Here is a 46,411-nt window from a genome sequence, read left to right on the forward strand (position 1 = left end):
CCAACCCACCGTCAGCCATGATCTCGATGCTGCGCCGGCACAACGCCTTCGCATCCTCGGCCGGCATCCCCGCCGACCCGCTCGACGGATCCATGACCCTCGCTCCGATCCCCGGCTCCCGTCGCGAAACCCCCTGCGGCCCCGAGCCCGCAGCGGAACCGACCGGAGACCCAGCCAACACTCGCGCCGCGAACGTCCTTCGCGCTTCTGCGGTAGTCGGCGACCAACCCTCCGGCGTTACCGCCCGGCTGCCTTTATTCCTTCGCAGAGGCAAGAATTGACCTCGTTCACGACCGGAAGTCCCGAGTCAATCCCGCACGGAAAGCCACCAAACCCCGAACGGAAGCGAAAGTAAATCACGGAACAAGCTTCACCCGCGTGTAACGGCAAACCGGGCTCCCGCGTCTTTCAATAGTATAGCGGGCTCCGCCCGCCGCTTCTGGAGCGGCCATGACCAAGATCAACAAGGGAAAATGGACAGCCGAGATCGAGGGCGATTTCGTCGTGTTCCTCATCGGTGCCCGGCCGAGCCCGCGCCATCCGCTCTCGTGGTTCCGCGACCTGGGCGGGCGCCGGGGAATGAAGCACATGCTCGACCGCCTCAGCGCTGATCCGGAGAGCGGATTGCTCGGCTACGTAATGGGATTCCCCGTGATCGTGCAGTACTGGCGCAGCTTCGAGCACCTCGAAGCGTTCGCCGCCAACGCGGCCGAAGCCCATCCGGCGGCGCAGAAGGGCTACTGGCGGCGCGCGAGCCGGCACGGCCACGCCGCCGGGATCTGGCACGAGACCTTCCTGGTCAATGCCGGTCGTTACGAAGCGGTTTACGGCAACATGCCCGTGTTCGGCCTCGGCACGGCGCGCGGGGCCACAGTGAAACGCGCTACCACGACCGCTCGGGAACGGCTCCGCGCCTGAGCGCAGCCCAGGGGCAATTCGGCACGGGGCATCCACGCGGCTCGCCGGAATGCTGGACGCAGGGTTTCGCCAAGCAGAGCAGAAAAACGCGGCGCAGGCCGGAAGCAGCCGAGGCGACTGCCAAGCCTCGCCGTTCAGAGTGCGGCGCATTCGCCGATCTAGTCTCCGGCGACCGAGCACGGCTTGCCTTGCTCCGCCGGGCTGTTGCGACGGCAGGTCGGCTCCCGTGGACGGCGATTTCGGCGGAGTCGCTGTCCGCCGAAGTCTTGCCGCCGTTGGTGACGTCACGGTCGATCAGCGCGCCGCCACCGCGTCGAGTTTCGTCCGGCAGGTGCTGCGATAGTGCTTGGACGTCGGCGCGCATGATCTGCGCAAAGAGGGACCGAACGCTCAACTCCGGTGAGGCTGGATCGTGCTGCGGACCGAATCAACCCGGCGTCCCGAACTCCTTGCGCCGCAACCGGTTCCGGGAAGTCGAATCGATCGCTTTGGGCCGTAACAACGGCCGCGGCGGGGCCGACTCGGTGGGGAGAGGCGACCTGTCCAGAGCGGTTTTTCCGGGGTTCCGGCCGGAATGGCCGGGGGCGACTGATTCCGCCGCGGGAGGGATCATGGCCGACAATCCGCTGTCGCTGCCGGAGGTTTTCGGTTCCCGGCACGGCGCCGAGCTGCGCGCGGCGCTGGTCGAGGGACGGCGCACCGGGGATTTCAGCCGGGCCCGCCAGATCGCCAACCACCTCGCCGCCGAGATTCGCGAGACCCCGGCGTTCCTGTTCGCGCTGCGGCTGCAAACTCTCGCACTGGAAGCTTCCGACGACGGTCGGGACGAAGAAGCCCAGGCATACCACGACATTCTGGTTCGGACGTGCTCGCGCGACACTATCCGGCGAGTCGGACACCTGCGCCTGCTCGGGGCCGGACTGCGGCAAGGATGGCTGACCGCGGCCGATCACGACCGGCTGCGCGAGGATTTTCGCAGCCATCCGACGATGCTCCGGATTCTCGCCGGCATCGAGCGCCGCGGCGATCCCGGACAGCCGTGACTTCCGGCTCGCCGCGGGGATCAGCCGCCGGACAGACGGCGCGCGAGAAGCAGTCGCCCGCTGTCACGGAATCCGCGCCGGTCGTAGTAATTCAGCAACGACGAGGCGTCTCGGCCGCGCGACACGACGACGAGTTCCAGCTGCGCGCAGCCGTACTCGCGGGCCCACCGGGCACTGTCCTCGATCAACCGGCCGGCCACGCCCCGCCGGCGAGAAGGCGGCGCGACGTAAAGGTCTTCCAGTTCGGCGATCAGGCCGTTTTCCAAGCCGAAACCGGTCGTGGTGATCGCGAATCCGTGCAGCCCGCCCGCGTCGGCGGCGACCGCGACACGCCCGGCAGCCGACCGCATCAGCGTGCGCAGGCGGCCGCGCAGCCGAGCCTCGGGCGTCGTGAATCCCCCTCCGGCATAGCAGGCGACGGCCAGAGCGAGCACCGCGTCGTACTCGGCCGACCGCGCGGCACGGATTTCCATCGAGATCAGTCGTATTGGACGAACATCGTCACGCCGCCGTCAGCGAAGTTCTCCAGATCCGCGGCCGCCGCCTGCCCCTCGGGCGAGGACAGTGCCTCGGTCAGGCTGTCCTCGGTCAAGAACGACAGCTCGGCGACCAGGTAGTACGGCGGTTCGGATCCGTCGAGCGCCGAGCAATGCCGCGCGCTGAACCCCACCAGTCCCGGGACTCTTTCCGCCAGCGGACGGTGCACGCGCGCGTAGTGGCGGTCGAACGCCTCGGCGTCCTCGGGCCGGCCATACGCGACCGTCAAGACATACATCCCTGTCGACCTCCTGTGCCAGGCGGCTCCGGTCGCTCAGTCCCGGAACCCGATCAGCTTCTTCACCGCCGTCTTCGCGCCCTCTTCCGCGCGCGTGACCGGCAACCGCTCGAACCGGAACTCGGGGTAGACGACCGGGCGGGCGCCGAACCGTTCCTTGAACTGGCCGAGCGTGCCCGTTCCCGATTCGCCGAGGTAGTAGTACTGGCAACCGGCCAGGCAGGCGTCGCGGATCGCGAGAGCCTGCACCAAGTCCGTCGCGCGGAACTGCTTCAGCTCCTCGTCCATGGCCGCGCGGAAGTCGTGCGCGTTGGCGCCTCGCGCGACGAGGCAGCCGGCCGCCGTCCGGCCGTCCGCGCGCGCCAGCCACACCTGGAACCGGTTGCCAAGCCGCCGGGCGATGGCCTCGAACTTCTCGCGCGGGTCGCGTCGATGCAGCCGGGCCCGGGCGAGCCATTCGGGTTCGTGCTGCTTGCGCGCCCACCGCAGCACCGCGTGTTCCATCAGCGCGTAGAACTCGGGGAGCAGGTCGCCGCCGAGTCCGCGTTCCACGGTGACGCCGCGACGCGCCGCGATCCGCAATCCGCGGCGAGTGTTCTTCGTGAACCCGTGCTCCAGGATGGCGTCCCACCCCGGGCGCAGGTCGAGGAGGTGGACGTGGTGCGGCCGCACGATCGCGCCCTGGTGCGCGGCCGCGCGCCAGGCGTCCGCCGCCAGCGGTCCCGGAAACACCGACTGGACCACGACGCCGCGGGCCGCGAGATCCGCGAGGACGATGCGGACGTCGTCGGCGCGCGCTCCGCCCGGGGCGAGCACTCCCCCGAGCCCGCACGCGGGCGGGTTCGAATACTCGGCCGGGAACATCCCGCCCGCCCGCGCGCCGCGCAGCATCGGCAGCACGAATTTCCGCCCGGTGTCCGTTTCGTACATTCGGCTGACGTCGCGGAAGCCGTGAGCGTCGCACATGGCGTCGGCCCATTCCGGTGATTGGCTTTCGAAAGCACAGGGATCGGCGCGCAGGATCGCTTTCCATTCCGCGCGCGGCGCGGGACTGATCATTTTTGCCCGGCCGGACGTCCCGGCCGTTGCCGTTTTCAGGCTTGTCGCGCGGGACCAATGCATGACGCCGTCCGTTCGATCCGCACTCCGCGGCACCGTCGCCGCCGGTCGCTCACCAGGTAGTTCGCCGAGCGCGGCCGGAGAGTTACACCGTGCCGGAAAACACCGAAGCGATCAGCACTGTAACAACGGCGCAGGCACCGGCGAGTTCTCTTAATACGAACGGGAACGGGCGGCAGAAACGGATCTTCGATGGGGTATTCGCACCGCGACAAACTGATTCCGGACGGTGGCCGTCTTGTCGTAGCCGATCTTCTCTGCGATTTGTCGGAAATCACCCACCTGCTCGCCGGGCGCACCGCCGCCGAGGATCCGCTCGACACGTTCCTGCTCGCCGCCGCCGCGGTCCAGGTCGTGGAAGACCGCCTGCAGCGGGATGTCTTCGCGTTGCGCCGCGCCGCTCGGTATCTCGGCGAGCACGCCGCGGTCCGCCCCGTTCCCGAAATCCTCGGCGCGGCCGGCACGGCCGTCGACACCGTGACCGCATGGCACCCGGCTGCGCGGCGAGCGTTCCGCTGGCGGACGGCCGCGGCCGCACTTCGCGACACCGCCGCGCTCGACGTCCTCCGCCCCGGCTCGAGCGACGCCCCGGCGGCACGGCTGGCAGCCGCCACCCGGCTCCGCGGTTCCCTGCTGTCGCTCGACCGGGACCTCATCGCGACGGTGCTTCGGATACCGTCCTGTTTCCGGAGTTTCGACCAGGAACCCGCCGACCTCGTCGCGCTCGCCGCCCGATACGCGCTGCGGTACCCCGAGCGCGAGCGGCCCGTCCTCGTACTCGGGGTCCGCACGTCCGGGAGCTACCTCGCGCCGCTGGCCGGTGCGGCGTTGCGGGCCGAGGGGTACCGCGACGTGCACGCCGACACTGTCCGGCCGGGTTACCGGATGCGGCCGTCGCTGCGCGCGCTCCTGCGAAGGGTCGCGGGCCGAGGCGGCCGTATCGCGGTGATCGACGATCCCCCCGAGACCGGGCAGTCGATCGCCGAAGTCGCGGAAGCGGTGCGGCAAGCCGGAGTCCCCGCCGAGGCCATCACCCTGCTGCTGCCCCTCTTCGCGGACACCCCGCCCGCCATATTGGCCGGATACGACACCATCGCCCTCCCGTACCGCGACTGGGCCGTGCACGCCCGGCTCGAGACCGAGGCCGCGATGCGGTCGTTGTCGGCGCTGGTCGGCCGTCCGGTCCGGGCCGCCGGCCGGCTATCCGGCGCCGGCCTTTTCCGCGGTCGCGAACACGCCCGCGCGGTGTTCGACGTCGAGTTCCCCGACGGGGAAACCAGGAGGGTCGCCGCTTCCGGCGCCGGCCTGGGGTTCTTCGGCCGCCACGCGCTGGCGGTCGCGGACGCCCTGCCCGGCCGATTGCCCCGCACCTACGGCGTCCGGGACGGCCTCGTGTTCCGCGATTGGCTGCCGGACGACCAGCGCATCACCGTCGCCGAGCCCGCCGACGCGCGAGACCTCGCCGGCTATGTCCGCGCCCGGGCGGCCTCGATGCCGGCCGCGTCCGACCGCGCCCGGAACCTCGCCGGACGGCAACCGGCCTGGGAAGCCGCGAGCCGCGTCCTGCAGCGCAATTACGGGCGGGCCGGAGTGGCGTTGCGTCCGGTTCTGCTCGACCGCGCCGTGCGCCGGCTGTGCACCGCCCCCGTCCCGTCCGTGGTCGACGGCGCCACCGGCTTGGCGCATTGGTTCCGCGGCCCGGCCGGACTGTCCAAAGCAGACGCCGACGTCCGCGATTTCGCCAACACCGATCTCGCCTGCTACGACCCGGTCTACGACCTGGCCGGCATCGATCCGGGAAGCCCCGACGCCGAGTTCGTCGCCGCGCTCCGCCGGGAGATGCCTTCGGACCCGGAACGGTTCCTGCTGTACGAACTCGTCCATCTCTGGGACCGCGCGAGAGACGGCCAGGCGGTGTCCCGGGCCGGCGCCCGGGCAGTGCAGCGCTACCTCGCGGAGGTGCTTCTCCCCGCGGCGGCGCCGGCCCCGGACGGCGACCTGGTGGCGCTCGACCTGGACGGCGTGCTGGAGTCCGACGCTCTCGGCTTCGCGATGGCCACGCCGACCGCGGTCGTCGCGCTGCGCGCGCTGCACGTCCACGGGTTCCGCCCGGTGCTGGTCACCGGCCGCAGCACGGACGAGGTCGCCGAACGGTGCCGGACCTACGGGCTGGCCGGCGGGGTCGCCGAGTACGGCTCGGTCGTCTTCCTGGACGGGACCGCGCACGATCTCGTGCCCGCCGCCGAAAAGCAGGCCCTCAACGCGGTCCGCGCCGCCTTGGCCGCGGACGAAGACGTCGTGCTGGACCCGGATTTCGAGCACGTCGTGCGAGCCCGGCGCGCTTCCGGCGGCGCGCTCCGCCGCGAGCAGGCCTCCCGGGCGCTGGACGGCCCGCCGGAGACCGCGCCGCACGTCCGCGTCGTCGCGGGCGACGAGCAGACGGATTTCGTCGCCGCGGGAGTGGACAAGGGCACCGCGTTGCGGCTGCTGGCGGAAAAACTCGGCGCACCAGTGGCGTTAGCGGTCGGCGACACCGCGACCGACCTGCCGATGCTGCGCCTCGCCGCGCTCGCGTGCGCACCCGGCAACGCCGACAAAGCGGTGCGGGCATCGGAGATACAAGTATTGCGCCGAGACTACGCACTGGCGGTTTCCCAAGCGGTCGAACGGCTGCTGGGACATCGCCCCGGCTCGTGCGACGCGTGCAGACCGCCCGCCCGGAGCCGGCGGACCCGCACTTTGCTGACCGTCCTCGACGCTTCCAACGGCGGTGCGCGCGGACTGCCCACGGCGATCGCGAGATTCCTCCTCACCGCGGGACTGCGCCGATGACCGCAGCGGTCGAAGGGCACCCCGAACACAGCGTCCGCCCCTCCCCGGCGCACCGGACGCTGTACGGCCACGGCTACGCGCTGGTGCTCAGCTCCGCCCTGACTTCCGCGATCGGCCTGCTCTTCTGGGTCGTCGCCGCCCGGGGATACGACCAGGCCGCCCTCGGCCGGAACTCCGCGCTCATCGCCGCGATCATGTTCCTGGCCGGACTCGCGCAGCTGAACCTGCTCAACGTGCTCATCCGGTTCGTGCCGGTCGCCGGTCCGCGAGCGGTCCGGCTGGTGGCGCTGGCCTACCTCGTCGGCGGGGGACTCGCCGGTCTCGCCGGTCTCGGCTTCGCGCTCGGGATCCGATGGTGGGCCCCGGAGCTGGGCGAGCTCGTGCACGGCCCGGCCCAGATCGCCGGGACCGCGGCGGCCTGCGCGGTCTGGGCGATTTTCGTCATGCAGGACGGGGTGCTGACCGCGGTCGGCCGCGCCCGTCTGGTTCCCGTCGAGAACCTCGTGTTCTCCGTGCTGAAGCTGGGATTGCTGGCGGGCCTCGCCGCGGCGTTGCCCGCGGGCGGGATCACGGTGTCCTGGATGGCCGCCACCGCGGCGGCGGTGCTCGCGACGACGGCCTACCTCTTCGTCCGCGCCCTCCCGGCGCACCAACGCGCCGGCGTGCCGAGCGAACGGATCTCGGTCCGCTCGCTGGCCGGGTACCTCGGCGGCGATTTCCTCGGCGCGACGTGCTGGCTCGCCTGCACGCAACTGCTTCCGGTCCTCGTGCTCGGCTCGCTGGGCGCGCGTCCGACGGCGGTCTTCTCCGTCGCGTGGACGATCGCGTATGCGCTCTACCTCGTGCCCGCCGCGATGGGCCAGTCGCTGGTCGCGCACGCGGCGGGCGACGCGGGGCGGGCCGCCGCGGCGCGCCGGGGAATCGAACGGAGGTCCCTGCTGTTGCTGGCCCCGGCCGTCGCCGCACTGATCGTCGCCGGGCCATGGGCGCTGCGCCTGCTGGGCTCCGGGTACGCCGACGCCGGTCGCTGGGTGCTCATTCCGACCGCCCTCTCCGCGCTGCCCAACGTCGTCGTCGCCGCGGCGGTCAGCGAGGCGCGAGTACAGCGGCGCGTCGGCGTCGTCGCGAGCCTGCTGGCCACGCTCTCGGTCCTCGTGCTGACGCTGGCGCTGACCTTCATGCCGATCATCGGGATCGCCGGCGTCGGCCTCGCCCTGCTCGCCGGGCAGTCGGTCGTCGCCGCCGGAGTGTGGATCATCCGCCGCGGCCGGGTCCCGCGGCCGATTTCCGGGCCGTTCGCCGCCCGCCGGAGCCGGGCGCTGCTCCGGCGGGTGGCGCCGGCCGCGCTCGGCCCCTTGTCGTGGCGGATCCAGGGCCGGTTGCACGGCCGGTCCGATTCCGCGGTCGCCCCGGTCGGCCCGCCCGACCGCTCGACCGGGCTGCTGAAGGCCGCCGCCACCGAGGAGGGGCAGGCCGCGCTCCTGCGCGAAGCGAAGATTCTGGCGCGGCTCAAGGAGGATCCGCGCCTGTCCGGCTGGAACGCCCTGGTACCCGCCGCGATCGATTCCGGGCGCTCCCGCGGCGCCGTGTTCTCCTTGCAGGAACTGATGCCCGGACGCGACAGCCGGTCCGTCGTCGCCGGCTCGCCGGCTCGGGCGGAGCAGTTCTCCCGCGCCGCGTTCGCCGCGCTCGCCGACCTCCACGACCGCACCGCGGAACTCGTGCGAGTGGAAGACCGCCTGCTGCGCCAGCACGTCGCGGTCCCGGCCGAGCTGGTGCGCGCCGCCGTCCCCGCCCGGCTCCGGACGACGGTCGACCGCGTCGCGGCCGGGCTGTCCGCCCGCCTCCGGGAACGGCGGCTCCCGGCCGGCTGGGTCCACGGCGACTACAGCCCGGACAACATCCTCCTCGGGCCCGACGACCGGGTCAGCGGGATCGTCGACTGGGCGCAAGGGACCGACCACGGCCTGGTCGCGATCGACGTCCTGAGCCTCGCGCTCTCGACCGAAGTCACGGCGACGGGCAGGGAACTCGGGCCGGTGGTCGTCGGCTGGCTCGCGACTGGCCCGCCGGCAGCGGCGCTGCTGCACGACCGAAGCGTCCGCGGCGGCGACGAGGTGCCGGTGCGCGCCTTGGTGCTGCTGGGGTGGCTTCACCTCGTCGGGGCCAACCTCTCGAAATCGGCGCGCTACGCCGCCAATCCGATCTGGTTGCGCCGCAACGTCTTCACTGTCTTGAGCACCCGGAACGGAGCGGTGCCGTGACGACCGGAAGCACGGCCGCCGCCCGGCGGGCGCGGCGCGACTCCGCCCAGACGATGATCCGCGACGGCGTCTCCCTCGTCGCCGGCGCGCTGCTGACCTCGGCGGTCGGGGTCGCCGCGTGGATCGTGGCCGCTCGCCTGCTGCCGCAGGAACAAGTCGGCCAGGCCTCCGCCTTCGTGTCCGGGTTCCTGCTCGTCGCCGGGCTCGGCGATCTGGGCCTGGGGGCGGCGCTGCTGCGGTGGGTGCCCCGGGCGGGCCGGCTGCGCACGGCGCTCATCGCCCGCTGCTATGCGCTGGTGCTCGCCGGTTCCCTTGCCGCCGCCTGCGTGGTGCTGGTGCTGCCGACCGGCGACGAGATCACCGAAAGCCTCCCCCGGTTCAGCACGGCGGCGTTCCTCTTCGCCTCGGTCGCCTGGGCGATGTTCCAGTTCCAGGACGCCGTGCTGATCTCGCTGGGCCGCGCGCGCTGGATGCCGTACGAGAACGCCGCCATCGGCGTCGCCCGGGTCGGAGTCCTGGCGTTGGCCGGGCCCGCGTTCGGCGCGGCCGGCATCCTCCTGTCCTGGATCGCGCCGGCGCTCGCCGGCGTCGCGGTGGTCTCCGTGCTGGTGTGCCGCGTGCTCACCCGCGAGCGTCCGCCGGACACCGCCGAGCCCGTGCTGCCCGACCGGCGGGAGGTGCTGCGCCTGCTGGTGCCGACCTACCCGGCGAAGGTGACCAGCAGTCTGCTGACCGACCTCGTTCCGCTGCTGGTGATCGGCCGGTTCGGTCCCGCGCCCGGCGCCGTGTTCTTCCTCGTGTGGATGGCCGGGAACACCGTCGATTACGCCGCGATCAGCTTCGCCCAGTCGGTGATCGTGCGCATCGCCCACGAACCGCACCGCACCCGCGAGCTGTTCGCCCTCGGCGGACGCCGGCTCGCCGCGGTGTTCGTCCCCGCGCTCGTGCTGGCGGTCCTGATCGCGCATCCGCTCCTGTCGGTCTTCGGCGGCGACTACGCAAGCCAAGGGACCTGGCTGCTCCGCCTCGTTCTCCTCGGCTGCCTGCCGAGACTGGTCGTCACGCTGGTGGCCGCCGCCGGGATCGCGCACGGACGGGGACGGCTCGTGGCCATGCTGGAAGGCAGCAGCGCGCTCGGGGTGCTGGCCGTGGTCGCCGTGGTTCCGGTGTCGCACCTCGCGCTGACCGGCCTGGGATTCGTGGTCGTCCAAAGTGTCGTGGCGGCGGCCGCGGTGGTCGCGCTGTGGCGGTGGGTCCGCTCGGCGAAGACGGAGGGAGGAACCGCATGAGGACAGCGCACCGGGGTGCGGCGGCGTTTCTCGCGCTCGCCCTGACGGCAGCCGCGTGCTCGTCGCCCGCGCCGCCAGCAGCTCCGCCCGCGCACAGCTCCTCCGCGCCCAGCACTCCGTCGCCCGCCTCCGGCGCGCTGCCTCGGCCCGACCACGTCGTGGTCGTCGTGCTGGAGAACCACGGGTCCGAAGACATCACCGGAAGCCCCGACGCCGGCTACCTGAACCAGCTGGCCGCCGCGGGCGCGCGATTCACCCACGCCACCGCCGTCACGCACCCGAGCCAGCCGAACTACCTCGCGCTGTTCTCCGGCAGCACGCAGGGCGTCACCGACGATTCGTGCCCGCACACCTTCACCGCGCCGAACCTGGCCCGGCAACTCCTCGACGCCGGCCGCAGTTTCGCCGCCTACGCCGAAGACCTCCCGGCGGCGGGCTACGCAGGCTGCCAGGCAGGCGACTACGTGCGCTGGCACGCGCCGTGGACGGACTTCGCCAACGTGCCGCCGTCGGCGAACCGGCCGTTCTCCGAGTTCGGCCCCGACTTCGCCAAGCTGCCGACGATCGCCTTCGTGATCCCGAACATGTGCCACAACATGCACAACTGCGGCGCCGCGGTCGCCGACGCGTGGCTCCGCGCGCACCTGTCCGGCTACGTCGCCTGGGCCACCGCCCACAACAGCCTCCTCGTCGTCACCTTCGACGAGGCGGAAGACGCTTCCGCCGCCAACCAGATCCCGCTCAGCCTGACCGGGCCGATGGTCCGGCCGGGCAGCTACGCCGAGCCCGTCGACCACTACCGCCTCCTGCGCAGCCTGGAGGCCCTCTACGGCCTGCCCCCGGTGGGCGGCGCCTCGAACCGGAGCCCGATCAGCGATGTCTGGCAGCACTGAGCCCGCCGCGCTCCCCGAAGCCGGCGGTGCGGTCGCCGCGCTGCGCCGCACGGCGCTGCGCCTCGCCGGACCGGTCACCCGGCCGATCGGCTCGCTGACCGCGGTGCGCACGCGCGCGCCGGACGTGGTGCTCACCTTCGACGACGGCCCCGAACCGGGCGGCACCGACCGGGTGCTGGAAGCCCTCGCCGCGCACCGGGCGACCGCGACGTTCTTCGTGCTGGTGGACCGAGTGCGCCGGAACCCCGCGCTGGCGCGGGAAGTCCTCGCCGCCGGCCACGAAATCGGGCTGCACGGAATGGACCACCGGCGGCTTTCCCGGCTGCCGCCCGCGACCGTGCGGGCACAGCTGGCCGCCGGGCACGAGAGCCTGGAGGATCTGCTCGGAGTCCCGATCCGCTGGTTCCGGCCGCCTTACGGCGCGCAGACTCCCGCGGTGTGGCGCGCGATCCGCGGGCAGGGCCTGGCCCCGGTCCTCTGGGGGCCGTGCGCCTGGGATTGGCTCGACCGCCCGGCCGAACTGCTTGCCGCCCAAGCGGCCCGCGGTCTCGTCCGCGGCTCCGTGCTCTTGGCGCACGACGGCCACGCCGGTCCGGAGGACGGCGCCGACGACGGGCCGCGGCCGCGGTTCGACCGCGGCGACCTCGTCCGCGCCGTGCTCGCCGGAATCGAGGAACGAGGGCTGCGCGGCCGCTCGCTGTCGGCGGCGCTGGTCGCCGGAACCCCGCGGACCGTGCCGTGGTTCCTCCGGTGAGCCGGCTCCGCGTCGCCGGCGCGGCGCTGTTGCTCTGCGCGGCGCTCGCCGGATGCGACCGCACGCCCGGAACCGAACTCGAACCGGTCGTCGGCGTGACGCACACCCAAGACAGCGCCGACGACTATCCGCCGGACCAGACGGCCGAAGCGACCGCGGCCCTCGGGACCCGGCCGATGGTCCAGAACCAGTACCTGATGGGCTGGGGCGTGGCCAATCCCGAGCCGTCGCCGGGCGTGTTCGACTGGTCGTCGCTGGACCAGCGGATGGCGCTGATGGACTCGACGCACGGGGTTCCGGTGCTGACCCTGGCCGGCGCTCCGGACTGGATGAAAGGCGGCCGGGCCGGCGCCACCGATTGGACCACATTGGACTCCGCACCGACGCGCGCCCACTACCGCGACTTCGCCGCGCTCGCCGCGGCCGCGGCGAAGCGATACCCGCACGTGCGTTATTTCCAGGTCTGGAGCGAGCTCAAAGGCCTCTACAACGACGCCGCGAACCGCTGGGACTACGAGGACTACACCGATCTCTACAACGCCGTGTACGACGCGGTGAAGAAAGTGCGCCCGGATGCCCGCGTCGGCGGGCCCTACGTCGTCCTCGACACCTGGTCGGCGGCCGGCAGCCCCGCCCCGTCCGCGCTCTCCGGTCCGTGGGGCGTCGTCGACCAGCGCGCCCTCGACGTCATCGACTACTGGAACGCGCACAAGCACGGCGCGGACTTCCTCGCCGTCGACGGCTCCAGCGGCACCCGCGACGCCGGGCTGACCACCGACCCGTTCCGGGCCACCGAAATGTTCTCCGCGGTGACCGCCGCGCTGCGGGCCCGGACCCAGCTCCCGGTCTGGTGGTCGGAGTTCTACCCGACGCAACCGGACGGACCGCCCTTGCCCTCGGACAGCCCGATGCTGGCCGCTCTCACCATCGACGCGACGGCTCAGGCGCTGCGCGGCGGCGCGTCCCGCCTGCTGCTGTGGCAGCCGCAAGCGTCCGCCGACGTGCCCAGCGCAGCACTCTGGACCGCACCGACCCCCGACCGCAACGCGACGCTCCTCCCTCTCGCCGTACCGTGGCAATGGCTGGCCGCCAACGTGGACGCCGACACCGCGATCAGCTATTCGCCCTCCGGCGCCGTCCTGGAGATCATCGGGACCCGCGAGGTGCTCGCGGTGAACCTCACGGCGAGCAGCCAGGTCCCGCCCGGGCAAGCCGCCCCTCTGCCGCCGTACGGCATTCGCGTCAGCACCCGTCGCTGACCGCTTTTCGCCCGAAGATCGAATTCAGCCCACCGTCGTTCCCAGAGAATTTTTTCACGATCATCGCGCACACTCGTCGGCTTCGAAGACACTTTACGAAGTCATGCGGGCACGATTTCCGCAACTCGCCGCCGCCCCTGTCCGAATTGGACCGATTCAGCCAGCCCGGCCTGCCCCAGCAGGCGAATGTTGCTCTCTGACCAGGTAACTAACGGTCGCCAGCAAACAATCTCGCCGCGAAATTCGGCTCATTTTCCGCGTAACAGCGACCATTCGGAGCACGACAGGTAGACATCGAGTTGAATCCGGGTGGACGCCGGGAAAACTGCGGGGGCGGTCGGCGGTTCGCCGGGGAGAGGGAGCATCCGATGGGACGAGGCGCGGATCCGAAGATCAGTATCGTCATTCCCGCGCGCAACGAAGCGCGCAATCTCGAAGTGGTCCTTCCGGAACTGCCCGAAGGCGCCGAGATCGTTCTGGTCGACGGACATTCGGTGGACGGCACGGTCGAAGTCGTGCGCCGGCTGCGCCCGTCCGCGGTCACGATCTCCCAGACCCGCACCGGCAAGGGAAACGCGCTCGCGTGCGGGTTCGAGGCGGCCTCGGGCGATGTCATCGTCATGTTCGACGCCGACGGCTCGGCCGATCCCGCCGAGATCCCCGCCTTCGTCGAGACCCTGACCCGCGGCGCCGACTTCGCGAAGGGCACCCGCTACCGGGAGCCGGGCGGCAGCGACGACATCACCGTGCTTCGCCGGCTGGGCAACGCCGCGCTGAACCGGCTGGCCAACACGCTGTACGACACCGCGTTCAGCGACCTCTGCTACGGCTACAACGCGTTCTGGCGGGACATCGTGCCGCAACTCGAACTGCCGCCCGCCCACGCCCGCAGCGGGCGAAAGCGGTGGGGCGACGGGTTCGAAATCGAGACCGTCCTGAGCTGCCGGGTCGTAGCGGCCGGGCTGAAAGCGGTCGAAGTGCCGAGCTTCGAGCGACAGCGCTTGTTCGGCGAGACGAACCTGCGCACCTTCTCCGACGGAGCGCGGGTCCTGCGCACGATCTTCGCGGAATACCGCCGCTACCGCGCGCGCCGGAGACCCGGGCTGGCCGGGTCCGGCGACCTCGCCGCACAGGAGCTTGCGTGACGGCCCGGCCGGAGCCGCCCCGGACCGCCTCGGTGGTCGTCTGCGCGTACACGACCGCTCGCTGGCCGTCCCTGCGCGCCGCACTCGCGTCCGCGGCGACGCAGATTCCCGCGCCGCTGGAGGTGATCCTGGTCGTCGACCACAACGCGGAGCTGGCCAGCGCCGCCCGAGCCGAGCTGACGGGCGTCCGCGTCGTCGACAACGCCGGTCCGCGCGGGCTGTCGGGCGCCCGCAACACCGGCGTCGCCGCGGCGGCCGGCGACATCGTCGCGTTCCTCGACGACGACGCCGCGGCCGAACCGGGCTGGCTCGCCGCGCTGCTCGCGCCGTACGCCGATCCGGCCGTGATCGCGGTCGGCGGCGCGGCGGACCCGGTGTGGCCCGACGGCCGCGGCCGCCCCGGCTGGCTGCCCGGGGACCGGGCGCTGGACTGGGTCGTCGGCTGCGCCTACCGCGGCCTTCCGGCCGAGCTTGCCGAGGTCCGCAACGTCATGGGCTGCACGATGTCGTTCCGGAGCAGCGTGTTCGACGCGATCGGGGGTTTTTCCACGCGCGTCGGCAGGCTGGACGCGATTCCGCTGGGCTGCGAGGAGACCGAGCTGTGCATCCGGGCCCGGCGAAGCCTGCCCGGCGCGCGCATCCTGTTCGAACCGCGTTCGGTCGTGCGGCACCAGGTCAGCGCCGACCGCATGACCTGGTCGTACGTGGTCCGGCGCAGCTGGGCGGAAGGCCTGTCGAAAGCGGTCGTCCGGCAGCTGGCCGGGACCGGCGAGGCGGTCTCCACCGAACGCCGTTACGCGACCCGGGTGCTCCCCGCCTCGCTCGGCCGCGCGGCCGGCCTCGCCGCGCACGGCAGGCTGGCCGCGTCCGCGCAGGGAATCACGGCGATCGCGTCCGCTCTGCTCGCCGCGACGGGCGGCTACCTGAGGGAATCCGCCCGGCGGGCGGAAAAAGCCGTCGGCGCGCCGATCGCCGTCACTGAGTTCGACGTCCGCCGCGGCCCGGCGCCGGTGCACGTTCCCGCGCACGCGCAACTCGGATACCGCGAGGCGCTGGTGCTGGTGCGCGAGGGGCGCTGGACGCTGGACGTCACGCGGCTGCCGGTCACCGGAGTGCCGCTGGCTCCCGGGGCAGTCCGCCCGGCGGCGCCGCCGCAGCGGCCCGCCGCGGCGGGTTTCGCTCCGCCGGTCAGCGTGGTCGTGCCCACTGCCGACCGGGCCGACCAGGTGCGCGGATGCGTGAAATCCTTGCTGGCCACGGACTATCCGGAGCTCGAGGTCGTCTTGGTGGACAACCGCCCGGGCTCGCCCGCGTCCGCGGGGCTGGCCGAACTGGCTGCCGCTTCCCCGCGAGTCCGGTATGTCGCCGAGCCGGCGCCCGGGGTCAGCCGCGCTCGCAACGCCGGCGCCGCGGCGGCTCGCGGAGAGCTGATCGCGTTCGTGGACGACGACATCGAAGTCGACCGGTGGTGGGCCGCCAACCTGGCGGCGGAATTCGCCGACGTCCGCGTCGACTGCGCCACCAGCCTCGTGCTTCCGGCCTCTTTGGACACTCCGGCCCAGCGAAGATTCGAAGAGCTCAAAGGATTCGGCCGCGGCGCCCGCCGCGTCCTCTTCGCCCCGGCGCAAGCGGCGAAGGATCCGCGCAAGGCGTTCACGCCGGGGCAGTTCGGCCCCGGCGGATGCGCGATGTGGCGACGTTCCGCATGGGACCGGCTGGGCGGCTTCGACCCGCTGCTCGGCCCCGGCACCGCCACGCGCGCCGGCGAAGACCTCGAGCTCTTCGTGCGGCTCGCGCGGTCCGGAGGCACGGTGGTGTACACGCCGCACGCGGTGGCCTGGCACGAGCACGGACCCGAATGGGCCGACCTGCGGGCCCGGCTGCACGCCTACGGCACCGGGCTGTCGGCGATGTTCGTCAAGCATCTCCTCAACCGGCCCCGAGACGCCTGGCTCGTCGCGAGGGCCGTCGCCGGGCGCGCCGGCACAGTGCTCTCGCCGCCCGCTGCCCGGCGAGCGGAAGGAGGCCCGCGCACGCGTCTGCTGCTCGCCCAGGCGGCGGGTCTCGCCGCCGGGCCGTTCGCCCTCGTGCGGAGCGCATGGTCAGCACCGGCGCGAGGGAAGAGCCAGTGACGTCCGCGCACAGGGAACGACGCGCCGCCGGCTGGCTGCTGGCGGCGCTCAGCGCGACTGTGCTGGTCCTGTCCGCCTGGCAGGTCACCAGTGCCGCCCGCCTGTATCTGGACACTGCGTTCGTCCTTCTCGCGCCGGGCTGGGCCGTCGCCGCGCACCTGCGGCTCGCGACTCGCTCGCTGGAATGGCTCGTCGCGATCGCGGTGGGGCTGTCCGGGACGCTGCTGCTCGCCGAACTCATGACGGCACTGCATTGGTGGCACCCCTGGGAGGCGTTCCTCGTGCTCGCCGGAGCCACTCTCTTCGAGCTGCTGCGCCAGCTGACCGCGCCCCGGAGAGCCGGCCCGTGACCAGGCTCGCCCCGCCCGTGTCCGGGTTCCGGTCGTCCGCGGCCGGAACCCGGACACGGACGAAGCTGCCCCGGTTCCGCCTGCCGGGCGATCCCAAGGACGCGCTGGGGCCGTCCCTTGCGGGATTGGCCGGAGTGCTGTGGCTGGCCGGCCTGCGCCCGGTGGTCCCGGCGGAACTCGGCAGCCTCGGACTGGTCACCGCGTTGTCGCCAGTGCTGATCGCCGCGTACCCGGTGCTGGCCGCCGCAGTGGTCGTGGAGCTCGTCCGCCGCCGGCCGCGGCCGCGCGTGCTCGCCTCCTGCACCGCTCTCGGCGTGCTGCTCGTCTACGGGCTGCAGCCGGCCAGCGAACAGACCGCGCGGCTCACCGTTTCCTGGCTGCACACCGGATTCGCCCGGTACCTCGCCGATAACGGGCAGCCGTTGCAGGGCTACGACGCCCGGTTCTCCTGGCCCGGGTTTTTCTCGTTGATCGCGTTCCTGACCCGGGCGAGCAACGCACCGGACGCGACGCCGCTGCTGCGATGGGCGCCGGCCGTCATCGCCGGGATCGCGGTGCTGGGGGTCCGCGTGCTCGCGGCCGCCGTGCTCGGCACCGGCCGCGCGAGCTGGCTGGCGACGTGGATTTTCCTGCTCGCCGAGTGGACCGAGCAGGACTACTTCTCCCCGCAGGCGGCCACCTACTTGATCATGCTCGCGGCGCTCGCCCTGGTCGTCCGCTATCTCGTGCGGCCAGGGCTGGCGTACGGCGGCCCGTCCCGGCCGGCGCACCGCGCTCCCCCGGCGAACCTGGTCCGGGAACGGCTCGTCGCGCACGGCTTGCTTCTGCTCTTCGCGCTGGCCCTGGCGCCGTCGCACCAGCTGACCCCCTTCCTGCTGGCCGGGCTTCTGCTGGTGATGGCCTTGACCGGCCGGCTGTGGCCGGGCTGGCTGCCCTGGGTGGTCCTGGTCCCCGCGCTGGTGTGGTTCGCGCTCGGCGCCAAGGATTTCTGGCAGGGCCAGCTCAGCATGGTGATCGGCGACTTCGGGCAGGTGGGCTCGTCGGTCGACCAAGGCATCACCGGCCGGTTCACCGGCGACGCGGGCCGCACGGCGATCCTGTTCCTGCGCGTCTGCCTGACCGGTGCGGTCGGCGCGCTCGCGCTCGGCGGCTGGTGGGCGCGCCGCCGGCGCGGGCTGCGCTCGGTCCCGCTGGTGCTGCTGGCACTCGCTCCGCTCGGGCTCGCCGCGTTGCAGTCCTACGGCGGCGAAGTCTTCGTCCGCTGTTTTCTGTTCGCCTTGCCGTTCGCGGCGATCCTGGGCGGCTGCGGCCTGGACGCGCTTCTGCCGCGGCCATGCGGCCCGGGCGCGGCGCGCGCGGCTGCCCGAGTCCGCCCGCGTTCCGGCGGGATCGGCCCGGTCGCGGTCGCGGCCGTGCTCGCCGCGCTGGGCCTCGGCACGGTCACCGCCCGCGGCGGCGGCGACGCCTACCTCAGCTACACCCGCGCCGACGTCGCCGCGGTTGCCGCGGCCTACCGGTCCGCCGCCCCGGGCCAGACGATCAGCGTGCTCAGCGCCGACGCCACCCCGATCGGCTTCGACAAGATCGGGCTCGTCAGCCAGCCTTCGCTCGAACGGACCTGCCCGGGCTACGTCCGCGCCGCGACCTGCGTGCTCGACGCCGCACCGGACTACCTCGTGGTCACGCCCTCGCAAGAGAATTACGGCCGGATCTACTACGGTCTCGCCCCCGGATGGACCGACCGGCTCGTCGCGGACCTGCTCTACGGCGGGAACTACCGCGTCGTGTTCGACCAGGGCGGCGCGAAGCTGCTCGCCCGCGCGGACCGGGGGCCGCGATGAACGACGCGGTGCTGGTGTTCCTCGTCGCCGTCTTCGCCGGCGCGTTCGCCGGGCTCGTCCTCGTGCGCACCGCGGCGGCGGAGCGAGCCGCGGGCGAACGCGGCGTCCGCCCGCCCCGGTCGCGGCTGGTGCGGCGGCTCGACCTGGCCGCCGTCGTCGTGACCGTGCTGCTGGTCGCCTCGGTGGTGCTTCGCGTCATGAACGCGGTCGGCTGAGGGGGGTGGGCTATGCTGACCGCCACCCCGCGACATCTGGAGGGCCGCCATCAGCACCCCCACCGCAGGCCGCGACATGTGCCGCTGCGGACACGCTCGCGAAGCTCATGCGCATTACCGGGGCGGCACGGAATGCGCCCTCTGCCCGCCCGGCGAGTGCCGCCGGTTCCGCGGGCCCGGGCTCCTGGCCAGGCTGCGCCGGCTGCTGCACCGCTGATCCCGGCCGCGTCGCGGCCGGCCGTCGAACCGCGCCGCCGAAATGGCGCGGGCCGCTTTGCCCGCCAGCGTATTGGCGATCAAGAAACCATTGACACCAGATAACGGAAATGGTGTCACCACGCGACCGTTGTTACGCGTCGACCAATTTTTCCGATACCGGTATCGCGGCGGATTCGCCGGCGAATCGGGAGGAGCGTCCGATGAAAAGATCACCCGGCAGATGGCCCCGCTTCTGCACGCTTTCCGCCATTTCGGCGCTGACGGCCGGGGTCGTCGCCGCCGCCTTCGCGTCCGGGGCGCCGACCTCCGCGGCGACCGTCGCGCCGGCGCCGCCGACGAACAAGCAGCCGTGGGAACCCTTGCCCCCCAAGGTGACGGCCACCCGGCCCGCACCTTCCGTGACGAAGCCCGCCACCCCGCCCGCCGCGCCCAAAGCCGCGACGCCCGGCGCGTCGACGGCCGCCACTCCCTTGATCATCGACACCGACATCTACGGCAGCGCCGACGACGCCGGCGCGCTCGCCATCGCCAATGCCATGCAGGACAACGGCCAGGTGAACATCCTCGGGGTCATGGTGAACTACCCGAGCAAATGGGGCGCGCCGGCGGTTTCCGCGATCAACACCTATTACGGCCACGGCGGCATTCCGGTGGGCAGCATCAAACCGGCCGCGGACGACGTCTCCAGCCCGGACTACGCGAAATACCTCGCCCAGAACTTCCCCACCCAGATCGCCGACGGCAACAGCGCGCCGGAAGCGGTCGCGCTTTACCGGAAACTGCTCGCCGGAGCGACCGACCACAGCGTGGTGATCGTCGCGATCGGGCTCGAAACGAACCTCGCCAACCTGATGAACTCCCCGGCGGACGCCTACAGCTCGCTCCCCGGCACTCAGCTCATCGCCCAGAAGGTCAAATCGCTCACCATGATGGGCGGCGAGTTCCCGGCCAGCAACGCCACCGACGGCCCGGAGTACAACTGGAAGGCGGACGCCTCGGCCGCCACCCAGGTCGTCAACACCTGGCCGACCAGCGTGCCCGCCGAGTTCGAGGGCTACGAAGTCGGCGCCGCCGTCTCGACCGGAGCCGGGCTCGCCGGCACGCCCGCGACCAACCCGGTCCGCGCCGCCTACGAGCGGATGATCGGCGCGGGGAACAGCATGAACAGCTGGGACCCGATCGCGATGTACGACGCCGGCATCGGGCACAACGGCCTCTTCGCCGACAACCCAGACCCCGGCTCGGTCCTGGTGGCAGCGGACGGCGGAGACAAGTGGGACACCACTGCCGTGAAACCGCAGCACTACCTCGTCGCCTCGGCGTCCGCGAGCCAGATCGGCACCGCGCTGGAAAGCCTGATGGACCAGCTGCCGGTCCAGCCGCCGCCTGCCGACCCGATCGTCGCGCACTACGACCAGCTCGGCGGCGCGGGCAGCTTCCTCGGCAAGCCGGCAGGCAATGAGTACGTGCCGACCAGCGGCGGCAAGGCGCAGGATTACGAGCACGGCTCCATCTACTGGACGCAGGCGAGCGGGGCGCACGAGGTGCACGGCGACATCCTGGCGAAGTACCGCCAGTACGGCGGCCCGGCGTCGGTGCTCGGCTACCCGACCACCGACGAGACCGGCGCCCCCGACGGCGTCGGCCGCTACAACCACTTCACCGGAACCGGCGGCGCCTCCATCTACTGGACACCCACCACCGGCGCACACGCGATCTACGGCGCCATCCGCGCCAAGTGGGTCGCCCTCGGGTCGGAGCGATCCCCGCTCGGGTACCCCGTTACGGACGAGACCGGCACGCCCGACGGCAAGGGCCGCTACAACCACTTCTCCCGCGCAGACGGCGGCTCGATCTACTGGACCGCCACTACCGGCGCACAGGCCATCTACGGCGCCATCCGCGCCAAGTGGGCATCAATGGGCTGGGAACGATCCGTACTCGGCTACCCGACCACCGACGAAACCGGCACCCCCGACGGCACCGGCCGCTACAACCACTTCACCGGAACCGGCGGCGCCTCCATCTACTGGACACCCACCACCGGCGCACAGGCCATCTACGGCGCGATCCGCGCCCGGTGGGCGTCGATGGGCTGGGAACGGTCGTTCCTCGGCTATCCGACCAGCAGCGAGTACGGGATCCCCGGCGGCAGGCGGAACGACTTCCAGCACGGGTGGATCAGCTGGAACGCCTCGAACGGCGCGACCACCGTCGGCCGGTGGTGAGCCGGAAGGCGATGTCCTTGCCAGGCAGGAGGTTCGGGGTGCGCCGGACGGCCGCCGCACCCCGAACCGGCCGCGGTTTCCGCACCCGGCCTCGGGTGTCCGGACGCAGTGCAGACGGAGGAACCATGACCCAGACAACCGAAGGACCGGGCAGCGAGCGCGGCCACGCCTCGCGCCCCGGACGGATCGGCGACCACGACCCGGCCGACCAGAACTGGCAGGAACACGGCGACGAGGTCCACCTCGCCGCACAACGAGCCGGAAGGCCCTGGCAGCAACCGGAAACGGACTGAGGACGGTGACCGCGGCCGGCCGGCCGCGGGTCGCTCCGGCCGTGCTGGACCGTTCCGGCTCCGCCGGAGTCCGGGTCGAGCCGTGCGCTGCACTGGAGGACGCACCTCAGGCGTGAATGCACGCGATGTGCTTCCGAGGTGCGGCGCGGAAGGAGCGAGTCGGCCATCGGGCATCGCGAAACGCTCCGGCCGCCGCGGCCCCGGACCCGGCCGAGCCCGGACGCCGCACCAGAACAGCAGCGCGCACGGACCTGCCGATCAGACAGCGACCGGTCGACCGCCTCGAGGCCAAACAGCACCCAGACAGACCCTCGAGGCGGTCCGACCACCGCGAGAGCGGTCTCTCGCGGATCGCCCCGGCCGGCCCGGCGCGCGCGTGACGCGCGCCGACCCCCGACGCCGGAACGATCCACTGAAAAGAATGCACCCGGAAACTCGCGTGACACAGCAGAGTTAGCCGAAGTTTTACCGATTTTCCGCGCACCCCCGGCGACTGCGGCAGCGTGGTGCGAACCGCCAGCGCCGGCTGCTTCACACGCGACCGGCCGCCTGCCGCATCGCCAGCGCCGGCCCGTTGCTCGTGCTCTGCGCGCCAGCCGAACGCCGCCGCGAGACAGCCGTTCCGTCCGCCCCGGGCCGGTGCCGCCCACCAGCGGCAGCCGGCTTCCCGCGCCACGACTGTCACAGCGCCACTGGCCGCCAAGCCAGGTCTCCCGCTCCGGGACCGCACCGGCGGCGGTGCGCTCGACCGCGCCAGCGCCGCTCCCCGGCGGGCAGACGCAGCCTCCGCTGCGATCGACGACGGCTCATTCGCATTGATCGTCCACTGTGGACTCGAGGCGCGATGCCAGCGTCCATGTGCCGATGGTGACGTTCACCCGCGACCCGGCCCGATCTTCCTGGCGCCCACGCGGCAACCGCCAGTCGCCGGGGCAGTTCGTAACACCCGCTCTGGCCAGCCGACTTAACCAGAGAAGGGCAGGGACACAGATGGACACCGACCTCGCACTGGACGCGTTGTTAACTGCGTGGAAAAGCGACATCGAGAGCGTTCCGCTCCCGGAGCTGGTCTCCGTCGACATTGCCCTCGCCGCACTGGCAATTCATCGTCTGGTGGAGACTCCCTTCCGCGAAGCCGCATCCGATTCGCGCGGCGGCGCCGGCGAGTACGCGGTACCCGCACCGCCACCAGGTTGATTTGCGACGACGGCACCATTCCGTCGCGCCTTCGGGCTCCTTCTGCTCAGCCGTGCACGGCTGAGCAGTACCCGTCCTCGTGAGCTCAACCTGACCTGCGCCGATGCACAACCGACCTTGACAGCCGCGGTGCGACCTTTGCCTGAGCCAGGTGACAGCAACTCACGCCAGCCCGGCGACGTCGGCTTCGATTGCGCGCGCGTCCCCCGCCGATCAAGGCAAACCACGATTTACCTCTCTTTACCCAGTCGTCACTGACCGCACAGGCGGTAGCTACACCGGCACGTTACGTTGGGAAATACCCAACCACCGTCGTCTGGGCTCAGCCCTCCGTCCACTCCACTACGAGGAAGACGAACAGGTGACGACACTCGCAAGCAGAACGATTCTCGGCATTCAGCAGCGGCACGCCCTCGCGGCCCGCGATCTCCTGCGCTGGGCCGTCCCGCTGGGGGCGTGCTACCTCCTGGCGGAACTCGCCGAAACCCTTGCCGTGCCGGCTCCCCAGCTCCTGGTCTCCCTGCTGGCCGGGGCAGTGCTCGCACTCACCGGAGCGGTGCGGCAGCAGATGCCCCGGCCGCTCACGCGGTCGAGCCACGCCCTCGTCGGGGCCTTGATGGGCACCTACCTGAACCTGTCCACCCTGCACTCGATCGCTGCCTCCGCGATCCCGTTCGCCGTCGTCACCGTCGCCTCGGTCGGCATTTGCTTCGGCGTCGCGTTCGCGCTGGCCCGCATCACCCGGCTCACCGTGCCGGACTCGCTGCTCGGACTGACGCCAGGCGGCTCGGCGGCGATCGTCGCGTGCGCGGACGAAGTCGGCGCCGACGCGCGGCTGGTCGCCTTCGCCCAGTACATCCGGGTGGGCCTGGTCGCGTTTACCGCACCCTTCATCGCATTCGCCGTCCAGCCCGACGCTCCGGCCGACCCCGACAACGCGATCACGCTCGGGCTGCCGCACGCGGGGCACCTGATCGCCGCGTCCAGCCAGTTCTCCGGACTGCTCGTCCTCGCGGCGATCTGCGCACTGGGCGGCCAGCTGGGACGCCGCCTCTCGCTGCCCGCACCGGTCCTGCTCGGCACCATGCTGGTCGCGGCCACCGCCGTCGCCACCTCGGCCGTCAGCGGGTTCACCCCGTCGGGTCCGCTGCGCGACCTCGTCTTCATCGTGGTCGGCCTCGAGGTGGGCCTGCGGTTCACCTGGCCGGTCGTCCGGCATGTCGGACGTCTCCTGCCGCACATCGTCGGCGCCACCGCGCTCGTGTGCCTCGCCTGCGCGGGACTGGCCTGGCTGGCGACCGCGTTTCTCGAGACCTCGTTCCTGGAGGCGTACCTGGCCACCACGCCCGGCGGGATCAACGCCGTGCTCGCGACCGCGGCGTCGACCGGAGTGAACGTGCCGCTGGTTTCCACCGTCCAAAGCCTGCGGCTGTTCGCGGTGTGCCTGCTGGTGCCGTTCCTCATCCGCAAACTCGGCGGCAGCGCGAGGACCCGCGCATGACAGCGCCGCCGATGCGGTTGCTCATCGACCTCTCCGGATACGCGGCGACCCTCACCGCGGACGAGGACTGGAGACGAGCGTTCGCCTCCGCCACGGACGCACAACGACGCGTGCTCGTCGAGCACCTCCGCGACGAAGCCCACCGCCGGCTCGACGACCTCTTCCATCTCCTCGTCTTCACCGGCGACACGGACACCTGGGAAAACCTGACCGGACAAGGCACGAGCGACCTGTCCGCCTCGGCGTGCCACAGCCGGCCGCCGCTGTCCTCCACGCGTCGACCTCCAGCACGGTGATATCCCCGATCCGCGTCGGCCCGAACCGCGCCAAGACCTGCGCCGGCGGCCACCGCCGCCGCCCTCCTGTGCGGCGGCCCAGTCGCGCTGCCGTTCGGCCAGCCGGTGCCGATCCAGCACAGGGACAGTGCCCCCGGTGACCAGGCCCAGCAGCAAGCTCACCGGCACCCACCGCCCCGCGGCCGCGCACCTCGCGTCGACCGCGGAGGTCAGCGGCGGAGGCACCGGGTCGAGTGCTTCCCGAACCCGGCCGTCGGGTTCTCAGGGTTCTCACAGCGGTTCTCGTGGATGGTGCGCGATTGGCCCGTTCGCCGTGAGCGGGCCGGTCCTGCGACGGGTTTGGAGCTGCTGACGTGCTGGTTGCCGCGGAATGTCCCGGTGTCTTTGTCGGTGACCTGGCGTTCTCGTTCTGAGCGGGGCTCGTGATGGCACGCACGCGGGTGTATCGCGACGGAGTCCTCGCGGCCGAGGGAATCCCGGTCGCGGACGTGTCGGACTACCTCGCCGATCCCGAAACGACGGTGTGGCTGGACTTCTGCGCTCCGACCGAGGCAGACCTCGCGGCCATCAGCGAAGAACTCGGCCTGCATCCGCTCGCGGTCGAGGACGCGGTGCACGAACATCAGCGAGCGAAGCTGGACCGGTATGACTCCCACTCCTTCCTGACCGCGTACTCGGCCGTGCTCGACGGCACGGACGGGATCGTGGTCGTGTCGGAGCTCGCGGCCTTCATCACCGGCCAGGCGCTGGTCACCGTGCGCAAGGACGAGAACTTCCCGATCGACGCGGTCGTCGCCCGCTGGGATTCGGCGGCGGAGCTGGCCAAGAACGGGGTCGGGTTCCTGGTGCACGGGCTGCTCGACCACATCGTCGACGGTCACTTCGAGGTCGTGCAAGCACTCGACGAGCAGATCGAAGCGCTCGAAGACCTCGTGTTCGACGAACGTCCGCGCTACGCGGACATGCAGCGGCGCTCCTTCGCGCTGCGCAAGAGCCTCGTGCGCATCCGGCGCGTCGTCCTCCCGATGCGCGAAGTCCTCAACACCGTCATGCGCCGCGACCTGCATCTCGTCGACAGCGAACTGCAGCCCTACTTCCAGGACATCTACGACCACGTGCTGCGTGCCTCGGAGTGGACCGAGTCGCTGCGCGACCTGGTGACGACGATCCGGGAGACGCAACTCAACATCCAGGGCAACCGTCTCAACACGATCATGAAAAAGGTCACCAGCTGGGCGGCCATCATCGCCATCCCGACCGCCGTCACCGGCTTCTACGGCCAAAACGTGCCCTACCCAGGTTTCCAGACCAGCGCGGGGTTCTGGACGTCCACCCTGGTGATCGTCGTGCTTTCCCTCGCGCTGTACGTGTCCTTCAAGAAACGGGACTGGCTGTAGCGACCTGCGGACCGGCTGGCCCGTGCGCATGCGTCCGCCGCGCGGGTCAGCCCGCACTGCAGGGCCGGACGCGTTTGCCGACGAGCAGCTCGCGCCCGGCCGCGTGCCAGAACTCTTGGCCGGCCAAATACATGCCGGCAAGACCGATGAGACACGCGGCCACGTCCACGCTGCGGCGGCCGTCCTTCGCCCAGTAGACGTCCTTGAGATCGACCAGCAGCGCCAGCTCGTCCACGATCAGCGCGACCCCGCCGCCGTACGCCGCCGCGGTACCCGGGTGCTGCCGCCGCCGGTCGTCACCCCGGAGGGCGATCGCGCCGACCGCGAGCAGCGCGGCGATGCCGAAGTTGTAGTGGTGGATGTGCCGGCCACCGATCGTGATCCCGCCGGAACCGCCCGCGCCTTCGCGATGCAGCGTATAGGTGATCGCCCGGGTGATCCCGAACGTCGCGGTGAACGCGCTCCACGCGATCACCAGCGTGCGCTGCGGAGTGCTGATCCGGTCGCGGTATGCCCGCCGCACCCGCGCCGACCGGGACAGCCTGCTCCTTTCCCCCAGTCCTCCGCTTCCCGAACCAGTCCAGCGCCTTGTTCCCATAACCCGGAGACGGTACGCCCGATTGGACCGGACCGCCTGCCGCTCCGGCACCGCGACGACGATCGCGAAGAACGCGGACGGAGCAGCAACGGCCGAGGCATCCGTTGCGTCGCATGGCCAGACCATGTCGGCGCATTCATTCCTTCTTGAAAGCTCCGGTTGATCGGGTGATCCAGCAGGGCGCTACCGGATCGTCGGCGACTCCGGCCGAGTCCGGCGCCGTCAGGTCGTGCGGGGTTGCCGGAGTCGCGTGCGAAACGCCGAGCCCTATCGCCGAGGACCGCCTTCGCGGAGCTTCGCCGCGGCCGCCCGGACCGCCTCCACAATGAACTGATATCCGGTGCATCGGCACAAGTTGCCCGAGATGCCGGCACGGATTTCCGCGTCCGTCGGGTCGGGATTGTCGGCGAGCAGCTCCCTGACCGTGAGCAGCAGGCCGGGAGTGCAGAACCCGCATTGGAGGCCGTGGTGCTCCCAGAACGCCTCCTGCAGCGGGTGCAGGCCGGCCCCGTCGGCGAGGCTCTCCACGGTCGCCACCTCGGCGCCCTCCGCCTGTACCGCGAGCGTGCAGCACGAACGCGCGGTCCGGCCGTCCAGCACTACCGTGCACGCTCCGCACACGCCGTGTTCGCAGCCGACGTGGACGCCAGTCTTGCCGCAGTCCTTGCGGAGGAAGTCCGACAGCGTCCGCCGCGGCTCCACCACCCTGGTCACCGGTTCGCCGTCGACGGTCAACGAAACGGCGCGGGCTGTCTGTGTACTGGTCATGCCGCGGAAATCCTCTCAGCTGGGGGCAGCGCCCGGATCAGGCAGCGCTGGGTCATCACGTCGGTGACCCGGCGCCGGTAGGCGGCCGGGGCGTGCACGTCGGTCGGCGGGTCGACCTCGGCCGCCGCGGCGGCGCCGGCGGCTCGCAGCAGTTCCGCCGAGGGCGCCTCGCCGACGAGAAGCCGTTCGGCCCCGGCTGCCCGCATCGGAGTCGGTCCCGCTCCGCCGATGCCGATCGACGCCGCGACGATCCGGCCGGCGTTGTCGAGCCGGAGTGCGGCCAGCACTGCCACCAGGGCGAAATCGCCGTGCCTTCGGGCCAGTTCCGCGACCGCCACCCGCGTTCCGGGCGGGGAGACCGGAACCCGGACGGCGGTCAGCAGCTCGTCCGGGGCCGCGCCCGTGCGGTGCGGACCGCGGAAGAACTCCGCGACCGGCAGGATCCGCCGCCCGGCCGGCCCGGTCAACACCACGGAGGCCCCCAGGGTCAGCAGGGCCGCCGGATTCTCGCCGGCCGGATGCGCGTACGACGCGCTGCCGCCGATCGTGCTTCGGTTGCGTATGGTCACGTGCCCGGAATGGTGCAGCGCTTCGACGATCAGCGGTGCCGCGTCCGCGACGACGGGCGACGTCTCGACGACCCGGTTGCGAGTCAGGGCACCGATTTCCACGTGCCCGTCGCCGGTGCGAACGTAAGCGAGGTCGGCCAGTCCATTGATGTCCACCAGCAGCGCCGGCTTTACGCGCCGGGTGGCCAGCAGCGGGACGAGGCTCTGCCCGCCGGCGAGCACCCGCGCCGAGTCGGCGTTCTCGGCGAGCATCGCGACCGCGTGCTCGACGCTGGTCGCGCGAACGTGGTCGAACGGGGCGGGTTTCATGCGTTCTCCTCGGTGGCGGCGTCGATGGCGGCGAGCAGCCGGGGCGGGGTCACCGGCACCCGGGTCAGGCGCGGGCCGAGCTCGGGCAGCGCGTTCTCGATCGCCGCGGTGATCGCCGATGCCGCGCCGATCGTGCCCGCTTCGCCCATTCCCTTGAAGCCGCCGGGAATGTGGTCAGCGGTGGTCGTCATGTGCAGGGTGGCGAAGGCGGGAATCTCCGACGCCGTCGGCATCAGATAGTCCATAAAGGACCGGGTGAGCAGCTGTCCTTCCGAGTCGTAAAGGATCTCCTCGTACAGCGCCCCGGCGATGCCCTGCGCCGCGCCGCCGTGCAGCTGGCCGTCGACGATCTTCGGATTGATCACCGTGCCGCAGTCGTGCGCGACCAGGTAGCCGAGAACGTCGACGACGCCGGTCTCCCGGTCCGCTTCGACGAGCACGGCGGTGGCGCCGTAGGAGAAGGCGACATTGTCCGGGTCGAGAACATCCCGCTCTTCGAGTGCGGGAGTCTCGCCGTCGGGCAGGTTCCCGGCGAGCCTGCGATAGGCGGCGTCGCCGATGTCTCGCATCGACACCGAAGGCCCGGAAGGGGCTCCGGCCACGGAAATCCGGCCTTCCACGATTTCCAGGTCGCCCGGATCCGCTTCCAGCAGATGTGCGGCGATCCGCAGCACCTTGTCGCGCAACCGCGTGCTCGCGCGCAGCACCGCGCCGCCGCCAAGGCTCGCCCCTCGGCTCGCGCCCGTCCCGTATCCGGTGAACGGCGCGGTCTCGGTGTCGCCGGACAGCACCGTCACCGAATCCAGCGGCACCCCGAGCGTTCCGGCCGCGACCTGCGCCAGGGCTGTCTCGATGCCTTGCCCCAGCGCGGAAAGCCCGGTGCGCACGGTCACCCCGCCGCTCGAGTCGATCCGCACGACCTCCTCGTCGAACGAACCGTGCTGCAAACCGGCCCCGTTCATGATCCGCGTCGGCCCGAGCGCGGTGATCTCGATGTGGAACGCGTAGCCGATGCCGAGGGAACGGCCCTCCTCGGCGGCCGCGGCGACCTTTTGCGGCCATCCGCGCTCGGCGACGCCCTGCTCGGCGAGCGCGAGACAGTCGGCGTAGTTGCCGCTGTCGTAGAAGAACACCGGGCTCGGGTACGGGAACTTGTCCGGGGCGATCAGGTTGCGCCGGCGGATCTCGTTGGCCGGTCGGCCCAGTTCCCGGGCGAGCTTCTCGATGAGCCGCTCGTGCGCGAAGTTGCACTTGGGCTGTCCCCAGCCGCGATACGAGCCGTACGGCGACTTGTTCGTCACCACCCCGACCACCGTGCCCTCGACATTCGGGATGTCGTACGGGCCGCTCAGCAACGCCATGGAAAGCCAGCACGGGCCTATCCCGACGGTCGCGAGCTGCCCGCCCAGCACCGCCCACACCGTCCCGCGCAGCCCGGTGATCGTGCCGTCCGCCTTCGCCGCGACCGACACCTCGATGCGCTGCTCGCGGGAATGCGCGTTGGCGGCGAAGCTTTCGTGCCGGTCTTCGATCAGCTTCACCGGACGGCCGGTGCGTTTCGACAACAGCGCGGCCAGAACTTCTTCGGCGTAGAAGTCGAACTTGTTCCCGAACCCGCCGCCGACGTCCGGCGTCCGCACCCGGATCCGTTCCACCGGCAGGCCCAGCACATCGCCGAGCAGGTCTCGCGCGAGATTCGGCGACTGCGTCGACAGCCACGCCTCGAGCCGGTCGGTCAGCGGGTCCCAGGACACCACCGCGCCCCGGGTCTCCAGCGGCGCGCCCATCTGACGGCCGAACTCCAGCGTCTCGGTCACCACGACGTCCGCCTCGGCGAAGGCGGTTTCGACGTCTCCTTTGGGAATCGTCTGGCGGCAGCTGACGTTGTCCGGCCAGTCCTCGTACAGCAGCGGCGCGTCCGGAGCGAGCGCGTCGTCGAGCGTGCTGACCGCCGGAAGCACCTCGTAATCCACCTCGATGAGCTCCAGCGCGTCCTCGGCGACGTAACGGTTCTTCGCCGCCACGACCGCCACCGGCTGGCCCACGTACCGGACCTTGTCGACCGCGAGCGCGTACTGCCCGGTCATCCGCTGGTCCGGGATCATCAGCCAGACGACCGGCTGCGGCGCCGCGCACGCGTCGCGCACCTCCGGCCCGACGAGGACGTCGAACACCCCGGGCAGCGCCCGCGCCCGGCTGGCGTCGATCGAGCGGATCCGGGCGTGCGGATGCGGACTGCGCAGCACCGCCGCTTCCAGCAGGCCGGGCAGGACCACGTCGTCCACGTACTGCGCGCGCCCGGTGAGCAACCGGGGGTCCTCTTTGCGGCGCACCCGCGCGCCGATCAGTCCTGGCGGTACCTGCTGCTGGGTCACGGTCATTCCTCCGGTCGCGGAAACGACGGTCGCCGGGAGCACCCGGTCTCCCGATCGTCGGCCGGGCCGGAGGCGGCGTCCATCGCCGGAACGCTCAAATGCGCCCGCCCGGTTCGTCGCACCGCCAATTGCCGCCTCGCGCCCCGGGACCCGAGACTGGTTCCCGAGCGGCGGCGTCCGCCCTCTCCCCCGCCTTCCGGAGGTTTCCCATGAGCGGAACAGAAACCGCGCCCGTCGGAGTGTTCGTCGCGACCTCGACGCCCCCGGAGGACATCGCCGGGCTCGCCGCTGCCGCCGAGCGGCTCGGATACGGCGAGGTGTGGGTGGCCGAGGACTACTTCTGCTACGGCGGATTCAGCGGAGCCGCGCTCGCGCTCGGCGCGACCTCCCGGGTCAAGGTGGGACTCGGCGTGGTCGCGTCGGTGGCCCGGCACCCAGCGGTCGCCGCGATGGAGATCGCCACGCTGGCGCGAGCGCATCCCGGCCGTTTCCTGCCCGGCATCGGCCACGGCGTGCCCGCGTGGACCGACCAGATGGGCGTCACCGCGAAATCGCCGCTGACCGCGCTGCGCGAATGCGTCGAGTCCGTCCGCGCTCTGCTGCGCGGGGAAACCGTGGACCTCGAAGGAAAGCAGTTCGCGTTCCGCGCGGTCTCCGCGGCGCATCGGCCGGACGCCGAAGTGCCCATCCTGACCGGCGTGCTTGGTCCGAAGTCGCTGCGGTTGTCCGGGCGGATCGCCCAGGGGACCGTGATGAGCGTGCTCGCCGGAACCGAGTACCTCTCGTCCGCGCTGGGCCACATCGGCGAAGGCATGGCCGAGGCGGGCGCCACCGAACACCTGGTCCCGACGTTCGCGCTGTTCAGCGTCGACCGGGACAGCAAGCGGGCTCGGGCCGCGGTGCGCCCCGCGCTTGCCGGGTACCTCGCCGCGGTCGGTCCGCACAACCCGCTCACCGCCGCGTTCGGCTACAACGACCACCTCGCCGACCTGCTCGCCGGCGACCCCGGACGGCTCCCCGAGGCGCTGCCGGAAGAGTGGATCGACACCCTGACCGTCGCCGGCGACCCCGACGACGTGCTGGAACGCGTGGCCGCGCTGCGCTCGGCCGGCGCGACCAGCGTGGTCCTCTCGCCGGTCAACGCCGCGTCCGCCCGCGACGAACTGGAACTCGCCGCCTCCGCGGTCCTGCCGCGCCTCGCCTAGGAGAAGCCCCGCTGTGGAACTCACGATCGGGTACAAAGCGTCGGCCGAGCAGTTCGGCCCGCGCGAACTCGTCGAATACGCAGTGCTCGCCGAGGAGCTGGGGCTGGACAGCGTCTGGGGGTCGGACCACTTCCTGCCTTGGCGCCATCGCGGCGGCCACGCTCCCTCCGCGCTGGCCTGGATGGCGGCGGTCGGCGAACGCACCGAACACGTCCGCATCGGCACCAGCGTCCTGACCCCGACGTTCCGGTACCACCCAGCGGTGCTGGCGCAGACGTTCGCGACCATGGCGCTGCTGACCGGCGACCGGGTCGCGCTCGGCGTCGGCACCGGCGAAGCGCTGAACGAGATCGCGGTGTCCGGAATGGACTGGCCGGAGTTCAAGGAGCGGTTCGCCCGGCTCCGCGAGGCGATCACGCTGATGCGTGCCTTGTGGACGGAGGAGTCGGTGGACTTCTCCGGCGAGTACTACACCTTGGCCGGCGCGCGCGTCTACGACCGGCCGGGGCGTCCGGTTCCGGTCTACGTCGCCGCGGGCGGCCCGCTGGTTGCCCGCTACGCCGGGCGCGTCGCCGACGGGTTCATCTGCACCTCCGGCAAGGGCATGGACCTCTACACCGAAAAGCTGGTGCCCGCCGTCGCCACCGGCGCGGAGCAAGCCGGCCGCGCGGCCGGCGACGTGGAGCACCTCATCGAGATCAAGCTGTCCTACGACCGCGACCCGGCCGCGGCCCTGGACAACACGCGGTTCTGGGCGCCGCTCGCGCTCACCGCGGAACAGAAGCACACCGTCGATTCGGCCGAAGAGATGGAGCGGCTCGCCGACGCGCTCCCGCTCGAGCAGGTGGCGCGCCGGTGGATCGTCGCCGCCGACCCGGCCGAAGCGGTCGCCCAGCTCAAGCCGTACCTCGACGCCGGGTTCACGCACCTGGTGTTCCACGGGCCGGGCGCCGACCAGCGCCGTTTCCTGGCCCAGCTCGCCGAAGACGTCGTCCCTGCCCTCCGCGCCGCCGCGCGCGAGGCCTGAACCGAGGAGGAAAACCCATGGCCGGAAACGAGAACGACATCAAGGAAATCCTGGCGGTGCACCACGCCTGGCTCGAGTCGAACAACGACCTGGTGATCGACAAGATGTACCCGAACTTCGCCGACCCCGGCTATCTGCAGTTCAACCTCAACGGCCACGAGTACCGGGGTCCCGCGGAGAAAGCGAAGCTGTGGGAGGGCCTGCACGAAATCGGGTTCAACCTCTCCGACATGAAGATCGTGGAGGAGCCGAAGGTGCACGCCGACGGCGACCTGGCCTACCTGACCACGTACTGGAGCGCACAGGTGAGCGGCGACAAGGGCACCGGGGTCCTCGAACCCGACCCCGAGCCGCTGGTGTTCCGGGTGACCGAGGTGTACCGGCGCGACGACGGCAAGGGCAATCCGGTGTGGAAGATCTGGCACTTCCACGCCTCGCCGATCGCCTCTCCGGACCTGCCGCGGTTCCCGCAGGACGCCTGAACGCCGGCCGCCCAGGAAAACGAGGGACAATGACACCGCACCTGCGCCGATCCGCCCGGGGCCGCTCCGGCCGACTGTCCTATCTGGACTGGCCGGGCAGCGGCGTCCCGGTCTTGTTCCTGCACCCGGTCAACACGGCGGCCGCGGTCTGGGCCGACGTGGTCGCCGCGCTCGGCGGCCGGGGCCGTGCGCTCGCGGTGGACTACCGCGCGCACGGCCACTCGGACCCGGGCGGCCCTTATCTGCCGGCCGACTACGCCGCCGACGCGGCGGCGGTGCTCGACGCGGCAGGTGTCGAGAGGGCGCATCTCGTCTGCGGCTCGATCGGCGGTGCGGTCGCGGTGGAACTGGCTGCCGCTGCCCCGGAACGAGTGGCCAGCATCGCGGCGTTCGGCGCCGCGCTGCGCGTCGGCTGGGCGGCCGACGCGCTCGACGAGGCGGAAAAGGCCTTGCGCACGCTCGGGGTCCGGGAATGGTTCACCCGGCACGGCGGCGAGATCCTCGGCCCGCGGTCCCGGCCGGACGCTGCCGCGCGGCTGGTGGAGCTCGCCTCCGGCGGCCGCGACGGCGACCGGGCCACCGACACCGTGGTGCGCGTGCTGCGCAGCACGTTCGGCGACGCCGATTCCCGGCCGGCCGCGGCAGTCGTGGCCGCGGCTCCCCCGCCCGCCCGGGTTTTCGTCGGCAGCCACGACCCGACCTGCCCGCCGCCGCGGGCACGGGAACTGGCCGCCGGGCTGAACGCCGAAGTGCGGCTGCTGGACGGGATCGGGCACCTGCCGATGCTGGAGGATCCCGCCGGAACGGCCGCCGCGGTCAGGGAATTCCACGCCTTCGCGGAAACGGGGAACCGATGACCTACTCCATCGTGGCCCGCGACGAGCGCACCGGACAGCTCGGCGTGGCCTGCCAGTCTCACTTTTTCGCCCCCGGCGCGTCGGTGACCTGGGCTGTCCCCGGCGTCGGCGCGGTCGCCACCCAGGCTTTCGTGGACGGCCGCTACGGCGCGCGCGGACTGGACCTGCTGGCCGACGGCGTTCCGGCCGAGGACGCGCTCGAACGGCTCCTGCGCGACGACGACCACCCGGAGGTCCGGCAGGTCGCTCTCGTGGGCACGACGGGCAACGCAGCGGCGTGGACGGGGCAAGCGTGCATCGCATCCGCCGGCAATCTGTCCGACGGCGCGGTGAGCGTGCAAGGCAACATGCTCGATCACGACAGCGTGTTGCCCGCGATGCTCGCGGCCTATCGCGACCGCGAAGGCGATCTGGCCGAACGGATGATGCACGCGCTCGAAGCGGCCGAACGCGCGGGCGGCGACATCCGCGGCAGCCAGGGCGCGGCACTGCTGGTCGTCGACGGGTCGCGAACCGGCGAACCCTGGCAGCACAAACCGGTCGACCTGCGGGTGGAAGACCATTCCGATCCGGTCGCCGAACTGCGCCGGCTGCTCGCGTACCGGCGGGCGTTCGATGCCGTGTCCGGCGCCATGTTCGCGCCCGGGCTGATGGTCGGGCGCTACGCCGAGCCGCGACCGGGCGACCGGGACCGGGCGCTCGCCGCGCTCGCCGATGCGGCGGAGGTGCTCAAGGGCAACCCCGAGGCCGAGTTCTGGCGCGGAGTCCTGCTGGCCCGCTCGGGCGATATGGCGGCCGCACGCCGGCAGCTCGCCGGCCCGCTGGCGGCGAATCCTCGGCTGGCCCGGTTCCTCGACCGGCTCGCCGACGCCGGTTTCCTCGGCCACGACGACCTGAAGGACCTGCGATGACCCGCCCCGAGCTCGTCCGGAAGATCCGCGCGGCCGTCGACGTCGAGGCGGTTGCCGGCCTCACCCAGGATCTGGTGCGCATCCGCTCGGAAAACCCTCCCGGCCGGGAGACGGAAATCGTCGGCCATCTGCGCGAACGGGCACCCGACCTCGGGCTCGCGGCGACCGTCGTGGAAACCGCCCCCGGGCGGCAGAATCTCCTGCTGACCACCGGCTCCCGGCCGGGTACGCCGGTGCTGCTGGTGAACGGCCACCTGGACACCGTGCCGGCCCGCCCGGACGCATGGCGGCACGACCCGTTCGGCGGCGAAGTGGCCGACGGCCGGATCTACGGGCGCGGTGCCGCGGACATGAAGGGCGGGGTCGCGGCTGCCCTCACGGCATTGCAGGTATGCCGTTCGCTCGGCCTGGAACTGCCGTGCGAGCTGGTGTTTCATCTCGTCGCGGACGAAGAGCTCGGCGGTGCGCAAGGAACCGCCGCACTGGTCGCGCGGGATCTCGTGCGGGCGGACGCGTGCCTCGACCCCGAGCCCACGGGGCTCCGGCTGTGCCTTGCCGAGCGCGGCCTGATGTTCGCGACGGTCACTACGAACGGGGTGCCCGCGCACGGCAGCGAACCGGCCAACGGGCGCAGCGCGATCATCTCGGCGGCCGCGATCGCGCAAGTGCTGCACGACAACGAATTCCCGCAGACGCCGCACCCGCTGCTCGGCAGGACGACGTGCAACGTCGGCACGATCCGCGGCGGCAGCGGGCCGAACGTGGTGCCCGAGGAATGCCGGCTGGAGATCGACCGCCGGGTGCTGCCGGGCGAGAGCCGGGCCATGGCCGTCCAGGGCATCGTCGACCGGATCGCCTCGCTGGGACTCGTCCGCGGGACCGACTACGACCTGCGGGTCGACACGTTCTGCGAACCGTCGGAGATCGCCCCCGGACACCCGTTCGTCGGGTACGTGGCCGACGCGTTCGCCGCGATGACCGGCCAGGAACCGGGCACGACCGGGCTGCCGTTCACCACCGACGCCCGGTTCATGCGCAACCAGCTCGGCATCCCGTCGGTCGTGTTCGGGCCCGGCGAACTCGCGGTCGCCCACACTGTCGACGAGTACGTCGAGATCGACGCGCTCGTCGCGGCGGTCGGGGTCTACGCTTACCTGTTCGCGGGCTTTGCCGGGACCGCGCCGATGGCCGACAATGCCGGAGGCTCTTCCGCCGACACCGACGTCGAAGGGGTGCCCAGCGCGCGCTGAGCAGCCCGGAGGGAGACACCCCATGGGCGCTGCCGGACTCACCCTGGACACCTTCCTCGGTTTGGTGGGCGGGGATTTCGTCGACGTGCTGCACTCTCCCGCCGGGCTCGACCTGCCGGTGGTGGCCGTGCTGATCCACGACACGAGCACGGCGGTGCAGATCAATCCCGGCGACCTCGTGCTCGGCATCGGGCTGCGCGCCGCCGATCCGGACACCGAGCGCCTCGTCGCCGAGGTCGGCCCGGAAACCGTGCTGGCCTTCAAGATCCACGGCGACGCCGAACGCGCACGGCTCCGCGCGCTCGGCGAGGCGTACGGCGCCACTGTGCTCGCGATCTCCCCGGAAATGTCCTGGGACCAGCTGCATTCGCTGGCGCGCACCTCGATCGCGTCGGCCGCGGCCACCGTGCCGGACGAGCGCGGCGTCCCCTTCGGCGATCTTTTCGCGCTGGCCAACTCGGCGGCCGCGATGCTCGAAGGACCGGTCATCATCGACGACGAGCGGATGGAGGTGATCGCGTTCTCCAGCCTCGGCGACCCGATCGACGAGATCAGGGAGCATTCGATCCTGCACCGCAGGCCGCCGCGCGAGTTCATGGACTGGTGCGAGTCGACCGGAATCCTGCCGCGGGTGCGCCAGAGCCTGACCCCGGTCCGGGTGGTGCCGCCGGACGGCGCGACCCGGCTCGTCACCGCCATCCGCGGCGGCAGCGACATCCTCGGCTACCTCTGGGTCGCCGAGGCCAAGCACAAGCTCGACCAGCATTCGGCCGATCTGCTCGCCGAAACCGCGCGCGTCGCCGCGCTGCAGCTGCTGCGGTCGCGGATCAGCGAGGACCTCGACCGCAGGCTGCGCAGCGACCTGCTGCGCAACGCCCTCGCCGGGCGGGCCAACGCCGCCACTGTGCAAAGCCACCTAGGTCTCGACGGGGTGTGTTTCCGGCTCGTCGCGTTCGTCCCGGACCGGCCGGGACCGGCGCCGGCCACCCCCGAGCTCCGTCCGCTCGAGGATTTGGTGGCGCTGCGGGTGGAAGCGTCGCGCAGGCGCGGCGCGGTCACCTCGTGCGACGGGCGCATCTACGCGACGTTCCCGGTCGCCGATCGCACGCCGGACGAACCGGCCCGGCTGGCCCGGGAGATCACCGGACAGGCGGACCGGCAACTGCATCTGAGCCTGCGCGCGGCGATCAGCGGGGAAATCGCGTCCGCGGCCCAGCTCGCCGAGGCGCGCCGCGCCGCCGACCGGCTGCTCGACCTCCCGCTGCTCGACGAGTCGCGCCGGGTGCTCGCCTTCGACGACTCCGTCGCCGACGCGATCCTCTCCGAGATCACCGAAATCCTGCGCGAGCGACCGCGGCTGCTGCAGGGCGGCGTCGCCGGGATGGTGGTCAGCGACCGGGATTGCGGCACCGAGCACCTGGCGAGCCTGCGCGCGTTCTTCGACGCGGGCGGCGACCTGACCGCCGCCGGCCGCGCGGTCTACGTGCACCGCAACACGCTCAAATACCGGCTCACCCGAATCCGCGACATATTCGGCATCGACGTCGAAGATCCCGCCCAGCGCCTCGTGGCGCAGTTGCAGGTCGCCGCCTTCACCGCCTACCCGGAGCTGCTCGCGGAACTTCCGGCTGCCCCGCCCCGCACGCAGTGATCGGGCGGCTCAGCCGGGCTTCCCCTCGCGCTGCTGGTCTCGGTCAACCGCTCCGAGAAGTGCCCGGATGTACCTGACGGCTCCCGACTCTTCGCTCCCCGGACCGGCGCGTCGGTGCTCTGGTCAGCTAGTCGGCGTTGCGGCCCCGTGAGCATTGGTCCCCACCGGCTGACCGACCACCACAGTAGGTTCGATCAGGACCCGTTTCCGATGCGAGAGGCAAGGTTGATGGGCACGCCCCGAAACGAACCCCTGACTGCCGGCGCTCTCCGCGACGGCTGGCAACGACTCGGCGTGCGACCTGGCATGAACCTCATCGTCCACTCGTCGCTGTCCAGCCTCGGACACGTCGAAGGCGGAGCCGACACCGTGATCGAATCCCTCACCGCAGCGGTCGGGCCCGACGGGACTGTGGTGACCCCCGCGTTCACCCGCCAGGTCACCGACCCCGATCCTCTCCACCCCCGGATCCCCACCCCAGCCATTCGCGAGCGCCGCGCCGCAGTCCCGCTCTTCCACACCGACCTTCCGTCCAGCATGGGCGCGATCCCCGAAGCGCTCCGGAGGCGGCCGGAGAGTCTTCGAAGTCCGCACCCGCAGGCCTCGGTCGCGGCGGTCGGCGCACACGCGGCCGAAATCGTGGCACACCAGCCCCTCGGTTTCGCGCTCGGCCGCACCTCGCCGTTCGGCCGCCTGCACGACCTCGGCGCCTACATCCTGCTCATCGGCGTCGGCCACGACCGGAACTCATTCCTGCACCACGCCGAAACCCTCACCCCCTGCCCCCGGCTCAAGGTCCGCCGATTCCCTCACCTGGTCAACGGCGAGCGTGTCTGGATCGAAACGCTCGACGTCGGCAACGACAACGACACGTTCTTTCCCATCGTCGGCAAGGAGTTCGAGGCGAAGGCCGGCATCGCAGAAGCACAAGTCGGTGCAGCTGCCTGCCGCCTCCTCCCGACCACGGCATTCGTACCGTTCGCCGTCCAGCGCCTGACCGAACTCCTGCCCACTCCCAATTCCTGAGTGGAGTCCAAGCGCTGCATTCTCTGAGACACCGTGGTCGGAACCGACACGATCTGGGCTCTGTAAGTGATCCTGTTTCGCGCCGACACGGCAGAGACGATCTACGAGATCGCGGCACAATCGATCGTGTCGCAGTTTGGCACCAACGGCTTTTGCGCAAGTTGACCGTCCTGATCGGACTGTTCAACCTCGCCACCCGCGCGACATTCGCAATCCTCACCCGGTACGCGGCCGGAGCTGGATCACCCGTCGGATTGTCGGACCGCACCTACGGATTCCTGCTGGGCGCGCTCGCTCGCACTGTCCTTCGCCAGCACTCTGACCATCGGCGTCCCCGCCGTGACCACGAGCCCCGTACGTCGTCGGGACCGCGTTCTTCATTGGTGTTGCGTGTCAGGCGGCGATCAGGGTGTCCCACTCACTCCTCGACGCCAGCGCGATCGCCTCTGCGCTGACCGGACTGGCCGGTGAGAGTTCTCGCCTCACGGACAAGGCTTTCGACGTCCGTCAGCCCAAACGCTGCCCGCTGCAGCATCAGCCCGTGCACAAAAGCGACGATGATCCGCGCGGTGTTGCCGGGGTCGAGGTCGTCCGGCACCGAACCGTTGGCCTGCCCTCGCCGGAGCGCCTGGGCTAGGTGCTCCACGGTGCGGTCGAGGCCTTCGATCGCGTGCGCGCGCAGATGGTCATTGCGCAGGAGTTCTCCCCAGGCATCGACGCCGCACCGCAGCAGTTCTGCCTGTTCCGCTGCTCCCGCGCCGGTCGGCGGGGTCAGCGCCTGCGCGGCACGTCCGACCAGGTCGCCTACCGTGATCTCGTCGGACTCTTCGACAAGCCGCATGATCGGGGTGAAGACCGACTCGAAGGCAAGCTGCGCGACTTCGACGACCAAGTCCTCTTTGCCGCTGAAATACCGATACGGTGCCCCGGTCGAGATGCCTGCCTCGGCTGCGATCTGCGGCATCGACGTCTGGTGATACCCGTTGCGCGCGAAGCACCGGCGCGCCGCGTCGACGATCGCGGCCCGGTTCGCCGTGCGCCGGTTCTGGCTGAGTCGCGGCATCCGAACCTCCACCCCCATGGTGAACAACCTTTCACCTTGACGATACCGCGACGCGAGCGCATCCTGTTCCGTGAAAGCTCATTCATTTTACGGAGGGGAACGGCCATGCGCGCACCCGCACTCAGGATCGGCGGCTACCGCTACGAGCACGCCGCGGACGTCTTCGACGGGACCCAGCCGATCGAGGGCTTCGAGGTCGCGGCGACCACGGCCGGGCTGGTGTCGGACATCTTCCGGGGCATGGTCGCCGGCGAATTCGACGTCGCCGAGCTGGGACTGACTTACTTCCTGCGCATGTGGGACACGACCGAGTCGCCGTTCCTGGCCTTGCCGATCTTCCCGAACCGCAACTTCCGGCACTCCTCCCTGTTCGTCAACGCCGACAGCGGGATCACCCGGCCGCAAGACCTCGCCGGCAAGACAGTGGGCGAGTTCGCCCTCTGGGGACACGATCCGGGCGTGTGGATGAAAGGCGTCCTCGCGCAGGAGTACGGCGTTCGTCCCGAACAGATGCGGTGGGTGATCGGCGGAACGGACCACCCGATCCCCTCGTTCGACTGGGTGCCGCAGCCGGTGCCCGACGGCGTTTCCGTCCGGCACGCCGGAGCCGGCGAGACCCTCGCGGCGATGCTGGAGTCGGGCGAGATCGACGCGCTGCTGTCGGTCGACGTGCCCCAGTCCGTCCTCGACGGTTCCGGCCGGATCCGCCGGCTCTTTCCCGACTGCGCGTCAGTCGAGCGAGAATACTTCGCGCGGACCGGGATCTTCCCGATGATGCACGTCGTCGCGATCCGCAAGGACTTTCACCAGGCCCATCCCGGTGCCGCGAAAGCGGTTTACGACGCGTTCCTCGCGGCGAAAGACCGGACGCGGAAGACGTATCTGGATCAGGCGGCCAAGCAGCACATGGGTCTGATCACCCCCTGGTTCAGCGACCTGTTCGAGCGGAACCGGCGCTTGCTCTCGGACGACTGGTGGCCGTACGGGGTCGAGAAGAACCGGCTCGCGGTGGACACCTTCCTGCGGTACCACCACGAACAGGGCCTGTCGCGTACGCAGCTGACCAGCGACGACATCTTCGTACCCGAGCTGCTCGGGTCCTGAGGACACGGTGAGGCACGCGAAATGAAACTCATCGGACTGGAAGAACACTTCGTGACCCCCGCCGTGCTCGACGCGTGGAGCCGCCTCGACCCTGTCCATCGTGATGTCGCCTTCGCCGCGTCCGCCGAGGGCGAAACCGGGCGGCGGCTTCTCGAACTCGGCGAAGAGCGGCGCTCGGCGATGGCTGCCACCGGACTGGACGTGCAGGTCTTGTCCCTGACAACCCCCGCTCTGCAGAACCTTCCGGCTGCCGACGCACGGCACCTCCAGGAAGCCACCAACGACGTCCTCGCGGAGACGGTCCGCAACGACCCGGAGCATTTCCAGGGGCTCGCCGCCCTCGCCACGAGCACCCCCGAGACCGCCGCCGACGAGCTGCGGCGCGCAGTCACCGTGCTCGGACTCGACGGCGCGATGCTTTACGGACGAACCGGTGCCACGAACCTCGACGACCACTCGTTCTGGCCTGTCTTCGAGGCAGCACAGGATCTGTGCGTCCCGCTGCACCTGCATCCGCAGTCGCCGCCGCCCGCGGTTCGGGAGCATTACTACGCGGGCTTTCCGCCGGAAATCTCCGCCGGGTTCGCCACGCATGGCATCGGCTGGCACTACGACGCCGGCGTGCAGTTCCTCAGGCTCGTCCTGCGGGGCGTGTTCGATCAGTTCCCGGATTTGCAGATCGTGCTCGGACACTGGGGCGAGCTCGTGCTCTTCTACCTAGAGCGCGTCCAGCACCTCGCGTCCTCGGCGGGCACGGCCCGGCCGCTGGCCGAGTACGTGCGCGACAACCTGTACGTCACGCCCAGCGGGATCCGCAGCCGGCGCTACCTGGCTTGGGCGATCGAGGTAATCGGGACCGAGAGGATCATGTTCGCGACGGACTACCTCTTCGAAGCGTCGTCGCTGTCCGGGGCTCGCGCATTCCTGGAGCAAGCACCGCTCGACGACACGGCGCGCGAGTCGATCGCATTCGGCAATTGGGAGCGCGTGCGCGCAGGGATCCGGCGATGAGCGCGCAGCGGCTGACGCTGGCTTCGCTGCCCTACGACCAGTTCCGGGCGCTCGATGACGGCACAGTGCGGGTCGAGGGCGCGGACCTGGTCACCGAGCATCCGGCGATCGCCACCCAGGTGTTCGAGCGAATGATCCGGCACCAGGCCTTCGACATCGCCGAGCTGGGCATGACCTACTACCTGCGCACGCTCGACTGGGACGAGCCGCCGTTCGTCGCGCTGCCGGTGTTCCCCGCCCGGGTTTTCCGGCACTCCGCGATCTACGTCAACGCCGACAGCGGCATCGCCCGGCCCCGGGATCTGCGCGGCCGCCGGATCGGCGAATTCGTCACCTACGGCCACGACGCCGGCGTCTGGGCCAAAGGAATCCTCGCGGACGACTACGGCCTCGACCCAGCCGACAGCAGCTGGCTCGTCGGCGGACTCGATCGCCCGATCGGCAAGATCGACTACATTCCGTTCCTGCACCCTCCCCAGGTGACCGTCCGCCGCGCGGCCGAAGGGGCCGATCTGGGGCGCATGCTCGAATCCGGCGACCTCGACGCGCTGATCTCCGGGAACGTCCCGCGGGCCGTGCTCGCGAGGTCGCCGAGGATCCGCCGGCTGTTCCCCGACTACGGCGCGGTCGAGCGCCGATACTTCGCACGCACCGGCATCTTCCCCATCGCGCACGTCATGGTGATGAAGCGCGCGGCGGTCGATGCCGATCCGACCCTGGCCCCGCGGATCTACGCCGCGTTCGACACCAGCCGAGCCGCGGCGCTGGACCGCCTGCACCAGCAACGAACGACCAACTTCGTCGAACCGATGATCCCGTGGCTGAACGAGACCGTCGACCGCAACCTGGAACTGCTCGGCTCCGACCCTTGGCGGTACGGCGTCGAAGCCAACCGGACGACCATCGACGCTTTCCTGCGGTACCACTGGGAGCAGGGACTTTCCAGCCGGCGAATGGATGTCGAGGAATTGTTCGTCGAGACGTTGCGCGCGACGTGACCGGTCAGGGCAGCACGCGCATGACTGATTTTCGTGGGTGTAACGTCCGCGCCTGCGCAGCGATTTGTCCGGAAACACAGCTCACTCTGGCGGTGAACGAACCGGCACCCAGCGCGTACCCTTCCGTTCCCCCGGGTGCGCTCGCAGTGGCAGTCGGAGCCCCGATCGCCGGATGGGTGGTGTGGCTGCACTCGCGGAACCGTGCGCAGCAGACGCGTCTGGCGGCCGCGGCAGCCAGGTCCCACGAGATCAGCCGGTACCAGATGATGGGTGACCGCGAGTTCGAGGAAGCTCTCGCGTTCCTGTGCGCGCGCGACGGCTGCGCCCACGCGCAACCCGTTGGCAGGACAGGAGACCTCGGCGCCGACGTGATCGCGTTCGCACCCGACGGCCGGAAGATCGTGCTCCACGCCAAGCGATACGTCCCCACGAACAAGGTCATCGGGCCAGAGCTGCAGAAGTTCGGCGAGACGTGCTTCAGCGTCCACGGTGCCCACGTCGCCGCCATCGTCACCACGTCGACGTTTACGAAGCAGGCACAGCAATACGGCGCACACCTCGGCATCCGCCTCTTCGACGCCGACGCGCTCGCCGCATGGTCCAGCCGCACCGGGCCCGCGCCCTGGCACTAACCAGCCGAGCGAGCACGCAAGCTCGGCGGCCGTCGAGGAAATGGCCGCCGGCGGTGCACGCTCGCCCGGATGCTGCTGCGCTTCGACCAGCGCTCGGCGCGACGTTCGACCAGCGCTCAGCGCGACGGAGGACTCAGTCGGCTATTCGGCCTGACGCGCACCCTCCCAGGCTTGCGTTGAGGAGCCAGCCCAGTCCGCCCGGCTCGACCACCACGCAGCGAATGCCGGAGGCGCGGCTGAACCCGTCTCACTTCAGTTCGCGTTTGAGGATCTTCCCGGTCCCGGTCATCGGGAGTTCGTCGCGGAATTCCACCAGCCGCGGGTATTTGTACCCGGCCATGGCGTTCTTGCACCACGCGACCAGTTCGGCCTCGGTCAGGGTCGCGCCGGGGTTGCGGATCACGAACGCCTTGACCTCCTCGCCGTGGCTGGGATGCGGCACGCCGACCACGGCGACGAGGCTGACGTCGGGATGGGTCAGGATCACTTCCTCCAGTTCGCGCGGGTAGACGTTGAACCCGCCGCGCACGATCATGTCCTTCGCCCGGTCGACGATCGTGTAGTAGCCGTCCTCGTCGCGGGTGCCGATGTCGCCGGTGCGGAACCAGCCGTCGCGCAGCACCGCCTCCGTCGCTTCGGGGCGGCCGAGGTAGCCCTTCATCACGTTGTGCCCGCGGATCGCGATCTCGCCCGCTTCGCCGTCCGGGACGTCCTGCCAGTCCTTGTCGATCAGTTTCAGCTCGACGCCCCACACCGGCTGGCCGATCGAGCCGGGCTTCGCGACGCGGCCGGGGTGGTTGAACGTCGCGACCGGGCTCGTCTCGGACAGGCCGTAGCCCTCGCGGATCTGGACTCCGTAGATCTTGTGGACCTGTTCCAGGATCTCCACCGGCAGCGCCGCCCCGCCGGACACGGCCATGCGCAGGTTCGCCGCGATCGCGGGCAGGTCGTGTTCGGCCGGGTCGGCCTTGATCAGACCCCAGTACATCGTCGGGACGCCGGCGAAGAACGTCACGCGCTCGCGTTGCATGAGCGTGAGCGCGGCCTGCGGATCGAAGCGCGGGAGCAGCACGAGGGTCGCTCCGGCGCCGAAGCCGGAGTTGAGCTGCACGCTCTGGCCGAAGGAGTGGAACAGGGGCAAGGTCACGAGGTGCACGTCGTGGTTCCCGGTTCCGAAGACGCGGTGGCAGGTCAACGCGTTGAGCAGCATGTTGGCGTGAGTCAGTTCCGCGCCTTTCGGCGTACCCGTGGTTCCGCTGGTGTAGAGGACGACGGCGGTGTCGGTGGCTTCGGTATCAGCGGTCTCGAACACCGGCGACTGTCCGTCAAGGACAGATGCGAAGGCGTCGTCCAGGAGGAAGAAAAGCTCGCACGACGGGGTTTCCTCGAATCCGGCCCGGCCTTCCTCCTCCAGCGGCAGGCCGGGACCGCCGGGGAAGCAGAAGAACGCCTTCGCTCCGGAGTCGCGCAGGTGGTAAGCGATTTCGCGGCTTTTGAGCAGGACGTTGAACGGCACCACCGCGGCCCCGGCTTTCAGGACTCCGTAGTAGACGATCGGGAACAGCGGCACGTTCACCGAGGCCAGTGCGACAGTGTCGCCACGCCCGATCCCGTTGGCGCGCAGGAGGTTCGCGACCTGGTTGGCGGCCGCGTTCACCTCCTGGTAGGTGATCCGGGCGTCCCCGGCGACGAGTGCGTCGCGGCCCGGATGCGTGGCGGCGCTTTCTTCCAGCAGCATGGCGAGATTCAGCATCGGAGGTCTCCTCAGGACAGGAATTCGTGGATGAGCGGGACGAGGTCGGCGGAATGGGTGAGCAGGGCGAGGTGTCCGCCGCCGGGGACGAGGCGGACGGTGCCGCGGCGCAGCAGCCGTCCCATGAGACGCGCGTTGACGGCCGGGATGATCGGGTCGTCGTCACCGGCCAGCACGAGCACCCGCTGGCGCAGCAGCGGCAGGTACCACGCGCTCGTCCAGCCGGCGCCGGCGACGATCTGCCAGTAGTAGCCGAGCGGATCGGGCGCCCGGGTGGCCGCGGCGAAGTGCTCGGCGACTTCGGGATCGTCGCCGAATCCCCCGCCGTAGAGCCGCGCGCCGGTCTCGCGCAGGTGCCGCGGGCCGAAGTAGCGCAACGGGCTCGCGAGGGTGAGCAGCACCGACGGCTTGGCCGGCACCATCACCATGCCCATGCTGGTCGCGCAGAGCACGACGCGCCGGCACAACCGCGGGTTGCGGTACGCGAACTCCTGCGCCAGCGCCCCGCCCCACGAGATGCCGAGCACGTCGACCTCGTCGTGGCCGAGCGAGCGCACCAGATCGGCGAGCATCCGGGCCAGCTGCGGCATCCGGCGCGGCAGCCGGGTGACCGGCGAGCCGCCGGTGCCCGGCATGTCGAAGCGGATCACCGGAATCTTCCGCCCGGTCTGGCTTCGCAGTGCTTCGACGAGCGGGTCCAGCAGCTCGAGGTTCGCGCCGATTCCGTTGCACAGCAGCAACGGCGGCCCCTCCCCCGGCCGCACGTCGATGTGCAACCGGATGCCGCGCACCGTCACGGTGGTGCTGATAGCGGTACCTTCTTTCATGGCTGGGACCTCCGGGGAACGCTTCTGGTGCTTGT

42 protein-coding genes are annotated in these 46,411 nt (G+C 71.0%); 31 read left to right on the forward strand and 11 right to left on the reverse strand.

What is annotated here, in order from left to right:
• Positions 1 to 450 precede the first annotated feature (450 nt).
• Together L942_RS27900 and L942_RS27905 are read left to right on the forward strand one after the other, a co-directional pair.
• Entirely contained in the window at positions 451 to 918 is a 468-nt protein-coding gene (locus L942_RS27900) for a monooxygenase family protein (protein WP_037366106.1), read from the forward strand.
• A gap of 611 nt (positions 919 to 1,529) precedes the next feature.
• Positions 1,530 to 1,961 (forward strand): hypothetical protein, encoded by a 432-nt coding sequence (locus tag L942_RS27905; RefSeq protein WP_037366108.1) that lies wholly within the window; start codon positions 1,530 to 1,532, stop codon positions 1,959 to 1,961.
• Between the two features lie 20 nt (positions 1,962 to 1,981).
• Here L942_RS27905 and L942_RS27910 read toward each other — a convergent pair whose 3' ends face one another.
• The 3 genes from L942_RS27910 to L942_RS27920 are packed head-to-tail and all read right to left on the reverse strand — an operon-like array spanning position 1,982 to position 3,666.
• Positions 1,982 to 2,434, reverse strand: a complete 453-nt coding sequence (locus L942_RS27910; RefSeq protein ID WP_037366109.1) for a GNAT family N-acetyltransferase — start codon at positions 2,432 to 2,434, stop codon at positions 1,982 to 1,984.
• Between the two features lie 5 nt (positions 2,435 to 2,439).
• Positions 2,440 to 2,736, reverse strand: a complete 297-nt coding sequence (locus L942_RS27915) for an EthD family reductase (protein ID WP_037366111.1) — start codon at positions 2,734 to 2,736, stop codon at positions 2,440 to 2,442.
• Between the two features lie 36 nt (positions 2,737 to 2,772).
• The gene (locus L942_RS27920; protein ID WP_158684544.1) at positions 2,773 to 3,666 is read right to left on the reverse strand and encodes a GNAT family N-acetyltransferase; all 894 of its coding nucleotides are present in this window, start codon (positions 3,664 to 3,666) and stop codon (positions 2,773 to 2,775) included.
• Positions 3,667 to 4,047: 381 nt separating this feature from the next.
• On the opposite strand from L942_RS27920, the gene L942_RS27925 reads away from it, so the two are divergent.
• From L942_RS27925 to L942_RS27975, 11 genes are all read left to right on the forward strand, one after another.
• The gene (locus L942_RS27925; protein ID WP_037366115.1) at positions 4,048 to 6,687 is read left to right on the forward strand and encodes an HAD hydrolase family protein; all 2,640 of its coding nucleotides are present in this window, start codon (positions 4,048 to 4,050) and stop codon (positions 6,685 to 6,687) included.
• On the forward strand, positions 6,684 to 8,951 hold the full coding sequence (locus L942_RS42220) for an aminoglycoside phosphotransferase family protein (RefSeq protein WP_051166294.1): 2,268 nt from the start codon (positions 6,684 to 6,686) through the stop codon (positions 8,949 to 8,951). Before L942_RS27925 ends, L942_RS42220 begins: the two co-directional genes overlap by 4 nt.
• The gene (locus L942_RS43925; RefSeq protein ID WP_051166295.1) at positions 8,948 to 10,240 is read left to right on the forward strand and encodes a lipopolysaccharide biosynthesis protein; all 1,293 of its coding nucleotides are present in this window, start codon (positions 8,948 to 8,950) and stop codon (positions 10,238 to 10,240) included. The genes L942_RS42220 and L942_RS43925 overlap by 4 nt, the downstream gene beginning before the upstream one ends.
• Positions 10,237 to 11,133: an alkaline phosphatase family protein gene (locus L942_RS27940; protein WP_081655261.1), complete on the forward strand. Its 897-nt coding sequence runs from the start codon at positions 10,237 to 10,239 to the stop codon at positions 11,131 to 11,133. Before L942_RS43925 ends, L942_RS27940 begins: the two co-directional genes overlap by 4 nt.
• Positions 11,117 to 11,887: a polysaccharide deacetylase family protein gene (locus tag L942_RS27945; protein ID WP_037366120.1), complete on the forward strand. Its 771-nt coding sequence runs from the start codon at positions 11,117 to 11,119 to the stop codon at positions 11,885 to 11,887. Before L942_RS27940 ends, L942_RS27945 begins: the two co-directional genes overlap by 17 nt.
• Entirely contained in the window at positions 11,884 to 13,146 is a 1,263-nt protein-coding gene (locus L942_RS27950; protein ID WP_037366122.1) for a hypothetical protein, read from the forward strand. The genes L942_RS27945 and L942_RS27950 overlap by 4 nt, the downstream gene beginning before the upstream one ends.
• Positions 13,147 to 13,514: 368 nt before the next feature.
• Positions 13,515 to 14,291: a glycosyltransferase family 2 protein gene (locus L942_RS27955; RefSeq protein ID WP_037366123.1), complete on the forward strand. Its 777-nt coding sequence runs from the start codon at positions 13,515 to 13,517 to the stop codon at positions 14,289 to 14,291.
• Positions 14,288 to 16,423, forward strand: coding sequence for a glycosyltransferase (locus tag L942_RS42545; RefSeq protein ID WP_063695813.1), 2,136 nt, complete (start codon positions 14,288 to 14,290; stop codon positions 16,421 to 16,423). Before L942_RS27955 ends, L942_RS42545 begins: the two co-directional genes overlap by 4 nt.
• Positions 16,420 to 16,773 carry a hypothetical protein gene (locus L942_RS27965; RefSeq protein ID WP_037366125.1) on the forward strand — a complete coding sequence of 118 codons (354 nt, stop codon included), beginning with the start codon at positions 16,420 to 16,422 and terminating at the stop codon, positions 16,771 to 16,773. The genes L942_RS42545 and L942_RS27965 overlap by 4 nt, the downstream gene beginning before the upstream one ends.
• On the forward strand, positions 16,770 to 18,614 hold the full coding sequence (locus L942_RS27970) for a hypothetical protein (protein ID WP_158684545.1): 1,845 nt from the start codon (positions 16,770 to 16,772) through the stop codon (positions 18,612 to 18,614). The genes L942_RS27965 and L942_RS27970 overlap by 4 nt, the downstream gene beginning before the upstream one ends.
• The gene (locus L942_RS27975; RefSeq protein ID WP_037366126.1) at positions 18,611 to 18,829 is read left to right on the forward strand and encodes a hypothetical protein; all 219 of its coding nucleotides are present in this window, start codon (positions 18,611 to 18,613) and stop codon (positions 18,827 to 18,829) included. The genes L942_RS27970 and L942_RS27975 overlap by 4 nt, the downstream gene beginning before the upstream one ends.
• Before the next feature lie 349 nt (positions 18,830 to 19,178).
• Here L942_RS27975 and L942_RS44475 read toward each other — a convergent pair whose 3' ends face one another.
• On the reverse strand, positions 19,179 to 19,532 hold the full coding sequence (locus L942_RS44475; RefSeq protein WP_158684546.1) for a hypothetical protein: 354 nt from the start codon (positions 19,530 to 19,532) through the stop codon (positions 19,179 to 19,181).
• On the opposite strand from L942_RS44475, the gene L942_RS44480 reads away from it, so the two are divergent.
• The 6 genes from L942_RS44480 (at position 19,519) to L942_RS28000 (ending at position 25,960) form a co-directional block, all read left to right on the forward strand.
• Positions 19,519 to 21,276: a nucleoside hydrolase gene (locus tag L942_RS44480; protein WP_051166297.1), complete on the forward strand. Its 1,758-nt coding sequence runs from the start codon at positions 19,519 to 19,521 to the stop codon at positions 21,274 to 21,276. The genes L942_RS44475 and L942_RS44480 overlap by 14 nt on opposite strands.
• A 125-nt stretch (positions 21,277 to 21,401) precedes the next feature.
• Complete coding sequence (locus tag L942_RS44485; protein WP_158684547.1) at positions 21,402 to 21,569, forward strand: hypothetical protein; 168 nt, start codon at positions 21,402 to 21,404, stop codon at positions 21,567 to 21,569.
• A 990-nt stretch (positions 21,570 to 22,559) separates the two neighbouring features.
• Entirely contained in the window at positions 22,560 to 22,766 is a 207-nt protein-coding gene (locus L942_RS44490; RefSeq protein WP_158684548.1) for a hypothetical protein, read from the forward strand.
• A gap of 361 nt (positions 22,767 to 23,127) precedes the next feature.
• Positions 23,128 to 24,267 (forward strand): AbrB family transcriptional regulator, encoded by a 1,140-nt coding sequence (locus tag L942_RS27990; RefSeq protein ID WP_051166298.1) that lies wholly within the window; start codon positions 23,128 to 23,130, stop codon positions 24,265 to 24,267.
• Positions 24,264 to 24,563: a hypothetical protein gene (locus tag L942_RS27995; RefSeq protein ID WP_037366129.1), complete on the forward strand. Its 300-nt coding sequence runs from the start codon at positions 24,264 to 24,266 to the stop codon at positions 24,561 to 24,563. The genes L942_RS27990 and L942_RS27995 overlap by 4 nt, the downstream gene beginning before the upstream one ends.
• A 425-nt stretch (positions 24,564 to 24,988) precedes the next feature.
• Positions 24,989 to 25,960: a magnesium transporter CorA family protein gene (locus L942_RS28000; protein WP_106965063.1), complete on the forward strand. Its 972-nt coding sequence runs from the start codon at positions 24,989 to 24,991 to the stop codon at positions 25,958 to 25,960.
• Between the two features lie 46 nt (positions 25,961 to 26,006).
• Here the strand turns inward: L942_RS28000 and L942_RS28005 are convergent, their stop codons facing one another.
• The 4 genes from L942_RS28005 to L942_RS28020 all read right to left on the reverse strand — a co-directional run bounded on the left by L942_RS28005 (position 26,007) and on the right by L942_RS28020 (position 30,579).
• Positions 26,007 to 26,483, reverse strand: coding sequence for a hypothetical protein (locus tag L942_RS28005; protein WP_200862942.1), 477 nt, complete (start codon positions 26,481 to 26,483; stop codon positions 26,007 to 26,009).
• A gap of 342 nt (positions 26,484 to 26,825) precedes the next feature.
• Positions 26,826 to 27,326, reverse strand: coding sequence for a (2Fe-2S)-binding protein (locus L942_RS28010; protein ID WP_037366132.1), 501 nt, complete (start codon positions 27,324 to 27,326; stop codon positions 26,826 to 26,828).
• The gene (locus L942_RS28015; protein WP_037366134.1) at positions 27,323 to 28,204 is read right to left on the reverse strand and encodes an FAD binding domain-containing protein; all 882 of its coding nucleotides are present in this window, start codon (positions 28,202 to 28,204) and stop codon (positions 27,323 to 27,325) included. Before L942_RS28015 ends, L942_RS28010 begins: the two co-directional genes overlap by 4 nt.
• Positions 28,201 to 30,579 (reverse strand): xanthine dehydrogenase family protein molybdopterin-binding subunit, encoded by a 2,379-nt coding sequence (locus L942_RS28020; RefSeq protein WP_235079443.1) that lies wholly within the window; start codon positions 30,577 to 30,579, stop codon positions 28,201 to 28,203. The genes L942_RS28015 and L942_RS28020 overlap by 4 nt, the downstream gene beginning before the upstream one ends.
• 209 nt (positions 30,580 to 30,788) lie before the next feature.
• On the opposite strand from L942_RS28020, the gene L942_RS28025 reads away from it, so the two are divergent.
• From L942_RS28025 to L942_RS28060, 8 genes are all read left to right on the forward strand, one after another.
• The gene (locus L942_RS28025) at positions 30,789 to 31,784 is read left to right on the forward strand and encodes an LLM class flavin-dependent oxidoreductase (RefSeq protein WP_037366136.1); all 996 of its coding nucleotides are present in this window, start codon (positions 30,789 to 30,791) and stop codon (positions 31,782 to 31,784) included.
• Positions 31,785 to 31,797: 13 nt separating this feature from the next.
• Complete coding sequence (fgd, locus tag L942_RS28030; protein WP_037366138.1) at positions 31,798 to 32,811, forward strand: glucose-6-phosphate dehydrogenase (coenzyme-F420); 1,014 nt, start codon at positions 31,798 to 31,800, stop codon at positions 32,809 to 32,811.
• A gap of 17 nt (positions 32,812 to 32,828) precedes the next feature.
• Positions 32,829 to 33,293 (forward strand): YybH family protein, encoded by a 465-nt coding sequence (locus L942_RS28035; protein WP_037366140.1) that lies wholly within the window; start codon positions 32,829 to 32,831, stop codon positions 33,291 to 33,293.
• A 29-nt stretch (positions 33,294 to 33,322) separates the two neighbouring features.
• Positions 33,323 to 34,150, forward strand: coding sequence for an alpha/beta fold hydrolase (locus L942_RS28040; protein WP_051166299.1), 828 nt, complete (start codon positions 33,323 to 33,325; stop codon positions 34,148 to 34,150).
• Complete coding sequence (locus L942_RS28045; RefSeq protein ID WP_037366143.1) at positions 34,147 to 35,061, forward strand: DUF1028 domain-containing protein; 915 nt, start codon at positions 34,147 to 34,149, stop codon at positions 35,059 to 35,061. Before L942_RS28040 ends, L942_RS28045 begins: the two co-directional genes overlap by 4 nt.
• Complete coding sequence (locus L942_RS28050) at positions 35,058 to 36,311, forward strand: M20 family metallopeptidase (protein WP_051166300.1); 1,254 nt, start codon at positions 35,058 to 35,060, stop codon at positions 36,309 to 36,311. The genes L942_RS28045 and L942_RS28050 overlap by 4 nt, the downstream gene beginning before the upstream one ends.
• Before the next feature lie 22 nt (positions 36,312 to 36,333).
• Positions 36,334 to 37,962 carry a PucR family transcriptional regulator gene (locus L942_RS28055; protein ID WP_037366146.1) on the forward strand — a complete coding sequence of 543 codons (1,629 nt, stop codon included), beginning with the start codon at positions 36,334 to 36,336 and terminating at the stop codon, positions 37,960 to 37,962.
• Between the two features lie 114 nt (positions 37,963 to 38,076).
• Positions 38,077 to 38,988 (forward strand): aminoglycoside N(3)-acetyltransferase, encoded by a 912-nt coding sequence (locus L942_RS28060; RefSeq protein ID WP_235079444.1) that lies wholly within the window; start codon positions 38,077 to 38,079, stop codon positions 38,986 to 38,988.
• 418 nt (positions 38,989 to 39,406) lie between these two features.
• Here L942_RS28060 and L942_RS28065 read toward each other — a convergent pair whose 3' ends face one another.
• Entirely contained in the window at positions 39,407 to 40,051 is a 645-nt protein-coding gene (locus L942_RS28065) for a TetR/AcrR family transcriptional regulator (RefSeq protein WP_051166302.1), read from the reverse strand.
• A 105-nt stretch (positions 40,052 to 40,156) separates the two neighbouring features.
• On the opposite strand from L942_RS28065, the gene L942_RS28070 reads away from it, so the two are divergent.
• The 4 genes from L942_RS28070 to L942_RS28085 all read left to right on the forward strand — a co-directional run bounded on the left by L942_RS28070 (position 40,157) and on the right by L942_RS28085 (position 43,796).
• The gene (locus tag L942_RS28070) at positions 40,157 to 41,155 is read left to right on the forward strand and encodes an ABC transporter substrate-binding protein (protein ID WP_037366148.1); all 999 of its coding nucleotides are present in this window, start codon (positions 40,157 to 40,159) and stop codon (positions 41,153 to 41,155) included.
• A gap of 21 nt (positions 41,156 to 41,176) precedes the next feature.
• Positions 41,177 to 42,166 carry an amidohydrolase family protein gene (locus L942_RS28075; RefSeq protein ID WP_037366150.1) on the forward strand — a complete coding sequence of 330 codons (990 nt, stop codon included), beginning with the start codon at positions 41,177 to 41,179 and terminating at the stop codon, positions 42,164 to 42,166.
• A complete protein-coding gene (locus L942_RS28080) occupies positions 42,163 to 43,164 on the forward strand; it encodes a hypothetical protein (protein ID WP_037366152.1) in 1,002 nt (333 codons plus the stop codon). Before L942_RS28075 ends, L942_RS28080 begins: the two co-directional genes overlap by 4 nt.
• Positions 43,165 to 43,310: 146 nt before the next feature.
• Entirely contained in the window at positions 43,311 to 43,796 is a 486-nt protein-coding gene (locus L942_RS28085; RefSeq protein WP_051166303.1) for a restriction endonuclease, read from the forward strand.
• Between the two features lie 247 nt (positions 43,797 to 44,043).
• On the opposite strand, the gene L942_RS28090 is transcribed toward L942_RS28085, so the two are convergent.
• Positions 44,044 to 45,549, reverse strand: coding sequence for a long-chain-fatty-acid--CoA ligase (locus L942_RS28090; RefSeq protein ID WP_037366153.1), 1,506 nt, complete (start codon positions 45,547 to 45,549; stop codon positions 44,044 to 44,046).
• Positions 45,550 to 45,560: 11 nt separating this feature from the next.
• On the reverse strand, positions 45,561 to 46,376 hold the full coding sequence (locus L942_RS28095; RefSeq protein ID WP_235079445.1) for an alpha/beta fold hydrolase: 816 nt from the start codon (positions 46,374 to 46,376) through the stop codon (positions 45,561 to 45,563).
• Positions 46,377 to 46,411 lie beyond the last annotated feature (35 nt).

This window comes from Amycolatopsis orientalis DSM 43388, from assembly GCF_000411975.1.
GTDB classification, from domain to species: Bacteria; Actinomycetota; Actinomycetes; order Mycobacteriales; family Pseudonocardiaceae; genus Amycolatopsis; species Amycolatopsis orientalis_D.

Coding starts and splice junctions, on each gene's coding strand:
- L942_RS28015 (WP_037366134.1), bottom strand. CDS start 28,204: ATGAAACCCGCCCCGTTCGACCACGTTCGCGCGACCAGCGTCGAGCAC.
- L942_RS28010 (WP_037366132.1), bottom strand. CDS start 27,326: ATGACCAGTACACAGACAGCCCGCGCCGTTTCGTTGACCGTCGACGGC.
- L942_RS28025 (WP_037366136.1), top strand. CDS start 30,789: ATGAGCGGAACAGAAACCGCGCCCGTCGGAGTGTTCGTCGCGACCTCG.
- L942_RS27900 (WP_037366106.1), top strand. CDS start 451: ATGACCAAGATCAACAAGGGAAAATGGACAGCCGAGATCGAGGGCGAT.
- L942_RS28080 (WP_037366152.1), top strand. CDS start 42,163: ATGAGCGCGCAGCGGCTGACGCTGGCTTCGCTGCCCTACGACCAGTTC.
- L942_RS27910 (WP_037366109.1), bottom strand. CDS start 2,434: ATGGAAATCCGTGCCGCGCGGTCGGCCGAGTACGACGCGGTGCTCGCT.
- L942_RS28070 (WP_037366148.1), top strand. CDS start 40,157: ATGCGCGCACCCGCACTCAGGATCGGCGGCTACCGCTACGAGCACGCC.
- L942_RS28045 (WP_037366143.1), top strand. CDS start 34,147: ATGACCTACTCCATCGTGGCCCGCGACGAGCGCACCGGACAGCTCGGC.
- L942_RS28000 (WP_106965063.1), top strand. CDS start 24,989: ATGGCACGCACGCGGGTGTATCGCGACGGAGTCCTCGCGGCCGAGGGA.
- L942_RS42220 (WP_051166294.1), top strand. CDS start 6,684: ATGACCGCAGCGGTCGAAGGGCACCCCGAACACAGCGTCCGCCCCTCC.
- L942_RS27995 (WP_037366129.1), top strand. CDS start 24,264: ATGACAGCGCCGCCGATGCGGTTGCTCATCGACCTCTCCGGATACGCG.
- L942_RS27915 (WP_037366111.1), bottom strand. CDS start 2,736: ATGTATGTCTTGACGGTCGCGTATGGCCGGCCCGAGGACGCCGAGGCG.
- L942_RS44485 (WP_158684547.1), top strand. CDS start 21,402: ATGACCCAGACAACCGAAGGACCGGGCAGCGAGCGCGGCCACGCCTCG.
- L942_RS28090 (WP_037366153.1), bottom strand. CDS start 45,549: ATGCTGAATCTCGCCATGCTGCTGGAAGAAAGCGCCGCCACGCATCCG.
- L942_RS27955 (WP_037366123.1), top strand. CDS start 13,515: ATGGGACGAGGCGCGGATCCGAAGATCAGTATCGTCATTCCCGCGCGC.
- L942_RS44490 (WP_158684548.1), top strand. CDS start 22,560: ATGGACACCGACCTCGCACTGGACGCGTTGTTAACTGCGTGGAAAAGC.
- L942_RS27925 (WP_037366115.1), top strand. CDS start 4,048: ATGGGGTATTCGCACCGCGACAAACTGATTCCGGACGGTGGCCGTCTT.
- L942_RS28035 (WP_037366140.1), top strand. CDS start 32,829: ATGGCCGGAAACGAGAACGACATCAAGGAAATCCTGGCGGTGCACCAC.
- L942_RS28040 (WP_051166299.1), top strand. CDS start 33,323: ATGACACCGCACCTGCGCCGATCCGCCCGGGGCCGCTCCGGCCGACTG.
- L942_RS27940 (WP_081655261.1), top strand. CDS start 10,237: ATGAGGACAGCGCACCGGGGTGCGGCGGCGTTTCTCGCGCTCGCCCTG.
- L942_RS28075 (WP_037366150.1), top strand. CDS start 41,177: ATGAAACTCATCGGACTGGAAGAACACTTCGTGACCCCCGCCGTGCTC.
- L942_RS28065 (WP_051166302.1), bottom strand. CDS start 40,051: ATGCCGCGACTCAGCCAGAACCGGCGCACGGCGAACCGGGCCGCGATC.
- L942_RS28050 (WP_051166300.1), top strand. CDS start 35,058: ATGACCCGCCCCGAGCTCGTCCGGAAGATCCGCGCGGCCGTCGACGTC.
- L942_RS28055 (WP_037366146.1), top strand. CDS start 36,334: ATGGGCGCTGCCGGACTCACCCTGGACACCTTCCTCGGTTTGGTGGGC.
- L942_RS27920 (WP_158684544.1), bottom strand. CDS start 3,666: ATGTACGAAACGGACACCGGGCGGAAATTCGTGCTGCCGATGCTGCGC.
- L942_RS27905 (WP_037366108.1), top strand. CDS start 1,530: ATGGCCGACAATCCGCTGTCGCTGCCGGAGGTTTTCGGTTCCCGGCAC.
- L942_RS28095 (WP_235079445.1), bottom strand. CDS start 46,376: ATGAAAGAAGGTACCGCTATCAGCACCACCGTGACGGTGCGCGGCATC.
- L942_RS27945 (WP_037366120.1), top strand. CDS start 11,117: ATGTCTGGCAGCACTGAGCCCGCCGCGCTCCCCGAAGCCGGCGGTGCG.
- L942_RS27975 (WP_037366126.1), top strand. CDS start 18,611: ATGAACGACGCGGTGCTGGTGTTCCTCGTCGCCGTCTTCGCCGGCGCG.